Below are 53,311 nucleotides of genomic sequence, written 5' to 3' on the forward strand. Positions count from 1 at the left end.
GGGGGGGGGGGGGGGGGGGGGGGGGGCGTTGAGCGCCATGGATGGCGCGAAACGAGGCCCGCATGGACGCAGCTTTTGCCGTCCCCCGACCAGCCCCACCGCCCGGCCCAGACCAAGGCTGTTGCACTGGAGCCACCCGCGAGGGGGTCCCACCCGTTCGACCAACCGGATTCAGACCGCCGTAGAAGAACGCAGCGCGGCAATCCGCTCATCCAGCGGCGGATGGCTCATCATCAGCTTGCGCAGGCCCTGCCCCATGCCGCCGGCAATACCGAACGCAGCGACCTGGCTCGGCAGCGTGCTCTGCCCATGGTTGACCTTCAGCCGCTCCAGCGCGGCGATCATCTTCTGCCGCCCGGCAAGCTGCGCACCGCCGGTATCAGCGCGGAACTCACGGTGGCGCGAGAACCACATCGCGATCATGGTGGCGAAGATGCCGAACACCATTTCCAACACGAACACGATCACGAAATAACCGATACCCCGCCCGCCGCCTTCGCGGTTGCCGGACATAGCACTGTCGATCACCCCGCCAACCACCCGGGCCAGCACGATGACGAAGGTATTGAGCACGCCCTGCAGCAGCGCCATGGTGATCATGTCGCCGTTGGCGACGTGGGCGATTTCATGGCCCAGCACCGCTTCGGCCTCGTCTTCGCTCATGTGGTGCAGCAGGCCGGTGGACACCGCGACCAGCGCCTTGTTGCGGTTGGCACCGGTGGCGAATGCGTTGATTTCCGGGCCGTCGTACACCGCGACCTCCGGCATGCCGATACCCGCTTCGCGCGCCTGGCGCTCAACGGTCTTCAGCAACCAGCGCTCGGTATCGTTCCGCGGCTCGGTGATCACCACCGCGCCGGTGGAACGCTTGGCCATCCACTTGGACAGCAGCAGCGAGATGAAAGAGCCACCGAAACCAAAGATCGCCGCCATGACCAGCAGGCCGCTCATCTGGCCGGGATTGACCCCCAGCACCGACATCACGATACCGGCGAGGACCAGCACCGCAAGGTTGGTAAGAAGGAACAGGGCTATGCGACTGAACATGGGGAAAGTTGGCTCTGGAGAGGGTAACGTTGCTAAATCTGCGGTGACTTCAGCTTGAATTCAAGCGCCAACCTGACCGACGATTCAGCCAGCATGACGCCCCCCATTCATTGCGGCCGGTTCGCGCCCTCGCCCACCGGTCCGCTGCACGCTGGCTCCCTGCTCGCCGCCTTCGCGAGTTGGCTGTCCGCCCGTCACCAGCGCGGGCGCTGGCTGCTGCGCGTGGAGGACGTGGATCCGCCGCGCACCGTCCCCGGTGCAGCGCAGTCACAGCTCGCCCTGCTGCGCCACCTGGGCCTGCACCCGGATGGCCCGGTGCTGTGGCAGAGCCAGCGCGAGGACGCCTACCAACACGCGCTGGATGCCCTGCTGGCCAGCGGCCAGGCGTTCGCCTGCCATTGCAGCCGGAGTGAGCTGGCTGCCAGCGGCGGCATCCACCACCGCTGCGTTGCACGCCATGCGCGCCCGGATCCTGCCATCCGCCTTCGCGTAGCACCCGCCAGCGTGGTGTCGTTCGAGGACATGCTGCGTGGCCCACAGCAGCAGGACATCCATGCCGATGTCGGTGATTTCGTCCTGCGCCGCGCCGATGGCTGCTGGGCGTATCAGATGGCCGTGGTGGTGGACGATGCCGCGCAGGGCATCACCGAGGTGGTGCGCGGGGCGGACCTGCTCGATTCGACCGCGCGTCAGATCCTGCTGCAGCGGGCACTCGGGCTGCCCACCCCCACCTATGGCCACCTGCCGCTGTTGCTGGGTGCCGACGGCCGAAAACTGTCCAAGTCCGAAGCGGCGCAGACGGTGCACGAAGGCGACCCGATGGCCGTGCTGCGGCAGCTCTGGCAACTGCTGGGACAGCCCGCCGCTGCACTGGCCGGCGCGGCCACGCATGCCGACCTGCTGCAACGGGCTGCGGCGGCATTTGATCGCAGCAGGGTGCCCCTGCATGACATTTCATCGCGGCAGGCGCACAGCAGCCCGTGATGTTGCAGAATCCCCCTTCCCCCCACGTTTACGGAAACGCAGCATGACTCCACGCGTCGCACTGGTCACCGGCGGCACCGGCGGCATCGGTACCGCCATCTGCCAACGCCTGGCCGACCAGGGTCACCGGGTTGCCACCAACTACCGTGACCACGCCAAGGCGCTGGCCTGGCAGCAGGCCATGGCAGCTCGCGGCCTGGCGATCGCGATCTTCCCTGGCGATGTGTCCAGCACGGAAAGTGCCGAGGCGATGGTGCGTGCCGTGGAAGCCGAGCTGGGACCGGTGGAGATCCTGGTCAACAACGCCGGCATCACCCGCGACACCACCTTCCATCGGATGCGCGCCGAGCAATGGCATGAGGTGATCAACACCAACCTCAACTCGGTCTTCAACGTGACCCGTCCGGTGATCGAGGGCATGCGCCGCCGCGGCTGGGGGCGGGTGATCCAGATCAGCTCGATCAACGGCCTGAAGGGCCAGTACGGGCAGGCCAACTATGCGGCGGCCAAGGCCGGCATGCACGGCTTCACCATCTCCCTGGCACGCGAGAATGCTGGCTTCGGGATCACCGTCAACACCATTTCCCCGGGTTACGTGGCCACCGACATGGTCATGGCGGTGCCGGAGGAAGTACGCGCCAAGATCATCGCCGATATCCCGACCGGGCGGCTCGGAAAGCCGGAGGAAATCGCTTACGGCGTGTCCTTCCTGGTCAACGACGAAGCGGCCTGGATCACCGGCAGCAACCTGGACATCAACGGCGGCCACCACATGGGCTGGTGACCACCGCCCTGACTGCCCGCGCAGTGTGGCGCTCGCCGCACGCGCGGGGCCCGACAGGCCGAACCGCAACGAAAATGCTGCGCAACATGAAAAGCCTTGCTGCGCAACATGATCGGCCCCGCAGGGCCCGCCACAAGGGCTTCCGGGCGTTGCAACGGGTGCTGCGCTGCGCCATGCTGGGCGTCTACTGTGACGAGTGCTTGCTTCATGGCTGCTACCCGCATCATCAAGAAGTATCCCAACCGCCGTCTGTACGACACCGAGATCTCCAGCTACATCACGATAGAGGATGTGCGCCAGTTGATCCTGGACGGCGAAGACTTCGAGGTCCGCGACGCCAAGAGCGGCGATGACCTGACCCGCTCGGTCCTGCTGCAGATCATCGCCGACCAGGAACAGGACGGCGAGCCGATGCTCTCCACCCAGCTGCTCAGCCAGCTGATCCGCTTCTATGGCGATTCCCTGCAGGGCTTCATGGGCAACTACCTGGAGCGCAGCATGCAGGTGTTCCTGGACCAGCAGCAGCAGTTCCGGCAGCAGATGGGCAACCTGCTCGGGCAGACGCCGTGGGCGATGATGAACCAGCTGACAGAACGCAACATGGAGCTGTGGCAGGAGTTCCAGCGCAGCATGGGAAGTGGCTTCGGGCCGCGCCCGGGCGGCACCTCCACCGGGACCGGTCCGCGGCCGGGCAGCGCGCCGGGCGGTGCCGCGCCGCGTTCGGGCACCGGTCCCGGCGCTGCGCACAAGCCGACCGAAACCGCCGGCGGCACCGGCGGCAAGGGCCGCACGCGCTGATCCCGGCGCGGCCGCTGGCCTGATGCAGAACGGCGCGCCCTTGCGGACGCGCCGTTTTTCGTTACCGCACCAGCAGCCGGCGCTCAGCGCTTGGCGCGCACCCGCTCCACCTTGTAGCCCTTGGCCTTCAGCTTCTCCACCACGCCATCGCTGCCCAGCAGGTGCAGCGCGCCCACCACCACCAGCGTGCCGCCCTGCCCGGCCTGCAGGTGCGGCTCCAGCTTCGGCAGCCAGGCATCGTTGCGGTCGCTGTTGATGCGCTGATAGAGCTGCGGATACTGCCGCTTCATGTCCACCGCCATGCGGTTCCACATCAGCACGTCGTCGCCGCGCCGCCACGCATCGTGCAGCGCGCGGATCTCGGCATCGCCCTTGTCGGATTGTTCCAGCGCTTCTTCCACCATCTGCCGCTGTTCGGCGATGCTCATGCCGGCCAGCACGCCGATCTGTGTATCGATGGTTTCCAGGCCAAGGATCGGTTTTCCCGCCTTGGCGGCCCGGTCCATGAAGTGTTTGTCCAGCCCGAGCGCGGGGTCCAGCCCCATTTTCTGCATCTGCGCGATGCTGATGCTCAGGCCGACGAACCACGGCTTGAGACCCTGCATCTGCGCCAGCGGCAGCGGATTCTTCGTGGCGTAATCCTGCAGCCTGGCCCAGGTGGCATCGCCGAGGTCACGGCGCAGTTCGCTGCCATCGGTGCGCATTGCCGCCTGCACCATCCTGCCGGCCAGCTCCGGTGATTCCATGTCCTGCGCCGACAGTTCGAACACCACGCGCTGCGCTGCGTCGAAGGCGTTTTCAGCCTCGGCGGCCAGCGGGTAATCCTCCGGTCGCAGCAGGTGGAACGAGCCCAGCAGATAGACGCGGGCATCACCGGCGCCGGTTACCTTCCACAGCAGCGGCACCGGTGCGGCGCGCGTGGCCGCCGGCTTGGGCGCGGCCACCGGCGTTGCCGCGATGGTGCTGAAGGCCGCAGCGAGCAGCAGCAGCGGGGCGATCATCCAGCGGGAGACGGAACGCTTCATGGCGCACTTTCCTTGGGCGGGTGGTAGGCGCGTTCGCCGGCCTCGATGCGCAGGTCCAGCCGGTTTTCCGGCGGTGCCAGCGGGCAGGTCGCGAACGGAGTGAACGCGCAGGGAGGATTGTAGGCGTGGTTGAAATCCACCAGCACATGGCCGTCGGCGCCGGGCGGGTCGGTGTCCAGGTAGCGTCCGGCCGGGTAGCTGCCGTGGCCGCTGGTGCGGTCAGCGAAGATCAGGAACAACGGCGCACCGGGCTCGGCGATGGCCTCGATCCGGTAGGTCGTGCCGTCATGCTGGAACTCCACCAGCCCGGCGTTGGGCATGGCGGTGGTCAGGCCGGTGATATCCACGATCGGCAGCGTCTTCCCGGCCGGGTGCGGCAGGAAACGCGCGCGCACCTGCCACTGCGGTCCTCCCGGCCAGTAGTCCAGCCCGGTGAATCCGCTGCGCGAGGTGGCGTCGGCATGCTTGATGCGCAGCGCGAAGCGCTGTCCGCGCTGCAGCAGGCTGAGCTGCCCCTTGCCGTCATCGAAGGCGATGCGGGTGGGCTGCGGGTCGTGGTCGCTGTTGAACGCGATCGGTCCGGTCACCGCCGCCCCGTCCACGCTCAGCGGCACGCCGCGTTCGGGAGTGAACGACCAGCGCTGCCCCTGTCGGCTGACCATGCCCAGCTTGTCCGGCCCTGCGGCCAGGCGGATGCCACTGCCCGGCCCACGCCCGATGTAATGCGCCTTGTGCTCCAGCCAATGCAGGCCGACCAGCGCGGTCCAGCCATCCGGCGCGGTCAGCTCCTGATAGCGCTGCATCCGCCACTGCTGCTGTTGCCGTGCGAAGGCCGGATCTTCCTGCACGGCAGGCGCCGCTGCGGGTGCCTTGCCACCACAGCCGCTCATCGCCAGTGCCAGCATCAGTCCGGCGCTGCTGTACCCCTTCCCCATGATCATCCCCTTCACCGTCCGCGCAGGAACCAGCGGTCGATCTCCGCCAGCGAAAAACGTGCCCAGGTCGGGCGCCCGTGGTTGCACTGGCCGGAGCGTTCGGTGATTTCCATGTCGCGCAGCAGCGCGTTCATTTCGGGCACCGTCAATCGCCGGTTGGCGCGCACCGCGCCGTGGCAGGCCATGGTGGACAGCAGTTCATCGCGCGCGGTGGCCACGCGCCGCGACTGGCCGTGTTCGCGCAGGTCGCCCAGTACGTCGCGCAGCAGGCCTTCCGGCTCGGCGTTGGCGAGCAGCGCCGGGATGCTGCGTACATGCAGTGCGCCGGGGCCGGCACGGGTCACCTCGAAGCCCAGTGCGGTCAAGGTCTCCGCTTCGCGTTCGGCGGTGTCGGCCTCGCGTTCGCCCACCGCCAGGGTGATCGGTACCAGCAGTGGCTGCGCATGCAGGCCGATGCCATCGTGGGCATTCTTCAGCCGTTCGTAGCCGATGCGCTCATGCGCGGCGTGCATGTCCACCACGATCAGGCCTTCGGCATTTTCGGCCAGTATGTAGATGCCATGCAGCTGTGCCACCGCGTAGCCCAGCGGTGGCACCCCGGCATCGGCGCTGGTCACCGGCAACCCACGTTCGGACGGCATCGGCGGCAGCGATTGCTGGCTGCCGGCAGGCCCGGCGTACAGCGCGGCGTAGGCCGCCGGCGCATCGGCCACCTGCAGGCCCAGCGGCGATTGCTGCGCGCCCCAGTTACCGTAGCCTCCGCCACCGCCTCCGCTGCCCGGCTGGCCGCTGGACCATGGCGTCGCCGCCTGCGGAAGGGCCTGCGCTTCGACACCGGCGCCGATCTCATGTGCGGCCATGCCGGCGCGGGTATCGGCCAGTGCGTCCTTCAGGGTGCGGTAGACGAAGTCATGCACGAGGCGCGAGTCGCGGAAGCGCACCTCGTGTTTGGCCGGGTGCACGTTGACATCCACCCGCGTCGGATCCAGTTCCAGGAACAGCACATACGCCGGCTGCCGGCCATGGAACAACACGTCGCCGTAAGCCATCTTCACTGCGTGCGCCACGCTGCGATCACGCACCGAGCGGCCATTGACGTACAGGTACTGCTGATCGGTGCTGGCGCGCGAATAGTGCGGCTGTGCGATCCAGCCGTGCAGGCGCAGTCCGGCGCCGCTGTGGTCCACGCGCACGGCCTGGTTGGCGAAATCCTCGCCCAGCGTTTCCCCCAGGCGCGCATCCGAGTAGAGGTCGCCGGGTTTGTAGCGGCGCGAGGCTTTGCCATTGTGCGAAACGCGCAGTTCCACATCCGGGCGAGCCAGCGCCAGCGAGCGCAGCCATTCTTCGATGTGCCCCAGTTCGGTACGCTCGGCGCGCAGGAACTTGCGCCGCGCCGGCACGTTGTAGAACAGTTCGCGGACTTCAACGGTGGTGCCCGGCGCATGCGCGCGCGGCAGCACTTCGCCCAGCTTTCCGCCTTCGATCTGCAGCGCCGAGCCGTGCTCGTCCTGCGCGCGCCGGGAGGCGAGCGTGAAGCGGCTGACGGAGGCAATGGACGGCAGGGCCTCACCCCGGAAGCCAAGCGTAGCCACCGCTTCGAGGTCGTCCAGGCTGGCGATCTTGCTGGTGGCGTGGCGGGACACCGCCAGCGGCAACTGCTCGGCAGCGATGCCACTGCCGTTGTCGCGGATCCGGATCAGGCGCACGCCGCCTTCTTCCAGTTCGATATCGACGCGGGTGGCACCGGCATCGATCGCGTTCTCGACCAGTTCCTTGACCACCGAAGCCGGCCGCTCGACGACTTCGCCGGCGGCGATCTGGTTGATCAGGATCTCCGGCAGCGGACGGATGGTAGCGCTCATGCGCCTGCCCGCCAGCAGGCGTGGAGCACAGTGCGGATGGAGTGGGAAACAGAGGCTGACTTCATCCGCCGATGATAGCGGATGGGCGGCTCCGGCCGCGCCGCGCGCCGGTAGTGACGGCCGCTGTGGGTGACGACCGTTGGTCGTCACCGCTTCGCCGCTGCGCTCGCCGAGCATGGCTCGGCGCTACCGCGGCTACTTGCTGCCGCCGGCCACGGTGCTGGCCGCTTCCATCTCCGCCTGCGCACGCGCGGCGTACAGGGTTCCCGGGGGCGGCTGACGGGTAAAGAACACATTGACGCCATCCAGCACGGCGGCGGCGATCTTGCGCTGGTACGCCGGATCCATCAGGCGGCGCTCCTCATCCGGATTGGAGATGAAGGCGGTTTCCACCAGCATCGCCGGCATGTCCGAGGTGCGCAGCACCGCGAAGTTCGCCCGTTCGATGTTCGGCTTGTGGTTGTTGCCGATCCGCTTCAGTCCGCCCAGCACATGGCTGGCAGCATCTTCGGAGGCCTTCATGTAACCGCTCTGCGCCAGGTCCAACAGCACGTTGGCCAGCGTGCCCTCGGTGCGCTGCAGGCTGACGCCGCCGATCAGGTCGGCCGCGTTTTCCTTGTCCGCCAGCCAGCGGGCGCGCTGCGATGAGGCGCCCTTGGTGGACAGCACGTACACCGACGAGCCTCGCGCAGCGCGGTTTTCCGCGGCATCGGCGTGGATCGAAATGAAGATGTCCGCCTTCGCCGCACGCGCTTTCTGTGCGCGCATGGGCAGCGGAATGAACACGTCGCTGTCGCGCGTCATGTAGGCCTTCAGGCCCGGCATCGCGTTGACCTGGCGGGCAAGCTCGCGTCCAACGGCCAGGGTGATGTCTTTCTCACGCTTGCCGCTGGGGCCCACGGCACCCGGATCCTGGCCGCCATGGCCGGGATCGATGGCCACCACCAGCGGACGCATGCCCGGCTTCATGCTCACACGCGCCACGTCGCTGGGCATGCTCGGACGCGGCGCGACCGGCGCGGTTTCCGGCGGCTGCGAGGTAGCGCCTGAAGGAGCGGCCGCAGCGCCGGTACGGGTCGGCATGGTGCCGGCGATGGTGGTACGCACCGGCGCCGGGGTCGGCTGGCCGGCCAGGATGGCGGCCGGCGAAGGCGTGGCGGCGTCGGTACCGGCGCCGGTTCCGGCAACGGTGGCCGTGGTGGTGCTGGGCAGCGTTGCCGGTGCTGCGGGCGCAACGGCGGCAGCCGTGGCCTGCTGCTGGACCTGTGCGGTGAGCAGCGCGGTGGCCCGCGCGGCATCGCTGCGGGTCTGCGCGGCGTTCACTGCCGTGGCCGGCGGCGGGGTGGCCGCTGCCGTAGCTGCCGCAGGGATCGGCGCGCTCGCAGGCGGTGACATGCGGGCTGCCGCGGCCGGCGCATCGCCAGGCCATTCAATGACCAGCTTTGACTGCCCAGCCTGCTGCTGCATCTGCGGCTTGAACGGGGCCACGTTGTCGGCAAGGTCGAACACGACGCGGAAGGTGCCCGGCACCGGCTGGCCGGTACGCACCGCCGTGACCACGCCCTGCGCGGCCGGCAGCTTCAGTCCGCGCACTGCCGAGGAGTCTGGAAAATCCACGACAAGGCGGTTCGGACCGGACAGCGCGATGGTCTTGTAGCCACCAGAACCGGCCAGCGAAATCTCGGCGCGGGTGCCGGTCGCACCGGTATCCAGGCGCACCTGGTTGATCTCACCCGCCCACGCGTCGGCACCCGCCAGGGCGAGTCCGGCAGCAGCACAGAGAGCAAGAGTTCGGAAGGGTAAGCGCATGGCTCAGGATTCAATCACTGCGCTGAACAGATTGCAAACCTTTTCCCTTAATAATCCGTAACTTTCATCAGTTTGTTACGGTCGATATACAGAAAGCGAAGCTAACTCGCCAGCTTCATGCAGTCGCTTCACCCAGGCTTCACCGGAATCGCTCAATGGAATGAGACTGGCGCGTCGGCCTTGGCCGGCCATTTCCAGTTCGAGCCGCAGATCCGTCGGCGGCAAGGCTCCTGCCCCGCGCTCCGGCCATTCCACCAGCCACAGCGAGGCGGTGCCCTCGTCCAGGCCCAGGAAGTCCAGTTCGGCCGCTCCACCGATCCGGTACAGGTCCATGTGCCAGGCCTCGCTGCCGTCGGCCAGCGGGTAGCGTTCCACCAGCGTATAGGTGGGACTGCGGATGGCACCGGTCACGCCCAGCGCACGCAACAGCGCGCGTGCGGTGGTCGATTTACCCGCGCCCAGGTCACCCTGCAGTTCAAGCAATGCCTGCGCCGGGCGGGTCGCCGCCAGCGCCTGGCCCAGCAGGTCGGTGTGCTCGGGAGTGGGGAGATGCAGTTCAAGCATGGACAGGATCCGGATTGCAGAGCCGGCGCAACGGCGCCAGCAGGTCGGTGGGAAGCAGGCCGCGCTGGCCGTCGGCAGCAGCGACATCGCCGGCCAGCCCGTGCAGCAGGGCGCCGCCGGCCGCGGCCTCGAACGGCGCCAGACCCTGCGCATGCAGGGCGGCAATGATGCCCGTGAGCAGGTCGCCCATGCCGCCGACCGCCATGCCGGGATTGCCCGCGCCGATTACGGCGGTATGCCCGTCCGGCGCCGCCACCAGGCTGCCCGCACCCTTCAACACCACTACCGCATGGAAGCGCTCGGCCAGTGCAGTGGCCGCGGCGAAGCGGTCGGCCTGCACCGCAGCGGTGGTGGTCTGCAGCAGTCGCGCGGCCTCGCCGGGATGCGGGGTGAGGATCGCCTGCGGGAGGGCCTGCGGATCGCGCGCCAGCAGGTTCAGCGCATCGGCGTCGACCACCAGCGGCTTGCCGCTGTCGCGGGCATCACGCCACAGTGCCTGCGCCCAGTCGTCCTGCCCCAGCCCCGGCCCGATGGCGACGACGCTGGCCCGCTGCAGCAGCGCCTGCAGGTCCGCGTTGCAGTCCACCGCGTGGCTCATCGCTTCGGGCAGCCGTGCCAGCGCCGCGCCGATATGTTCGCCGCGCGTAGCCAGGCTGGCCAGGCCGGCACCGGCCCGCAGCGCCGCGTGCGCTGTCATCAGCAGGGCACCGCCGCTGCCATGGTTGCCGCCCACGCACAGCACATGTCCGGAGGTTCCTTTGTGGGCGTTGCGGCGACGCGGCGGCAACAATCCAGGCAGGCGGTCGCGCTGCCAGTAGTCGGCGGCCGCGTGCACACCGCCCCATGCATCTGCTGGCAGCGGCAAGGTCGCCAGCTCGCACTGGCCGGCATGTTCCAGTCCCTCGCCGGTATGCAGTCCGCGATGGGCCACGATGAACTGCAGCGTCAGCGTGGCGCGCACCACCGCACCCGGCGCACTGCCGCGGTCGGCGTCGATGCCACTGGGCACATCCAGCGCGAATACGGGCGCAGCCTGCGCGTTGATCGCTTCGATGACCGCCTGCGCCGAAGCGCGCGGCGCCTGCCGCAGGCCCAGCCCGAACAGCGCATCGACAATCACATCGGCGCCGGGCAGGTGCCCATCGAATGGGGTGCTGCATCCACCGGCGCGCGCCAGCTCGGCGGCGGCACGGGTACTCAGCGCGGTGGACGGCGATGTGCCCGGCAGGGTCAGCACGCTGACCTGGCGGCCGGCCTGCAGCGCATGCAGGGCCAGCACGCAGCCATCGCCGCCATTGTTGCCCGCCCCCACCACCACCGCGATGTGCCGGGCATCGGGCCAATGCTGCAGCAGGCACTGCCACGCGGCCTTGCCGGCGGCAGCCATCAACGACCAGCCGCCATCACCGGCCAGCGCGGAAGCGCGCGCATCCAATGAACGGGCGGCAGCGGAATCGAACAGAGCAGAAGGGTCCAGCATGCAGGGATTCTATACTTGCGGGCATGCATCCCGATTCCCCCCCCCTGCCCGCCGGCCTGGATCCGGCGCTCGCCGTCCAGCGCATCCGCGCCCTGGCGCGTGCGCATGGCTTCCAGCGCTGCGGCATCGCCGGGGTGGACCTGGCCGAAGACGAGGCGCACCTGGCGGACTGGCTGGGCCAGGGCCTGTACGGCACGATGGACTGGATGGCGCGGCACGGCACGCTGCGCGCGCGGCCAGCCGAACTGCTGCCCGGCACCGTGCGGGTGATCTCGCTGGGCATGGACTACAGCCACAAGGACGACACCGAAGCCTGGGCCACGCTGGCCGATCCGGGGCGTGCCTACGTCGCGCGCTACGCGCTGGGCCGCGATTACCACAAGCTGATGCGCAACCGGCTGCAGAAGCTGGCCGCGCAGATCAGCGATGAAGTGGCGCCGCTGGGTTTCCGCGTGTTCGTCGACTCCGCGCCGGTGCTGGAACGCGCGCTCGGCCGCGATGCCGGCCTGGGCTGGATCGGCAAGCACACCTGCCTGATCGATCGCCACGGCGGCTCCTGGTTTTTCCTTGGCGAGATCTACATCGACCTGCCGCTGCCGATCGACCAGCCTGCCAGCGCGCACTGCGGCACCTGCACCCGCTGCATCGAGGTGTGCCCCACCCAGGCCATCATCGCTCCACAGCGGCTGGATGCGCGGCGCTGTATTTCCTACCTGACCATCGAACACGACGGTGCCATCCCCGAGCCGATGCGACCGCTTATCGGCAACCGCATCTACGGCTGCGATGACTGCCAGCTGGTGTGCCCCTGGAACAAGTTTGCAAAGCGCACCGACGAAGCCGATTTCCGCGCACGCAACAACCTGGACCGCGCGCGCCTGGACGAGTTGTTCAGCTGGGACGAAGCGGAGTTCCTGCAGCGCACCGAAGGCAGCCCGATCCGCCGCAGTGGCCATGAGCGCTGGCTGCGCAACATCGCCGTGGCGCTGGGCAACGCACCGACCTCACCGCAGGTGGTGGAGGCGCTGGCTACCCGCAGCACGCACGATTCGGCGCTGGTGCGCGAACACGTGCAATGGGCGCTGGGGCAGCACGGCGCGGCGTGATCGCCCGCGTCCGACGTGCGACCATGGTGGCCTGATCCAGAAAGACCCGTTGAGTGCCCATGCAGCAGCGCAGCATCGATGTCCTCACTCCCAGCCAGCTCAACACGCTGGCGCGTGACCTGCTGGAAGGCAGTTTCCCGGCCATCTGGGTGGAGGCCGAACTCGGCAGCGTGGCGCGTCCCTCGTCAGGCCATATGTACTTCACCCTGAAGGACGCACGCGCACAGCTGCGCGCGGCGATGTTCCGGATGAAGGCGTCCACGCTGCGCTTCGTGCCCCGCGAGGGCATGCGCGTGCTGGTGCGCGGCCGGGTCACGCTGTACGACGCACGTGGCGAGTACCAGATGGTGATCGACCACATGGAAGAAGCCGGCGAAGGGGCCCTGCGCCGCGCCTTCGAGGAGCTGAAGGCACGACTGGAAGCCGAAGGCCTGTTCGACCCGGCGCGCAAGCGCCCGCTGCCCGCCCACGTTCAGCGCCTGGCGGTGATCACCTCGCCTACCGGCGCGGCGGTGCGCGACGTATTGAGCGTGTTCGCCCGGCGCTTCCCGCTGCTCGAGGTCGACCTGCTGCCGTCGCTGGTGCAGGGCGATTCGGCGGCGCCGCAGATCACCCGCCTGCTGCAGGCCGCCGACGCCAGCGGCCGCTACGACGTGATCCTGCTGACCCGCGGTGGCGGCTCGCTGGAAGACCTGTGGGCGTTCAACGATGAAGGGTTGACCCGCGCGGTGGCCGGCAGCCGCACGCCGGTAGTGTCCGCGGTGGGTCACGAAACCGACTTCAGCCTCACTGACTTCGCAGCAGACCTGCGCGCGCCGACCCCGTCGGTGGCCGCCGAACTGCTGGTGCCCGACCAGCAGGACCTGGCCCGCCGCCTGCGGCGTGACGCAGCGCGCCTGCAGCAGCTGCACCGGCATGCGCTGGGCCAGGCGATGCAGCGCGCGGACCGCCTGCTGCTGCGGCTCAATGCCTGCAGCCCACAGGCCCGGCTGCAGCTGCTGCAACGGCGCCATGCCGACCTCGGCCGGCGCCTGCAGGCGGTACGCCAGCAGCAGGGGCAGCAACGTACGGCGCGCCTGCGGCATGCGGCGGCAGTGCTGCGCGGGTTCCATCCGCAGCGCCAGCTGGAAGGCCTGCAGCGCCGCCTGCTGGCCCTGCGCGGTCGCCCGCAGGCCGCAATACAGCGCCAACTGCAGAACGACGCGCTGCGCCTGCGTGGACTGGCCCGTTCCATGGAAGCGGTCAGCCCGCTGGCGACGGTGGCCCGTGGCTACAGCATCCTGACCCGCACCGACGATGGCCAACTGGTCCGCAGCGTGAGCCAGGTCCAACCCGGCGACGCACTGCAGGCCAAGGTCGGCGATGGGGTCATCGACCTGCAGGTCACACGCACCCGGTCCTGACGGCCGCTGGCCGTCCTCCGCCCTACTGCCGCGCCTGCTCGCAGAACCGCTGGCGGTATTGCATCGCCTTGGGCATCAACGCCTGCAGGTTCTGGATGCGCGTGCCCGGATTGGGATGGGTTGAAGAGAACTCCGGCTGCGACTGCCCGCCGCTGGCCTGGCCCATGCGCTCCCACAGCGGCACCGCCTCGCGCGGATCAAAACACGCCGCCGCAGCCAGCATCAGGCCCACTTCATCGGCCTGCGTTTCATGGCCGCGCGCATACGGCAGCAGGTAGCCGTAGCCCATCGCCGCCATCACCATCTGCTGCTGTTGTGGGTCCATGCCACTGGCCGCACCGGCCATCTGGCCGATCTGGGTCAGCTTCTGCTGGGCCATGCGCTGCGCACCATGGCGCAACAACGCATGGGCGATTTCATGCCCCATCACCACGGCCATCGCATCGCGCGTCTGCGCCACCGGCACCAGCCCGGTATACACCGCCATCTTGCCGCCCGGCAGGCAGAACGCATTGGCCTGGTCGGACTGGATCACGTTGACTTCCCAATCGAACCCGCGCGAGAAATGTCCCGGCTTCAGCCCATGTTCTTCAGCCAGCGCGGTTTCCACCACGTCGACCTTGGCAATCAGCCGCTGGGCGATCTCACGCACGTCGCGCGACACCTGCGCATTCGGGTCCAGCGGCCGCTCCTGCGCCAGGATCTCCTGGTAGGCCTGCAGGCCCAGCGCCTTTTCCTGATCCACGTCCAGGGTGCTGTCGATCAGCACCGACTCGCCGGTGTATGGATCCACCGACCGGTTGGAAAACCAGTAGAACGCGGCGTAGCCGGCGAAGGCCAGCAGCACCAGCCAACGGACATTGCCGAACAGGCCGCCGCGGCGCGGGCCCTGCTGAGGAGAACGGGAGAACGGATCGTTGCGCATCGACATGCGTCCTGGCCAGGCCCGCCGGGGCCGGCGGGTAACGGCTCATCCTAGCCCAGATGGCGTGCAGCTCAGATGCCGCGCACAAGCCGGAAGCCGATCCGCCCGCTGGTGGTGTCCGAATCCTGCGATTGCCGCCATGCCGCGCGGGTCTGTTCGGGGGCATTGGCCCAGTTGCCACCGCGGATCACCCGCGCGCGGCAGCCCGGATTGAACCAGGCCGCGCCATCGGACGGCGCACGCCGGTAACTGGCGTGCCAGCAGTCGGCGACCCATTCGCTGAGGTTGCCGCCCATGTCATGCAGGCCCCAGGCATTGGGCTTGAACATCCCCACCGGCGCGGCGCCCCAGTAACCGTCGCCGTAGCCGATGAAGGCGTTGGCCCAACGCCGCCCGGTGGGCGAAACGTCCAGGCTGCCGGTGAAGTTGCCCGAGTCCGGCGGCGGCACCCCGGCCTCGCCCCAGGGATAACGGCCCGACGCCCCCGCGCGCGCCGCGTATTCGAACTCGGCCTCGCTCGGCAGCCGGTAGGAGCGCCCGGTCTGCTCTGACAGCCAGTTCGCATAGGCTTCGGCGTCACGCACGCTGACATGCATCACCGGCTGGTTGGCCAGCGCACGGCCGCCGTCGTAGTCCGATTGCCAGTCGACCCCGCTGCGGCGGATGAAGTTGCCGCTGCGCTCGTCATAGACAATGGAATGGCCTCGCCGGGTAGCCCGCGGGCGGGCATTGGCGGCCTTCACGAAACGGGCGAAATCGGCCACCGTGATCTCGGTCATCGCCATCGCGAAGCCGCGCTCGAAGCGCACGTAATGGGATGGTCGCTCGGCGTCGCTGGCACCGGGTTCGTGCAGCCCGGCGCCCATCTGGAAGCCACCATGCGGCACCACTTTCATCCGGGGTCCGCGTCCGCCATCGCGCAGCGGATCACTGAACACCTGGCCGGGGCGGAAGCTGCCGTAATGCGTGGCCAGCTCGATGCGCTCGCGCAACAGCGCCACGTCCGCATTGCCCGGCAGGGCGATGCGCATGGCCTGCTCCAGCTTCTCGCCGGCCGCCTTCAGGCCCTGTGGGGTGGCCAGATCCCGCAGCCCCTGCGCACGCAGCGTGGCCAGGGTAGCTGCACGGATCGCCTCGATCCGCTCGAAGGCATCGGCGATGGTCGTGGCGGCATCGCGCACCTTGCTGGCTTCGGCCAGCCAGGTGCCTGCGGCGGCGAAATCCCCGGCCCGTGCGGCGATCTCGGCCCGTCCGATCAGACCACTTTCGGCTGCTGCCAGGCCCTGTCGCGCACGCATGTTGTCGGGGTCCAGGGCGAGCGCTTCGCGGAAGTTGACCAGAGCGCCGTCGCCATCCTCGCCGATCCGCCCGGCGCGCAGGTCGTCTTCGCCGGCACGGTTGAACGCCACCGTGCGCTGGGCCACTTCCACCTGCCGCTGCAACGCACGCGCCTGCTCGCTGTCCGGGGCAATGGTCAGCAGTACCAGTGCGATCTGGGCCGCTTCGGCCAGTGCCATGCGCTGCTGCTGCGGTTGTGCCAGCAAGGTCCTGGCCTGCACCAGCAGTTGCCGCTGCGCGCGCTGCAGGCCATCGCGGGCGCGACGATCCTGCCGATCCTGCTCCAGCAGGGCCAGCCACAGCGGAATGGCCGACTCGCTGGTTTCAAACAGCTGGCCCTCACGCTGGGCCTGCTCGGCCCGGCGGCGCGCATCGGCGCGCTCGGCAGGGTCGATGGTCACCGGCGGCGGCGTCCAGCGCTGCACCGTTTCGGCTTCGTCCTGGCCGCCGATGGTCACCGTGGCTTCGCCACCGGCCTGGGCATCCTGCGCGCGCGGCGCCGGCTCGGCCGCTGTGGCAGCGGGCGCGCGTGGCGCCGGCGACGGCTCACCGCAGCCGGTCACCCCCAGCAGGCACAGGGCGGGCAACAGCAGGTACGGGCGCGGCAGACGCAAAACCAACTCCTTCAGGCCGGGGGTGCGGGCCGACGTTAGGCTATTCTCCCCTTCCTGAGCAAACGCGAGAAGTCGAACGCCCCGTGGCAATCTGGATCAACACCCCCGCAGAACTGCAGGCGCGGCAACAGCTGCGTCCCTCCCGCATCGGCCTGGACACCGAGTTCATCCGCGAGCGCACCTTCTGGCCGCAACTGGCCCTGGTGCAGATGGCCGTCGGCGACGAAGTCCTGCTGATCGATCCGCTGATCCCGGGCGTGCCCGAGGCACTGGCGCCGTGGCTGACCGATACCACCATCATCAAGGTGATGCACAGCGCAAGCGAAGACCTGGTGGCGTTCAAACACACCTGCGGCGTGCTGCCGCGGCCACTGTTCGATACCCAGATCGGCGCTTCGCTGGCGGGAATCGGCGGCGGCATGGGCTACCAGAAGCTGGTGCAGGAAATCACCGGCGTGGCACTGGCGAAGGGTGAAACGCGCTCGGACTGGATGCGCAGGCCGCTGTCGGATGCGCAGCTGCAGTATGCCGCCGACGACGTCGAGCACCTGTTCGCACTGCACGATGCCATCGTGGCGAAGCTGGAAGCGCAGGATCGCCAGCAGTGGCTGGCCGACGATGCCGAGCGCCTGCTGGCCAGCGTGGAGCATGACGAAGAGCGCTGGCCACACCTGGGCATGCGCTCGGCGCAGTTCCTGGATGCACCGGCGCAGCGCCGGCTGCTGCGCCTGCTGCGCTGGCGAGACCAGCAGGCACGTGCCAGCGACCGCCCGCGCAGCTGGATCCTGGACAACGAACTGGCCGCTACCCTCGCCCGCGTCCCGCCGGTGGACGAAGCGGCGCTGGGCAAGGTGTTCGACCAGTTCCCGAAGGCCCCGCGCAAGCTGGCAGGGGCGGTGTGGCAGGCGTTGACCACGCCGTTGGACGATGAAGCCGATGCGCCGCAGCTGCTGCAGGCTACCGATGCCAACAAGCAGGCGTTGAAGAAGCTGCAGGAAGCGGTAGCGCAGGTGAGCCAGTCACTGGGCCTGCCCGATGGCGTGCTGGCTTCGCGCAAGCACCTGGAAAGCTACCTGGGAAGCCGCATCTGGCCGGCCCCGCTGGCCGGCTGGCGGCAGCAGGTGCTGGAGCCGAAGCTGCAGCCGCTGCTGCCCTGACGGACGATCCCCGGTGGGTGACGACTACCCCACTGGTGGGTGACGACTACCCCGCTGGTGGGTGACGACCGCTCCACTGGTGGGTGACGACCGTTGGTCGTCACGCTCTCCGCGCCAGATCCTAAGCGGTGACGACCAACGGTCGTCACCCACTAAGCGAGCGCCACCCACCGCAGCAGGCAATGACGGCCAGCGGCCGTCACTACCGATGCCGCGTTACCAGTTCATGTTCAGCGAAACACCCACGGTGCGCGGTTCGTTGTACACCGCTGCCATGTAGTTCTCGATCACGCCCTTGAGGTTCTTTTCATTGGTGATGTTGCGCGCGAACAGTGCCACTTCGTAGGCGCCGTAGCCGCCGGAGTAGCCAAGTTTCAGGCCGCCTTCGAAATCACCCTTGGAGTTGAATTCGGCCGTGTCGTACAGCACGAAGCTGGTATAGCCCTGCTTGTTCCAGTCAGTCGACACGAATACCGTGCCAGCGTCGCTCACCGGGAAATCGTAGCGGGCCGCCAGGTTGATACCGTACTTCGGCGCGTTCGGCAGCGGATTGCCGTCGATCTGCGCGAAGGTGTTGGCACCGACCTTGATGGTCGGGTCGTTCACGCTGCATACCACCACGCCGTTCAGCGCACACACCTGTGCGTACACCCGGTCATCCTGGATTTCGCTGTGCAGCAGGCTCACGCCCGCACTCAGGGTCAGGTTCGGAACCGGGCGCAGTTCCATGTCCGCCTCCAGGCCGTAGGCGCGTGCCTTGTCCGCATTGAACAGCACCCCATTGCCATCCGAATCGTTGCCGTTGAGCTGGATGTCGTTGACCTGGTAGGTGAAGGCCGTCGCGTTCAAGCGCAGGCGATTGTCCCACAGCGTGCTTTTGACGCCGGCTTCCCAGGACAGGATCGTCTCCGAATCGGCCGTGGTGAAGTCTGAGTTGAACACCGCCGAGCGGCCCTGGATGGTCGGTCCGCGGAAGCCACGCGCGACCTTGGCATAGACGCCCACCTGGTCGTTGATCTGGTACATCGCGCTCAGGTCCCAGCTCGGCGTGGTGTCGCTCATCTCCACGTCGGTGCGGCCACGGTAGGTCACCGCACCGGCTGCGGTGTCGGCGGTCTTCAGCAGGCGGGTGCGCTTCTCGTCGCGGGTCTGGCGAAGGCCCGCGGTCAGCGTCAGCTGGTCGGTGGCCTTGTAGCTCAGCTGGCCGAAGCCGGCGACAGAGGTATTGGTATTGCGCAGGCGCACCCAGTTGTTGGGATTGCGCGCGGCGCCCTGCAGGAACCAGCCGCGCTGGTAGAAGTCGGTGATATCGCGGCCATCGAAGTAGAACAGGCCTGCCTGCCAGCTCAAGCGATCATCGCCCATGCTGGCCAGGCGCACTTCCTGGGTCCACTGGTCGAGATCGCGCACCTGGCCCATCGACTGGCCGAAGCCATTGGGCACGCCATTGAGCGGGAAGTTGGCGGCCGCGCCGCCATCGGTGTCACCGCGGCTGTAGCCGGACGTGGTCTCGTAAGCAGTGATCGAGGTCAGTTCCACCGCGCCGAAATCATAGGTCGCCTTGAGCGAGCCACCGTAGGTCTTGTAGGCCTGCGGGTTGTTGGCGGCCTCGTCGTAGGCTACGCGGTCGCGCGCGGCGATCGGCTGGTTGGAGCCCTTGACCATGCCGCCGCGCAGGAACAGCGTGGAGGTTCCTTCGTAGTCCCGCGCATGCGCCGAGGCCAGCACCGAGAGGTTTTCGGTGGGGGTCAGCAGCAGCTGCGCGCGCACGTTGCGATCGTCGAAGCCACCCATCGCATCCTTGCGCGGCGCCATCGTGCCATCGGCGCTGGCGCCGGCGTAGGTGTTGTCCACGTAATCATCGCGATGCTGGTACAGCGCAGACACGCGGAACGCCGCCACCTCGTTGATCGGGCCGCCCAGGCCGGCATCCACGGCGACGCTGTTGTTGGTTCCGTAGCTGGCATTGACCCGGCCGCTGGCGTCCTGGCTCGGCTTGATGCTGTCGAACTTGACGATGCCGGCGGTGGTGTTGCGACCGAACAGCGTGCCCTGCGGTCCACGCAGCACCTCGATCTGGTCCACGTCGAAGACCGGGTTTGACTTCAGCACCACGTGTTCCAGCACCACGTCGTCCTGGATGATGGACACCGGCTGGGAGGCACCCAGGTAGAAATCGATGTTGCCAAGGCCACGGATGTAGAAGCGCGGGAAGATGCGCCCGGTGGTGGTCTCGGCATAGAAGCCCGGCACTCGGCCGGACAGCGCCAACAGGGTGTCATCGCCGCCGGCGGTGTAGTCGCGCAGCTGCTCGCCCTGCACCACGCCGACCGACACCGGCACGTCCTGCAGGTTCTGCTCGCGGCGTTCGGCGGTCACGGTGATGGCATCCAGCGCAGTGGCGCTGGTCGGGGTGGCGGCCTGCTGCGCGAAGGCCGGGGCGACCAGGCCCACGGACAATGCGGCGCATGCCAGCGCCAACGGATGACGACGGAAGATTCGGTGGTTCAGATGCATGTACGGGACTCGAAGGAGCGTCCGTGCGGCCTGCGCGAGCCGGGCGGATGAGGAAATCAAAGCGCGCAGGCGCACAGTATGGCGGCCACGTTTCAATCCCGTGGCAGCCCCTCCCGCGTACCGCCCTGGTTACGCCGCCACCACCGTCCCACGCGCCAGCACGAAGCGCGCTGCGGCTTCGCGCAGCGACGTGGCCTGGGCGGTCATCGACTGCGCCGAGGCCGAGGTTTCCTCCACCAGCGCCGCGTTCTGCTGGGTGACTCCGTCCATCTGCACGATGCTCTGGTTGACCAGTTCGATGCCGGCGGCCTGCTCGCGCGATGCCGACGCAATGCCACCGATCGCCTCACCCAGTTCGCCCACCGCGGTTACCACCTGCTGGATGGTCTCGCCGGCCTGCGCTGCCAGCGCACTGCCGGTGCCGACCTGCTCCACCGATTCGTCGATCAGCCCCTTGATCTCGCGCGCCGCCTGCGCCGAGCGCTGCGCCAGCGTGCGGACTTCACTGGCGACCACGGCAAAACCACGCCCTTCCTCACCGGCGCGGGCCGCTTCCACCGCCGCGTTCAGCGCAAGGATATTCGTCTGGAAGGCGATGCCATCGATCACCGTGGTGATGTCGGCGATGCGCCGCGAGGACGCTTCGATAAGGCGCATGGTGCGCTCCACCTCGGCCACCGCGTCACCGCCCCGGGATGCCACGCCGGTGGCCTGCACCGCCAGCTTGTCTGCGCGTACCGCGTGGTCCGCGCTCTGGCGCACCGCTGCGGTCATTTCTTCCATCGATGCGGCCGACTCTTCCAGGTTCGCTGCCTGCTGTTCGGTCCGGCGTGACAGGTCTTCGCTGGCCGAGGCGATTTCCGCCGCCGCCGCCGACACACCATCGGCCGAGCGCTGGATGCCGGCGATGATCGTGCCCAGGCTGGTCACGGTCTGGTTGGCGTCATCGCGCATTTCGGCGAACACGCCTTGGAAATCGCCTTCGATACGGCTGCGCAGGTCGCCCCGCGCCAGGTTGCGCAGCAGGTCGGACAGCGCCGCCAGGTTGTGGTCGGCCGTGGTCATCAGGGTGTTCAGTCCTTCCACCATGAGCCGGAAATCGTTGTCGAATGCTTCAGCGTCACCGCGCGCGCTGAAATCGCCGGCTGCAGCAGCCGCGACCAGACGCTTGATCTCGCCGTTGATGGCCTGCAGGCGGGCGCGCACGCCGTTGACCGACGCACTGATCCGGGCCTTCTCGCCGGGCAGTTCCTGCATCGACGCCGACAGGTCACCGGTGGCGTACTCCTGTACCAGCTCGACCATCTCCAGCGTGGTGCGCACGTGGGCATCCACCAGCGCGTTGGTGCCTTCCACCATGCTGCGGAATGCACCCTGGAATGCGTCGGCATCGATGCGGTGGCTGATGGTGCCTTCGGCGTGGTGCTGGGCCATCCGGTCCTGTGCGGCGGTAACGCTGCGCAGGGTCGACTGCATCTGCCGCATGGACGAAAGCAGGCGCCCCACTTCATCCGGGCGACGCTGCGGGATCTCGCGGTCCAGCCGGCCCGCTGCCACGTCCAGGGCCACCTGTTCGGCCTGCTGCAGGGGACGGGCCAGCAACCGGCGCATGGCCAGCACGGTCGCGCCGATCACCGCCAGCAGGGCCAGTGCGGAAATGCCGGCGATCTGCAGCAGCAGCGTGCGCAGCACGTCCTGCAGCACCGACACCGGCTCCATGCCCAGCACCATCCAGCGCCACGGCGCATGCGCCTGCGCGGAAACGAAGTAGCCGCGGGTGTCCTTGCCATCGGCGCTGCGCACCTGCAGCGTGGCCGATGCCCGGCGTCCTTCCAGCAGCGCCTGCAGCAATGGCAGGTCTTCGGCGACCACGCGCTCGCTGATCCTGCCGCCTTCACCGGCGGGTGCGGCGATCACCTTGCCGAAGCCCTCGCCCGGGCGCGTATCGATGGCCATGAAGTAGCCGTCCTTGCCCAGCGTGGAATCACGCAGGCTGGCCTTCAGCGCGGCCAGCCCGGCCGACTGGTCCTGGCCGACGAAGGCGATGCCGACCACCGCACCGGCCGCATCCTTCAGCGGCATGTAGTGGGTCATGTAATCGGTGCCGAACAGGTGCGCCGGGCCACTGAAGGCTTCGCCGGCGATGATCTTCGAATACGCCAGGTGGGCATGGTCCAGCCTGGTGCCCAGCACGCGTTCACCGGCAGAATTGCGCAGCGAGGTCGCCACCCGCACGAAGTCATCACCATCGCGCACGAACACCGTGGCCACACCGCCGGTAGAGGCGGCAAAACGATCCACCGCCGCGTCATCCAGCGCCAGCGGGCTGCCCCCGAACATCAGTTGCGGAGCGACCTGGCCGGCCACCTCCACGCTGCGCGCGGTGTCCACGGCGGCATCGCCGGCCGGCAGCGAGGCACGGAACAGTTCGGCCATGTGCGCGGTGCTCTGGCTGAGGCTGCGGTCGTACAGCGCCACCGAATCCCGCATCAGGCTGGCCGAGGTATCCAGCCCGGCCTGCACGCGCGTCTGGTAGCTGGCGGCGGTCTGCCGGTAGATCAGCAGGGCCAGCAGCACGAAGGCCGCGGCAGTGATGGCCGCAAGCAGGATCGCCAGACGGGAGGAGATGGACAGCGTGGAACCGGTGGCGGCAGAAGTCGTCATCGAGAGGCACTTGATAGGAAGGGGGAACGCGTTGGGCGTCACACTTTTATCGGCACCGAAGTGGTCCTCTTTAGCCCCGGGCTGGCTAAATTTGCGCCATCTCTCAGCATCCAAGCGATTGATTTGTCGCGCATTGGGCGTGTAAGCGGTTACATCACCGGAGGGTCAACACGAGAGGACGACCCGCCCAAAAACGCTCCCGTCGTCCAGCGCGCTGATCGCGTGCAGGTGATCCAGCCGAAGGTCACGCACGCCATCGGCGCATTCCAGGCGCAGGAATTCTTCCTTGGCCGCTGTACTCAGGGTGGTCAGCGCGCGCCCCTCCACCTGCGTGCCATCGGCCAGCTCCACCCGCAGGCGAAGGCGGCGCAGGCAGGCGATCTCCAGATGGTCGTGCAGGTCACAGGAAATCGGGCGGTAAGGTTCCATCGAATTTTCCCAGCGGTGGCTGCGCAGGCGCGTCGATGCCCCACTTTCTGTCCGCACGTGCGGGCTTGGCAAGCATCGGGCAGTTGGATAGACTCAGTTCCACTGTGGGGCCATAGCTCAGCTGGGAGAGCGCGTCGTTCGCATCGACGAGGTCAGGAGTTCGATCCTCCTTGGCTCCACCACGAATTGAAACGAAAAGCCCCGGGATCGCTCCCGGGGCTTTTTTTCGTTCAGGCCGGCTCGCCGCTGCCGTCCTTCCGATCGGGCTTCTTGGTGTGGTCATCGCGGACCTTCTGGTCCTGCTGTCCCTGGCGCTGCTTGGCCACGTCGTCCTGGCGCTGGTCCTGCTGGCTTTCCTGTACGCCGGCGCGGTCTTCCTGCTCGTTGTTTTCGGTACCCATTCTGCGTGCCTGCTCGTTGTGGTGTGTCGTGGCACTCCACGCTATCGGCGGCGCCGTGATGTGCAGATCACGAGGCCGTGGCCACCCGTTCAGCGTGGTTGGCGCTGTCACCTGCGCGCGGCACAATGGCGGTCCACACTGGAACAAGGATGTCCCATGCGCTTCGCCCTGCTGCTCCCTGTCCTGCTGCTCAGCGCGGGCTGTGCCCACCGCAGCGTAACCGCCCCGCCGATGACGGCCGCTGGCCTGATCACCCCGGCCGAAGCCGTGCATGCCGCCAACGATGATCCGCGCAACGGTATCAGTGGCACCTTCCTGGTCACCGTGCGCAATATCGACCTCACCGGGCACGGGCTGTACCTCAACAGCGAAACCGACTATCGCCACCAGGCCAACCTCACCGTGTGGCTCGCACCCGACCAGGCCGATGCGCTGCGGGCACAGCTGGACAACCTGCCACTGGAACGCCTGGTCAACCGCCGCCTGCTGGTGCAGGGCACGGCGCGCCGCGCGAAGATCGTCTTCAGCACGGATGGCATCCCCAGCGACAAGTATTACTACCAGACCCAGCTGCGCCTGAACGACCCGCGCCAGGTCCGCTTCGCGCCCTGAAACTGCTCTTTCCAGCTTGACCACCCGCTTGCCGAAGTTGCGTCCCCGCATCGCCAAGGCCTCGGGGTAGTGACGGCCGCTGGCCGTCATTGCCGGTCACGGCCAGCAGCGGCAGCACCGCATCGAAGACCTTGCCGCCCCACGTTTTTCGAGTAGACGTCGATGTCTGCCAGAACGGCTGCACCCATGCATGCTGCCAACAACGAAGGATCAAGCACTTGCGCGCGCAGCCGCGATGCGGAGACACCATTGTGAAGTTTTTTATTCAAAAAGCTTGCCCAAACCGCGTGAGCTCCGTAATATGCGCCTCCTCGGCAGCGACATCGCTGCCAACGAAACAAGTGGCCGAGTAGCTCAGTTGGTAGAGCAGGGGATTGAAAATCCCCGTGTCGGCGGTTCGATTCCGTCCTCGGCCACCATAGTTTCCGAAGGGTCTGCAGAAATGCAGGCCCTTTTTTTTCGCCTGTTGCGCCGGCTCTGCACGGATGGGCAGCGCGGCCTGCATTCAAATGCCGTCACATGGCGTCGTCGCTCAGTGCGCGTTCGTCATCGTAGTGGATCGATCCTGCATGTAAGCGGCAGCTGCACCACCCGGCATTAATTCGTGCGCGGGCTTTCGAGTTCTCTCAGCCGCCGTTCGAGTCGTTGGAAGCGTCGTGATGCGGGCACGCAAGCGGCCTTTTCAGCCTGCAGGCGTCGCCTTGCAAGGCATATACGCAGCATATACGATTCGTATATCTCCAAAAGAGCTCCCCCCATGGGCATCGTCAACATCGACGACGAACTGCACGACCAGCTTCGCCGCGCCTGCACCGTCAGCCATCGTTCGATCAATGCGCAGGCCAACTTCTGGATCAAGATCGGCATGCTCTGCGAACTGCACCCGGAACTGAGCTACCAGCAGATCGTCGCCGAGCAGCTGCGCAGCGCCGGCGTGCAGACACCACGGCTGGCCGAGCGACACACATGATCAAGTCCGCGCGGGACATCGAACGGATGGCGCAATCCGGCGCGCTGCTGGCCCAGGTGTTCGACCACCTGGACACGCTGGACCTGCGCGGCCGCAGCACGATAGACATCAACGACCTGGTCGAGCGGATGATCGTCGACGACCTGCAGGCGCGTCCGGCCAGCAAGGGCCAGTACGACTTCCCGTTCGTGCTCAACGCCTCCATCGACGACGTGGTCTGCCATGGCGTGCCCTCTGCCGATGACGTGCTGCGCGAGGGGCAGATCGTCAATCTGGACATCACGCTGGAAAAGAACGGGTTCATCACCGATTCCAGCACCACCTATCTGGTCGGCGAGGTGCCCTACCCGGCCCGGCGGCTGGTGCAGGCTACTTACCAGGCCATGTGGAAAGGCATCGCCGCAGTACGTCCCGGCGCACATACCGGTGATATCGGCCATGCCATCGCCCGTTTCGCGCGCGAACAGGGCTATACCGTGGTCAAGGAATACTGCGGCCATGGCATTGGCCGTGAAATGCACGAAGAACCGCAGATCCTGCATTACGGCCATCGCGGTACCGGCGTGGAGCTGCAGGAAGGCATGGTGTTCACCATCGAACCGATGCTCAACCAGGGCAAGGCGGCGATCCGCCACCAGCCCGACGCGTGGCCGGTGCATACCCGCGACGGCAAACTCTCCGCCCAGTTCGAACACAGCGTGGCGGTTACATCCACCGGGGTGCGCGTGCTGACGTTGCGCAAGGGCGAGCGCGCACCGAAGTAACGGCTTCAAGAGGCAGCCCCGCCGGGCCGGTTTCCCGCGTGTCCCCGCCGAGGCGACGACACGCAGCAGCCTTTGGATCAGGCCGGACCGAACCCGCGGGTGGTCTTCTTCTCGTTCTTGTCCGCCTTCTTTTCCTTGGCGGTCTTGGCAGGTTTCTTCTTCTGCTCTTTCTTCTTGTCCAGACCCTTGCTCATTGCAGACTTCCTTTTGTCGGTAGCGACGGCGCGAGCATGCCACATCTGCCAGCTGCCAAGGCGCCGGGACGCCTTTCGCGACGTGCTTCACGTCACCCTCGGCGCGGCAACCGCTAAGCTCGAGCGGTCGCCACACGAGCCATGCCGATGCAAAACCTGCGTACCCTTCGCCGCGCCTGTGCCCTTGCCCTGCTGCTGCCGCTGGCCAGCCTCGCCCACGGCGCCGAACCGGTGCGCGCGGTGGCCGCGCTGGATATCGACCGCTATGCCGGGCAGTGGCACGAAATCGCCCATCTGCCGGTGTCCTTCCAGAAGAAATGCGTCGGCGACATCACCGCCACCTATGGGCTGCGCAGCGATGGCCGCATCTCGGTGCTCAACGGCTGCCGCGTGGAAGACGGCACACGCATCCAGGCCGAAGGCGTCGCTCGCCCGGTAAAGGGCGAACCAGGTCAGCTGGAGGTCCGCTTCGCCCCGGACTGGCTGTCCTGGGTGCCGCTGGTATGGGCCGATTACTGGGTGATCGCACTGGACCCGGACTACCAATGGGCGGTGGTCGGCGAGCCGGACCGCAAGTACCTGTGGATCCTGTCGCGCTCGCCGAGCATGCAACGCGGGCAGTTCGAAGCGCTCAAGGCGCGCGCCGAGGCGATGGGCTACGACCTGGCCCCGTTGAAGGTGCTCGCGCCACTGCGCTGATCCGCCGGCCGCGCCGCGTGCTGCCCAAGCCCGCCTGACGCCCCTGTGCCCGCACGCTGCCACTGGCAGCGGCGCGCGTTAATCTCTGGCGTTCAGGTCAATGCCTGTGCACGCCACCATACGCCGTAGTATCTTTCTCCCCACGCACCCCTTCCGCGAGGACCTGCGCCATGCTCCGCCGCTTCCGTTCCATCCTGATCGTCCTGTCCGTCCTCGCCCTTGCCGCCTGTGGCGAAAAGGTGGTCAAACGCGTTTCCGAACCGGCCAGCAGCCTGCAGCAACTGACCGTCAACGCCGATGGCAGCTGGAAGGTGGCCCTGCGCCTGCAGAACTTCAGCTCCATGCCGATGCGCTTCGATGACATCGCCCTGAAGCTCTCGGTCGGCGATGCCGAGGCCGGCACGCTGAGCGCCAAACCCGGCGTATCGATCGGCGGCACATCGGCCGATGTGATCGAACTGCAGCTGCAGCCAGCCGCACAGGCCCGCCTGATCGTGGCCGACGCACTGGCCAGCAACCACACCCTGGCCTATACGCTGGAAGGTTCGGTGTCGGCCACGCCGGAAGAAAAGAAGCAACGCACGTTCCAGATCAACAACCGCAGCACCCTCAACCACGCCCCGGGCCTGCCCGGCGTGTTGCGCTGAGGCGAGCACCGTCATCGCCGCGCCACGCCCCCGCCCCCTGATCGAGATGCTTCAACGATGAGCAGCTATACCGCCCCGCTTTCCGACCTGCGTTTCGCCCTGCACGACGTGCTCAAGGTCGAGCCGCTGTTCGCCCGCCTGGGCTTCACCGACGCCACCGCCGACGTAGTGGATGCCGTGCTGGAAGAAGCCGGCCGCTTCAGCGCCTCGGTGCTGGCACCGCTGAACAGCGTGGGCGATGAAGTGGGCTGCGTGCTCGACCAGGCCAGCGGCGAGGTCACCACCCCGCCCGGCTTCAAGGCGGCCTATGACCAGTTCGTGGAAGGCGGCTGGACCGGCCTGACCGCCTCGCCGGAAGTCGGTGGACAGGGCCTGCCGCACACTCTGGGCGTGCCGCTCAACGAGATGATCAACGGCGCCAACCTTGCCTGGGGCAACTTCCCGCTGCTCTCGCATGGTGCGATCGAGGCGCTGAAACAGCATGGCGAAGCTTGGCAGCACGAGGCCTTCCTGAAGCCGCTGATCGAAGGCCGCTGGACCGGCACCATGTGCCTGACCGAACCGCACTGCGGCACCGACCTGGGCCTGTTGAAGACCAAGGCCGAGCCGAACCCGGACGGCAGCTACCGCATCACCGGCACCAAGATCTTCATCACCGCCGGCGAGCACGACCTGACCGACAACATCGTGCATCTGGTGCTGGCCAAGCTGCCCGACGCGCCCCCGGGTGCGAAGGGCATTTCGCTGTTCGTCACCCCGAAGTTCAAGGTCGACCGCGAAGGGAACGTCGGCGAGCGCAACGCACTGCGCTGCGGTTCGATCGAACACAAGATGGGCATCAAGGGATCGGTCACCTGCGTGATGAACTTCGACGGCGCCGAAGGTTACCTGGTCGGCCAGCCGCACAAAGGCCTGCAGGCAATGTTCACCATGATGAACACCGCACGCCTGGGGGTCGGCCTGCAGGGCATCGGCCTGTCCGAGCGCGCCTACCAGAACGCGCTGAAGTATTCGCGCGAGCGCCTGCAGTCGCGTTCGCTGAGCGGGGCCAAGTTCCCGGACAAGCCGGCCGACCCGATCCTGGTTCACCCGGACGTGCGCCGCATGCTTCTGTCGATCAAATCACTGGTGGAAGGCAGCCGCCTGCTGGCCCTGCACGCGGCGACCCTGATCGACGTGGCGCACAGCGCGCAGGACCCGGCCGAGCGCGAACGCGCAGACACCCTGGTGAGCTTCCTGACGCCTATTTCCAAGGCATGCCAGACCGAATGGGGCATCGAGAACACCTACAACGCGCTGCAGTGCTTTGGTGGCCATGGCTACATCCGCGAACACGGCATGGAGCAGCTGGCCCGCGATGCGCGCATCACCACGTTGTATGAAGGCACCACCGGGATCCAGGCGCTGGACCTGATCGGCCGCAAGACCGCCTCCAGCCAGGGCGCGGGCCTGAAGCTGTTCCTGGCCGAGATCGAAACGTTCGCCAAGGCGCATGAGAGTGATGAGGCGCTGGCGGAGTTCATCGCACCGCTGCGGGCGAAGGCTGCCGAATGGGGTGGGCTGACGATGGACGTGCTGAAACGCGCGGCTGCCAACCCGGATGAGCTGGGTGCCGCCAGCCACGATTACCTGTTCTATTCCGGGTATGTGGTGCTGGCGTACTGGTGGGCCCGCAGCGTGGCCGCAGCCGATGCCGGCAGCCAGACGGCCGCGTTCAAACAGGCCAAGCGGGAGACCGCGCGGTTCTACTTCGCGCGCGTGCTGCCGCGCACGCTGGGCCACGCCGCCGCCATCCAGGCCGGTGCGGATTCGCTGATGGCGATGGACGAGGCGCGCTTCGGCGCCTGAGCCGGGGAAAGGAGTGACGACCAACGGTCGTCACGACCGGGAGCAGTGGTAGCGCCGAGCCATGCTCGGCGAGCGCAGCGGCGTGACGACCAACGGTCGTCACCTACCAGGGCTCGTCACCCACCAGGGCAGGAGCATGGCGGCCAGCGGCCGTCACTGCCGGGTTCGGCGCCGGCGAATACACAAAATGCAAACATTCGGGTATAAGCTGTTATCCCGATGGAGACAGACACTACACGCTTGGGTCTGATCACTACCGGAGCTGCCTTTCCCGCTCCGGACGCCGGGTCATCGCCCGAGCCCAGCCCCCTGCACCGCCCCGGCAGCGTCCGCCTGCTTTCCCTTGATGCCCATGGCCGGGTCCTTGACTGGATCAACTGGCAGGATGCCTCCTGCCTGTATGCACGTGGCGCAGTGGCCTGGACCCTGGGCGACCCCTGCCTGCACATCCATGGCGGGACCAACCGGCTGAGCGGGCTGCGCAGCGGCCTGGACCTGCATCCGATCATTGCCACGCGTGGCCATGCGCGTTCCCGCGCCCCCGACCCCACCCCCAACCTCACCAACGCCGCGCTGTTCGCGCGCGATGCGCATCTTTGCCTGTACTGCGGCCAACAGCATTCACGACCGGTTCTCACCCGCGACCACGTGATGCCGCTGTCCAAGGGCGGCCTGGACGTCTGGGAAAACGTGGTCACCGCCTGCTTCCACTGCAACTCGCGCAAGAGCAACCGGACCCCGCAGCAGGCGGGCATGCCCTTGCTGGCCGTGCCTTTCCGGCCGAGCTGGATCGAACACCTGATCCTCTCCAACCGCAATATCCTGGCCGACCAGATGACGTTCCTGAAGGCACAGCTGCCGAAGAAGTCCAAGCTTTCCGCGTGAATCCGCGTGCACCAAAACTCACTGCGCGATCACGCGTGTCGGGGTCTGCTTGCTCCACCCCGGTTTGAGCGCGAAAATAGCCGGTCAGCACAAGTACGAACATGATGATCGACTCTGCCCGCTATCCCCGCCTCTCGCGCATCCAGACACCGGAAGAACTGCGCACGTTCGACGAATCCGAACTGAGGGCCATCGCCGACGAATTGCGTGCCTACCTGATCGAATCGGTCGGCCGCAGCGGGGGGCACTTTGCTGCCGGCCTGGGCGTCATCGAACTCACCGTGGCGCTGCACTACCTGTACCAGACGCCGCATGACCAGCTGGTCTGGGATGTAGGCCACCAGACCTACCCGCACAAGATCCTCACCGGCCGCCGCGACCAGATCCACACGGTCAAGCAGAAGGACGGCGTGGCGCCGTTCCCGAAGCGCGAGGAAAGCGAGTTCGACACCTTTGGCGTCGGCCATTCGTCGACCTCCATTTCCGCCGCGCTGGGCATGGCCATCGCACGCCAGCGCGAAGGCGATGACCGTCGCGTGGTGGCGGTGATCGGCGATGGCGCGATGACCGCCGGCATGGCGTTCGAAGCACTGATGCACGCCGGCGGCATGGAACCGGAACCGAACCTGCTGGTGATCCTCAACGACAACAACATGTCGATCTCCGAGGCCGTCGGCGGGCTGACCAAGGTGCTCGGCCGCGCCACCGGCAGCCGCACGCTCAATGCGCTGCGCGAAGGCGGCAAGAAGATCCTCGGCGACAAGCGCAACAACCCGGCGCGGTTCGTCAAGCGCTGGGAAGAACACTGGAAGGGCATGTTCGTGCCCTCCACCATGTTCGAAGAGATGGGCTTCCACTACACCGGCCCGATCGACGGCCATGACATGCCGGCCCTGCTATCCACGCTGAAGACGCTGCGGACGCTGAAAGGCCCGAAGCTGCTGCACGTGCTGACCACCAAGGGCAAGGGCTACGAGCCGGCCGAAGGCGACCAGATCGGCTATCACGCGGTGGGTCCGTTCGACCCGGTGAAGGGCCTGGTGGCCAAGGGCGGGGCGAAGAAGCCGACCTACACCGATGTGTTCAGTGACTGGCTGTGCGACGCCGCTGCCGCCGATCCGCGCATGCACGCCATCACCCCGGCAATGCGCGAAGGCTCCGGCCTGGTGCGCTTCAGCCGCGAGTATCCAGAACGCTACTTCGATGTGGCCATTGCCGAACAACACGCAGTGACGCTGGCCGCCGGCATGGCGACCCAGGGTGCAAAGCCGGTGGTGGCGATCTACTCCACCTTCCTGCAGCGCGCCTACGACCAGCTGGTGCACGACGTGGCGATCCAGAAGCTGGACGTGCTGTTCGCCATCGACCGCGCCGGCGTGGTCGGCCCGGACGGCGCCACCCATGCCGGCAACCTGGACCTGAGCTTCCTGCGCTGCGTGCCGAACATGGTGGTGATGGCCCCGTCCAACGAGGCCGAATGCCGGCAGATGCTCAGCACCGGCCTGCAGTACGCCGGCCCGGCCGCGGTGCGCTACCCGCGCGGCAGCGGCACCGGCGTAGACGCTGGCAGCGATCTGTCCACCCTGCCGATCGGCAAGGGCGAGATCGGCGTGGAAGGCAGCCGCGTGGCCCTGCTGGCCTTCGGCAGCACCGTGCCGGCGGCCGAGGAAGTGGGCCGTGCACTCGGCCTGACCGTGGTCAACATGCGCTTCATCAAGCCGCTGGATCGCGAGCTGGTGCTGCAGCTGGCCGCACGCCACGAGGGCTTCGTCACCATCGAAGACAACGTGGTGGCCGGCGGTGCCGGCTCGGCCGTGGCCGAACTGCTGAGCGCCGAGGACGTGCTGAAGTCGATCCTGCACCTGGGCCTGCCCGACAGCTTCCAGCATCACGCCAGCCGCGAAGACCTGCTGGGCGAAGCAGGCATCGATGCGGCGGGTATCCGTGCAGCCGTACTGAAGCGCTGGCCGACCTTGCAGGCCGGCAGCGCGCCGCTGAGCGCGGCGGGCTGACCACGGTACTGACGGCCACTGGCCGTCAGCTTTTGCCGGGGTGGGTGACGACCGACGGTCGTCACGCGCTGGCCGCTGCGCTCGCCGAGCATGGCTCGGCGCTACCGCGGTACTGACGGCCGCTGGCCGTCAGCTTTTGCCGGGGTGGGTGACGACCGTCGGTCGTCACGCTCTGGCCGCTGCGCGGCCAGACAACCTGCGCGGTCAACGCACCATGAACTGCCCGCGGCAGCCATTGCTGACCCATACGCCGTTGTTATCCCAGCCCCAGCTCTGGCCTTCGATGCAGGCCGTGCCGGACTTCTGCTTCACCAGACGCGCATCCTGGCGGATGGTGACGTTGCAGCGGCGCTGGCGACGATCATTGGAATCGCAGTCGATCACCTGGCCGGACGAACCCCAGCCATTGCCGTTGCCATTGCCACCGCCCCAGTTGCCCCCGCCGTGGCCGGGTCGCGACGGACGCCCACGTTCACCGACGAACTCCGCGCGGCAGCCATTGCTGACCCAGACGCCATCGCGCGACTGACCCCAGCTGCGGCCTTCCACGCAGGCGGCACCAGACAGCTGGCGGACCAGCCGTGCGCGGCCGTCCAGGCGGCATTCCTGATTGCGGTTCTTCACCGACTCACAGCGGATCGTATTGCCCCCGTTGTAGCCATGGCGATCACCGTCGCGATACTGCGCCTGCGCGGAGCCGGCAACGCCGGCACCAACCAGCAAGGGGAGACAGACGGCCCACAGCATCGAAGGGCGGCGCGAAACAGACAGTTCCTGGGTCATCGTGGTGCGTCCTGGTGTGGCGGATGAGCCGAGCATGGCGCAACCGGAGGGCCGCGCAAAGATGGCACGCATACCCTCGGTCGCTGCCCATTCAAGTAGGCGAGCGGAAGCTGAACAGGTTCACCCGGTCTGCGCGCCGGCACTCTGCGCCCCGGCGTCAACCGTAGCTGACGGTATCGACGAAGGCGTCGCTGACCTCCACGCGCACCGAGCAGGCCTGCCCGGTACGGCTGTGCAGCTCACGGGCCAGCGCATCGGCGAAATCGAACGCCGCACTGCCCTCGTGGAAGGAAATGGCTTCCGGCTTCTGCGGATGCAGCACGCGCCAATGGCGCTGCTCGTTCTGGACGCGGATCAACATAAGGTCTCTCTCTCCATGATCGGACGGAGTGCCAACCAGATCGACGATCGCGGGTAGCAGCCTTGCCACCCCTGTTCTTCGCCTGACCCATGACACCAACGGCCCCCGCCAGTTACGGAGGCTAGGGCATATTCGAGTCGCACGGCATCAGGGTTTTCTGAAATTTCAACCGAAGCGGAGTACCTCCACGACCGTGCCAAAGGCAGCCACCTGCACCGTCACCGCTGTGCCGGTCTGGCCGTGGTGGTCCAGGGCCAGCGCCGCGGCGGCATCGAAAGCCTCTTTTCCGCAGATGAAATTCCGCGAACGCTCCCAGCTGGGATGCACGACACGCCAGTGGCGGCTGATGTTCTGGACGACGATGACCATGGACGGGCTCCGGATTGCAGCGGGGGCGCCATAAGCGACAGCGCCATGCATGCAGCCTAGGTCGCCGCCCTTGGCCGACCCATCGTTCCGGTCTGAATTGCCCTGCCCTCACATGACTGACGCTGTTCACAAGCCCGGTTCCGTGATGCTTGTCACGGCGCTTTAACCATTTCACACTACGTACACCTTAGGGGGCCCTTCCACATGCGCACCTTTCTGTACCAGCGTCCTTCCCTGCTCAAGTTCTACTTCGGCGCCAGCTATGTGATCCTCGTCGAGGAGCTGATCCGCGCATCGTTGTTCTGACACGGCGGTGGACGCCGCGCCCGGCGCATTGAACAATCACCGGCTCTCCTGCCTGCGTGAGTGTTCCATGCCCGACCTGCCTGCCCTGCCCGTCCTGCAACCCGGCCGCTACCGCCATTTCAAAGGCGGCCTGTACGAGGTCGTGGACGTGGTCCGCAGCAGCGAGACCCTGCAGCCGATGGTGCTTTACCGCGCACTGTATGGCGAAGGCGGCCTATGGGTGCGCCCCTATGCGATGTTCGTGGAACAGGTGGACCTCGCCGGCGGTAGCCAGCCGCGTTTCGCCCGCCTCGACGATTGACCGTCAGACCGACAGCGCCGCATGATCGGCGCATCTTCTGACGGATGTCCCGATGCGTAGCGCGTGCCTGGCCCTGATGGTTTGTTCCACCCTCTTCGTCAGTGGTGCCGTGCAGGCACAACAGGCCGACGAACCGCCGTCGTTTGATCGCCCCGGCATCGGCCTAGGCACCGGCATCGTGCCGCGCGGCGCGCTGGCACTGGAGCTGGGACTTCCCTCCCATGAACGCGATCGCGATGCCGATGGTCTTCGCACCGAACAGCTCTCCGGCGAGGTGACGCTGCGCACCGGCCTGTTTGAACGCTGGGAACTGCAGTTTTCAGGATCGCCCTGGCAGCGCCAGCGCAGCCGTTTACCCGGCATGGCCAGCACGCGCACACAAGGCGGCGGCGATGCACAGCTCGCCCTGAAGTGGGCACCGCCCACCGGTAGCGAGACCGACCGCTGGGCACTGCTGGGGTCGGCCACGGTGGCACGCGGCGATGCGGCGCTCAGCGAGGGGCGCCAGTACGCGCTGGCGGGCAGTTATGAGCATGACTTCAGCGACCACTGGACCGGTGCACTGTATGCCAGCCACAGCCGCGGTGACGGCGAGCGCAGCACGGTGTGGTCGCCCAGCGTATCGCTGGCCCTCACGCCCCGGCTGTCTGCATTCGTGGAGGCTGGGGTGACCAAGGAACACGGCGAGCCACGGGAAACGGTGGCCGGTGGCGGGGTGACCTGGATGTGGACCGATCGGGTCCAGCTTGATGCATCGCTTGATGCCGGACTGGATGCCCACAGCCCGGACCTGCAGGCCGGGCTCGGGATCTCCGCGTACTTCGATTAAGCGTACCGACGAGGGTCAGCACGTCAGCCAGGCTTTACCACGGTGCGAACATGGTGACCCCTACGATGACCAGCACCACGGCCAACGCGATCATCAGGTAATGGCTCTGGCGCCAGGACGGTTTCGGTTTTCCAGGGGTATTCATGGGTAGTGCTCCAATGCGTTGGCTTACCCCCACAGAGTGCGTTACAGCCGGCATCGACGAAGTGCACGCCGCGTGCAGGCCGCGTCAGCATCATGCGCTCCCCGCCTGCACGAAAAAGGCCCGCGCTTCACGGCGCGGGCCTCTCGTTTCTGCCTCACTGCGGCTTTATCTGCGGGTGCCGTCCAGCCAGTTCGGTCCCTTGTTCTTCAGGAAGAAGATGTAGACCACCAGCGACACCGCGATCACCGCGGTGATGTAGATGACGAACTCATTTACCCGACCGGCCTTCAGCGCGCCCTGGTACAGCAGCGGCGCGGTGCCGCCGAACAGCGAGTTGGCCAGCGCGTAGCCCAGGCCGACGCCCAGTGCGCGGATGTGCGCCGGGAACAGTTCAGCCTTCACCACCGCGTTGATCGACGTGTAGCCGGTGAGGATGACGAAACCGGTGGCCAAGATCAGGAACGCCGACAGCGCCGAGGTCTGCTGCGGCAGTGCGGTGACCAGGTACCAGGTGTACAGCACGCCACCGACACCGAAGAACACCAGCAGGCTCTTGCGACCGATGCGGTCGGACAACAGGCCACCCAGCGGCTGCAGCAGCATCAGGAAGGTCAATACACCCAGGTTGATCAGCGTGCCGGTGATCACATCGTCGCCGGCAAAGGCGGTCTGGATCATCTTCGGGCCGTTGATGGTGTAGGTGTAGAACGCGACCGTACCACCGGCGGTGATCAGGAAGCACAGCAGCAGCGGGCGCCACTGGTTGACGAACAGTTCGCGCATCGAACCACTCGCCTTGGCCTTGCCATCCTTCGCTGCTTCGATCGATTCCGCGCTCAGCGATTCATCCATCGTACGACGCAGCCAGAACACCACCAGCGCCCCGATGCCACCGATGCCGAAGGCCACGCGCCAGCCCCATTCGGAAACGTGCGAAGTGTCCCAGGACAGCAGCATCACCAGCAGCACGGCCTGGGCCAGGACGTGACCACCCACCAGGGTGACGTAATGGAAGGAGGACAGGAAACCGCGCCAGCCGGGCACGGCCGCTTCGGACATGTACGTGGCACTGGCGCCATACTCACCGCCGGTGGCGAAGCCCTGCAGCAGGCGTGCGAACAGCAGGATCACCGCCGCCCAGATGCCGATGGACGCCGCAGTGGGCGCGATGGCGATCAGGAAGGAACAGGCGGCCATCACGCTGACCGATACGGTAAGCGCCAGGCGGCGGCCGTAACGGTCGGCGAACCGTCCGAAGTACCACGCACCGATGGGACGCATGAGGAAGGTGGCGGCGAAGATGCCCCAGATGTACATCGTGGAGTTCTTGTCGTCGGCCGAGAAGAACTGCGATTCGAAGTACTTGGCGAACACCGAATAGACGTAGACGTCGTACCACTCGACCAGGTTGCCGGCCGAGCCTTTCAGCGTATTGGACACCGAACGTTTCAGCGCGGCGCGCTCCGAAACGGGCGATGCCGCGGTGGATTGGGAAATGCTCATGGGGGAAAACGGCCCTCAGGTTGAGCCCCCTCGGGAGGGGGGCATTGGATCCGGCGCTGCCGGCGACGCGCAATGGCGCCGCCAGCTGGATTGCCGAGGCAAGTACCTTACCTGAGGACGACGTGAAACACCGTTACACCTTCGGGCTATGGCATTTACCGGTCGGCTGCTCCCGCGACCGGTCGATTTTCGCTGAATGCGTGACTGTGCAGATCGTGGACACCACGTTGATGTGGGCGGGCGCATTCTGTCATTCGTTACCAGCGCGTGAGTGCGCCGAGCACCTCTTCCCATGCCGCAGCTGTCAGAGGAATTGAAAGTCCAGGAAAGGATGACCGCCGTAGGCGCCCTTCAGGTGCTGGATGCGGCAGCGGGCGCGTCATTGGACCGCATCACCCGCTTGGCGGCCTTCGCATTCGACACACCGGTGGCCTTCGTTTCCATCGTCGGCGTGGATAACCAGCGCTTCATCTCACGGGTCGGGCTGGAGATCAGCGGAACCGACATCCGTTCTTCCGTCTGCTCCTATACCATCACCTCCCCTGACGTGATGGTGGTCAGCGACCTGCGCGCCGATCCGCGATTTGTGGAAAACGGCCTGGTCTGCGGTCCACCGCATCTTCGCTTCTATGCAGGCGCGCCGTTGATCGCCAAGAACGGCGTGGCAATCGGCGCCATCTGCGTCATGGGCGCCGAACCGCGCGAGCTCAGCGAAGACGAACGCCAGCACCTGAAAACGCTCGCCGCCATGGCGATGAGCCAGTTGGAACTGCGGCGCCTGTCCGGCCGCCAGGATCCGGTCAGCGGGCTTTCCAACCGCCACCAGTTCCATATCGACTATGACGGGCTGGTCGCGCGCGCAACCTCCGGAACGATGTACGCGGTCATGCTGGACGTGCTGGACGTGCCGCGTCTGGACGAAGCCGGCCAGGCACTCGGCCTGCCGCCGCTGGAGGCGATGATCCACCGCTCCGGTGTGCGTCTGCGCGTGGCGTTGGAAGATATCACCGACATCTATCACGTCGGCGTGAGCCGCCTTGCGTTCCTGATCGACCTGCCCTCGCCCGACGACGTGGAGGCGCTGTTGCTGGAGTTGAAGCAGCGGGTCATCCGCCCGGTAATGGCCGCCGCGGTGCCGATGTCGCCACAGTTCCATGCCGGCATCTGCGCCTTCGATCCCAGCACCGACAGCAGTAATGACGTGCTGCGCAAGCTGCTGGTGGGCGTGCAGGCGGCGATCAGCAGCCGCCACGATTTCTGCTGGTATTCCGAGCGCCGCGACGAGCTGCTGCGGCGTGGCTACCGTCTCGCCGCCGATGCCGAACGCGGCCTGCGCCGTGAAGAGTTCTATCTGCTGTTCCAGCCGCGCGTGGATACGCAGACCGGCGCGGTGGTGTCGGCCGAAGCGCTGATCCGCTGGAACCATCCGCGGCTGGGTCCCGTCGGCCCGGCCGAGTTCATTCCGGTGTTCGAACGCACTGCGCTGATGCCGGCGGTCAGCGACTGGGTGGTGGACGCGGCGCTGGATCAGCTGGCGGCGTGGCAGCGCGAGGGTCTTTCGTTGGGGATGTCGATCAACCTGGCCGCGTCCGACCTGTCCACCGAAAGCATGGCCGAGCGTCTACTGCAGAAGCTGGCCGCGCGTGGCCTGCCCCCGAACCTGCTGGAAATCGAGATCACCGAAGGCGAATGGCTGCGCGCCAATACGGTCGCCGGCGACCAGCTGGCGTGCCTGGCCAGGGTGGGCGTACGCGTGGCGATCGATGACTTCGGCAGCGGCTACAGCAACTTCGGGTATCTCTCAAGGCTGCCGATTTCCACCATCAAGATGGACAAATCACTGGTGGACCATCTGGCCGATGACCCGGGCGCACGGCTGAAGGCGAAGGCCATCATCGAGCTGGCCAAGGGCCTGGGCTACACCACCGTGGCCGAAGGCGTGGAAAGCCTGGAGCAGCAGCAGGTGCTGACCGAACTGGGCTGTGACCAGCTGCAGGGGTACCTGTTCGCCGAACCCCTGGCGGCGCACGAACTGGCGTCGATGATGGCCCGGTAGTGAGGGCCGCCTTCGGTGGGTGACGGCCGTTGGTCGTCACGCTCTCGGCCTGTCGCTGCGCTCGCCGAGCACGGCTCGCGCTACCAACAAAACGAAAAAGGCCCGCGCATTGCTGCACGAGCCTCTTCTTCACCACAGTGGTCGGGACGGCCGGATTCGAACCGACGACCCTCTGCCCCCCAGGCAGATGCGCTACCAGGCTGCGCTACGCCCCGAATATCTGCGATGTTGCCCCGCCGTTGAAGCGGGCCGTGAAGTATAGCGGATCAACGCGAAAAAAGAATCAGCGGCGAAGCAGTTGCAGCACTTCTTCCAGTTCCACGCGGACCTGCTTGATGATCTGCTGGCTGAGCGCGGCTTCGCCACGCGCATCGGCGCCATCCAGCCGCAACCGCGCCCCGCCGATCGTATAGCCCTGTTCGTACAGCAGGCTGCGGATCTGCCGGATCATCAGCACGTCATGGCGCTGGTAATAGCGACGGTTGCCGCGACGTTTGGCCGGCTCCAGGCTGGGAAATTCTGTTTCCCAGTAACGCAGCACGTGCGGCTTGACGTCGCACAGCTCACTGACCTCACCGATGGTGAAGTAGCGCTTGGCCGGTATCGGCGGAAGCTCTCTGTTACTGCCCGGATCCAGCATACGCTTCCACCCTTTCCTTGAGCTTCTGGCCCGGACGGAAGGTGACTACCGTGCGGGCGGAAATCGGAATTTCCTCACCGGTCTTCGGGTTGCGACCCGGGCGCTGGTTCTTGCGCCGCAGGTCGAAGTTGCCAAAGCCGGACAGCTTTACCTGACGTCCATGTTGCAACGCTTCACGCAGCACATCGAAGAACGCATCGACGAATTCCTTGGCCTCACGCTTGTTCAAGCCGACTTCGTCGAACAGTTTTTCGGCCATTTCAGCCTTGGTCAGTGCCATCGCCTGCTTACCCCTGGGTGCTGCCCGCTCAACCGCGGATCCGGGCGTGGTGTTCACGCTCGATGGCAGCGACCACCTCGGTCACCACCGCGTCCACGTCGCGGTCCGTCAGAGTGCGCGACTTGTCCTGCAAAATCAAGCCCATAGCGAGACTCTTGAAGCCCGGCTCGACCCCCTGCCCGACATATCGGTCGAACAGGTTCAGCTCGCGCAGCAGGGGCCCGGCGGCCAGTCGGACCGTAGCGGCCAGATCGGTCCAGGCGACCGCATCGGGGGCCAGCACGGCCAGGTCGCGACGCACCGCCGGGAAACGCGAAAGCTCGCTGGCACGCGGCAGTTCGCGGGCGGCCAACGGCGCCAGGTCCAGCTCCAGGGCGTAGACGTCCACATCGATGTCCATCGCCTTGGCCAAGCGCGGGTGGATCTGCCCGATCCAGCCCAGGCGGACATCGCCGCGGTAGACATCGGCCGAACGCGCCGGATGCCCGTAGGGCTGGGCCGAGGGCTTGAAGCTCAGCTCGGCGCCACTGGCGGCGGCCAATGCTTCCAGGTCGCCCTTCAGGTCATGGAAGTCGACCTTGCGTGCGGCCACGCCCCACTGCTCGGCGTCGGCGTCACCACAGACCACGGCGGCCACGCGCTGGGTTTCCAGCGGCGCCGGCGCGCCTTCACCGGCCTGCGCGGCAAACGCGCGGCCGATCTCGAACAGGCGCACGCGGCCGGCCTGGCGGGCCACGTTGCGGCCCAGCGTGGCGACCAGGCCCGGCAGCAGCGCCGGACGCATCACCGCCAGTTCGGCCGACAGCGGATTGGCCAGCGGCACCAGGTTGTCGACCAGCTGCCACTGCTGCAGCAGCTGCGCATCGACGAAGGCGAAGTTGATGGTTTCCTGCAGCTCGCGCGCCAGCAGCTGGCGTCGCACGCTGAGTTCTTCCAGGCGGGTTTCGCTGGGCATCGCCACGCGCGCGGCGCCGCCGGGCAGCGTGGTCGGGATCTGCTCGTAGCCGTGGATACGGGCCAGTTCTTCGATCAGGTCTTCTTCAATGGCGATGTCGAAACGACGGCTCGGTGCGGTGACCTGCCACCCCTCGCCCGCTGCCACCACCTCCATGCCCAGCGCGCGCAGGATGCGCTCCACTTCGGCGTCTTCGATGGTGATGCCCAGCACGCGGGTGATGCGTGCGCGGCGCAGCATGATCGGCGCCGGCGACGGCAGGTCGTCTGCGCGCAGCGCTTCGGTCACCGCAGAAGCGGTGCCGCCAGCCAGTTCCAGCACCAGCGCGGTGGCGTGCTCGATGGCCGCACGCGGCAGCGCCGGGTCCACGCCACGTTCGAAGCGATGGCCGGCATCGGTGTGCAGGCCCAGCTTGCGGCCGCGGCCCATGATCGCCGCAGGCGCGAAGTGCGCCGCTTCCAGGAAGACATCGGTGGTGGCGTCCGTCACGCGTGTGTCGAAGCCGCCCATCAGGCCGGCCAGGCCGACCGGACGGTCCGCATCGGTGACCACCAGGAAGCTGTCGTCCAGCGCGGCGTCGCGGCCATCCAGCAGCTTCAGGGCTTCGCCCGCGCGCGAACGGCGCACGCCGATCGGCCCGCTCAGCGTGGCGAGGTCGTAGGCATGCATCGGCTGGCCAAGGTCGAGCATCACGTATTGGGTGATGTCCACCAGCAGCGACACCGGACGCACGCCACTGCGGCGCAGCCGCTCGGCCATCCACAGCGGGGTCCTGGCGGCGGCATTGACCCCTTCGATGACCCGGCCCAGATAGCGCGGCGCTTCGGCGCCGGCATTGAGTTCGATCGCCAGCTCACGCGAGCCGGTGGCCGGCACCGCATCGGCGGCGAACGGCACCACCTCGCTGCGGGTGGCCGCGGCCACGTCGAACGCAATACCGCGCACGCTGAAGCAGTCGGCGCGGTTGGGGGTCAGCTTGATCTCGATGCTGCTGTCGGGCAGGCCGAGATACTCGACCAGCCCCTGCCCCACCGGTGCGTCATCGGGCAGTTCGAACAGGCCCGACGCGTCGCTGTCCAGGCCCAGTTCCTTGGCCGAACACAGCATGCCGTTGGAGTCCACGCCACGCAGTTTGGCGGCGCTGATCTTCAACGCGCCGATCTGTGCACCGACCATCGCCAGCGGCGCGACCAGGCCCGGACGCGCGTTCGGCGCGCCGCAGACGATCTGCAGCAGTTCGCCGCGGCCGGCATCGACCTGGCAGATCTGCAGGCGGTCGGCTTCGGGGTGGCGCACGGCCTCCACGATGCGAGCGACGACCACGTGATCCAGGCCACCGCCGAGCGCGTCGACCTCTTCCACTTCCAGGCCGATGGCGGTCAGCACGGCGCTGAGCTCATCGCGCGAGGCGGTGGTGGGAACGTGGCTGCGCAGCCAGTTTTCAGAGAATTTCATGTTGTTGCGTCCTCGTTGACGACCAGCGGTCGTCACTACCGATAGTGTTTACGCGAACTGCTTCAGGAAGCGCACGTCGTTCTCGAAGAACGCGCGCAGGTCGTTCACGCCGTAGCGCAGCATCGCGAACCGCTCCACGCCCAGGCCGAAGGCGAAGCCGGTGTAACGCTCCGGGTCGATGCCAACGCTGCGCAGCACGTTCGGGTGCACCATGCCGCAGCCCAGCACTTCCAGCCAGCGGGTGCTGCCATCGGGCTGCTGCCAGGCGATGTCCACTTCCGCACCCGGTTCAACGAAGGGGAAGTAGCTGGGACGGAAACGCATCTCGAAATCGCGCTCGAAGAACGCGCGCACGAACTCGGACAGCGTGCCCTTGAGATCGGCGAAATTGGAATGCTCGTCCACCAGCAGGCCTTCGACCTGGTGGAACATCGGCGAATGGGTCTGGTCGCTGTCGCTGCGGTAGACCTTGCCGGCGGCGATCATGCGCAGCGGTGGCGCGTGCTCGCCCATGTAGCGCACCTGCACCCCGGAGGTATGCGTGCGCAGCAGGCGGCCATCGCCAAAGTAGAAGGTGTCGTGCATCGCACGCGCCGGATGGTGCGGCGGGAAGTTCAGCGCTTCGAAGTTGTGCCAGTCGTCCTCGATTTCCGGGCCTTCGGACAACTCGTAGCCCAGGCGACCGAAGATCTCGGTGATGCGCTCCAGCGTGCGGGTCACCGGGTGCAACCCACCACGGCCACCGCGACGGCCCGGCAGGGTGATGTCGATGGCTTCAGCGGACAGGCGCGCATCCAGGGCGGCGTCTTCGAGTACCGCCTTGCGCTCGGCCAGCGCCGTGGTCAGCGTGTCGCGCGCGCGGTTGATCGCTTCGCCGGCGGCCTTGCGCTCGTCGGCCGGCAAGGCGCCAAGCTGTTTCAGCTGCGAGGTGATGCTGCCACTCTTGCCCAGCAGGGCCACGCGCAGCTGTTCCAGCGCATCGGGGCTCTGGGCGGCAGCCACATCGGCCAGCGCCTGGGCGGTCAGGGATTGGATGTCACTCATGGGTGCCGGAACCTCGGGTCGGATATGCCCTCGCGATGCGCGAAGGGCCGACCCCCGTCGCCACCGCTGTCCGGCCGCCGCGCGTTGCGCTGGCCACCGCACAAAAAAGAATGGGGAAGGACTTGCGCCCTTCCCCATGCATTGCCTTACCTGCGGGTGTTGCGTCAACGGCAACGACCGAGGAGGACTTATGCCGCCAGAGCGCCCTTGGCTTTTTCAGCCAGCGCGGCAAAACCGGCCGCGTCGTGCACGGCGATGTCTGCCAGCACCTTGCGGTCCAGGGTGATGCCAGCCTTCAGCAGGCCGTTCATGAAACGGCTGTAGCTCAGGCCATTGATGCGGGCCGCGGCATTGATACGGGTGATCCACAGCGAGCGGAAATTACGCTTCTTCTGCTTACGACCGATGTACGCGTACTGCTGGGCCTTGATGACGGCCTGCTTGGCAACGCGGAAGACCTTGCGACGGGCATTGTAGTAGCCCTTCGCCAGAGTCAGGATTTTCTTGTGGCGGCGACGCGCCTGTACGCCACGCTTTACTCGTGCCATGTGTCAGTTCCTCAGAGGTAAGGGAGCATGCGGTCCAGACGGCCGGCGTCTTCTGCGCGGACGTGATTCGTCTGACGCAGGTTACGCTTACGCTTGGTCGCTTTCTTCGTGAGGATATGGCTACGGTTGGCGTGGCCGCACTTGTACTTGCCCGAGGCGGTCTTGCGGAAACGCTTGGCCGCCGCCCGGTTGGTCTTGATCTTGGGCATTGCTATGTCCTTGATGGGATTTGACCCTGGTTTCTGACTGATCTGGCGGTGGCCTGGGCCACTCTTTCCGTCCTGCCATGATCCGCGTACGACCCCTCCTGATGGGTCGAGCCGGCAATCATACAGGGGAAATGGGCCTCGGGCAACGCCCCGGCATGCCATGACGAAGACCGGGGGCCAAAAAGCAGAAAGGCGCCAGCGGCGCCCTCCTCCCGTTGCATTCAGCTGCCAGGCGCCCGCGAGGGGCAGCCCGTGCCGCCTTATGTCTTCTTCTTCGGAGCAATCATCATCACCATCTGGCGGCCTTCCAGGCGCGGACGGGATTCGATCACGATGTCCTCGCCCAGATCGGTTTCGATCCGGTTGGCCATCTCGCGACCCAGTTCCTGATGGCTCATTTCACGGCCACGGAAGCGGATGTTGACCTTGATCTTGTCGCCCTCTTCGAGGAAACCGCGCATCTTGCGCAGCTTGATCTGGTAGTCGCCCTCGTCCGTGACCGGACGGAACTTCACTTCCTTGATCTCGACCTGCTTGCTCTTCTTCTTGGCTTCGCTGGCTTTCTTCTGGGCTTCGAACTTGAACTTGCCGAAGTCCATCACCTTGCACACCGGCGGATCGGCCTGCGGCTGGATTTCAACCAGGTCCAGGCCTTCTTCCTCGGCCATCGCCAAGGCTTCGTCGCGCGTCAGCACGCCGATCATTTCGCCGTCGCTGCCGATCACGCGTACGCGCGGCACGCGGATTTCCTGATTCTTGCGGTTCTGTTTGTTGTCAGGGGTACTGATATTGCAATCTCCCAAGGGTATCGAACCGGTCCGCGCGCCATTGCACACGGACCGGACCTTTGATTACGCGCCCTCGGCCTGCAGCCGTTCAATGAAGGCCTGGAGACTCATGCTGCCCAGGTCCTCGCCGGAACGCGTACGCACCGCCACGGCGCCGTTTTCCTTTTCGCGGTCACCAATGACCAGCAGGTACGGCACGCGCTGAAGCGTGTGCTCGCGAATCTTATAACCGATCTTCTCATTACGCAAATCGGCGACCACGCGGAAGCCTTGATCCGCAAGGGATTTGCGCACCTCGCTCACGTATTCAGCCTGGGCATCGGTAATGTTGGCCACCACCACCTGGGTCGGGGCCAGCCAGGCCGGGAACTGGCCGGCGTGGTGCTCGATCAGGATGCCGATGAAGCGCTCCATCGAACCGACGATCGCCCGGTGCAGCATGACCGGGTGCTTCTTCTGGCTGTTCTCATCCACGTACTCGGCGCCGAGGCGGCCGGGCATCATGAAATCGACCTGCATGGTGCCCAGCTGCCAAGTACGGCCGATGGCGTCCTTCAGGTGGTATTCGATCTTCGGGCCGTAGAAAGCGCCCTCGCCCGGCAGTTCCTGCCATTCCACGCCGCAGCTGGACAGCGCCGAGCGCAGCGCGCCCTCGGCCTTGTCCCACGTTGCGTCGTCGCCCAGGCGCGATTCCGGACGCAGCGCGATCTTGATCTGGATGTCCTCGAAGCCGAAGTGCTGGTACACCGCCAGCGCCTGCTGGTGGAACGCGGTTACTTCGCCTTCGATCTGCGATTCGGTGCAGAACACATGGCCGTCGTCCTGGGTGAAGCCACGCACGCGCAGGATGCCGTGCAGCGCGCCGGACGGCTCGTTGCGATGGCATGAACCGAATTCACCGTAGCGGATCGGCAGGTCGCGATAGCTGTGCAGGCCCTGGTTGAACACCTGGATGTGGCCCGGGCAGTTCATCGGCTTCACCGCATAGGTGCGCTTCTCCGATTCGGTGAAGAACATGTTCTCCTTGTAGTTGTCCCAGTGCCCGGACTGCTTCCACAGCGACACATCCAGGATCTGCGGGCAGCGCACTTCGCCATAGCCGCTGTTGCGGTAGACGCGGCGCATGTACTGCTCCACCACCTGCCACAGCGCCCAGCCCTTGGGGTGCCAGAACACCAGGCCCGGCGCCTCCTCCTGCAGGTGGAACAGGTCCTGCTGCTTGCCGATGCGACGGTGGTCGCGCATTTCTGCTTCTTCGATGCGCTTGATGTACGCATCGAGCTGCTTCTTGTCGGCCCAGGCGGTACCGTAGATGCGCTGCAGCTGTTCGTTCTGCGCATCACCGCGCCAGTACGCACCGGAAATGCGGGTCAGCTTGAAGGCCTTCAGGAAGCGCGTGTTGGGCACGTGCGGGCCGCGGCACATGTCCACGTATTCCTGGTGGTAATACATGCCCATGGCCTGGATGTCCGGCGACATGTCCTCGATCAGGCGCAGCTTGTAGTCCTCGCCACGCGCCCTGAAAATTTCCACGACTTCAGCGCGCGGGGTCACCTTCTTGACCACGTCGTAGTCCTGGGCGATCAACTCGCCCATGCGCTTTTCGATCGCCGCCAGGTCATCCGGGGTGAACGGACGCTCGGACTGGATGTCGTAATAGAACCCTTCGGCGATGACCGGACCGATCACCATCTTGGCGTCCGGGTACAGCTGCTTGACTGCATGACCGACCAGGTGCGCGCTGGAGTGGCGGATGATCTCCACGCCCTCCTCGTCCTTGGCGGTGATGATGCGCAGGGTCGCGTCCTTGGCGATCACGTCGCTGGCATCGACCAGCACGCCATCGACCGAACCGGCGATGGTGGCCTTGGCCAGGCCGGCACCGATCGACTGGGCCACCTCCATGACGCTGACGGGATGTTCGAATTCGCGGCGGCTGCCGTCGGGAAGAGTGATCGTGATCATCGAAATGGCTTCTTGCTGTGCCCGCGCGGCGGGCTGGCATGCGGATCCGGGCAAGGCCCGGGCAATAAAAAAGCGCCGCGAGGGCGCCTGGATGGGAGCCTTCGGGTGCAGGTCAGCAGTGGGCGATGGTAGTGCTCATGTCACACGCTCGGCCGGCGCTTGGCGCGGGCCACCTGGATCCAGTGGGAGGGCTGTGGTTGATCTTAAACCAGCGCGGCACAAAGCCCAAGGGCATCGGCCGCAGTCGCCTGAATAGCGGATACTGGATCGCGCAAAAGTCAATGATTACCATACGCGTGTGTCGCTGCACCTTCTACCCTCCGGATCCCCGATGACCCCGCTTCCTGATCGTCGTCCCTCGTTGTACCTGGCGGGACTCCCACGCTGATGCAGGTGCCCACCATCGGATTGTCCTCGCTGGGCTTCTGCTCGCTGGCGATGCTGGCCACCGCACTGTCCGCACTGGCGTTCTATGCCGCTTCGCCTCATTGCCGCTGGCCACGGCTTCATCGCGCCGGCCGGCTGGGCCGGGAGATCGGCACCGTGGCAGCCGTTGCCGGCCTGTGGCTGTGGATGGCCGACCTGGGTGTCGGCGCCGGCCTGGTGATCGCCCTGTGCGTGTGGATGGCGATCGCCATGCTGCTGCCCACGCTGGCGGCCTGGCACCGTCCGGCCGCGCTGCCGGCCAGGAAGCCGCGCTGATGTGGCCGCGCGCCTTTGCCGGCCTCATTGCGGGCCTGTTCGTGGCCGCCGCTATCACCGGACTGATCGCATGGTTGCCGCGCGGCCCCTGGGCCTCCGCGCTGGTGCCCAGCCTGATCGCCTTCATCCCGCTGTGGATGCTGGCGGCGGTGTGGGCCTTCAGCTTCCGCAGCGGGGCGCGCGCATGGGGCGTAATGGGCGCCTGTGCTACCGGTGGCTTCCTCCTGCTGTGGCTGCTGCGCCTGTCCGGCGCAGTGCAATGAGAATGATCCAATGAAGTTCAGCTCGCAGACCCTGCGCACCTTCACCACGCTGCATACCTGGGTCGGCCTGGTGGCCGGCTTCGCGCTGTTCGTGGCGTTCTACGCCGGCGCGCTGACGGTGTTCCACCATGACATCCCGCTGTGGCAGACGCCGGCATCGGTGGACCAGCCCGCCGCCACCCTGGCCGACGCGCAACGCCTGTTGGACGGCGTGCTGGAACGCCATCCGGCCGCGCGCGCGCACATGGGCATGACCTTCCCCGGCGGCGACCATCCGCAGCCGATCGCCTACTGGCAGGACGCCAAGGGAACTTGGCAATACGCCTGGCTGGACCACTACGACGGCAGCCTCACCCCGCCGCAGACCGGGCTGGCCGAACTGGTCAACGAACTGCACTACACGCTGGGCCTGCCGGTGGCCGGCCTCTACCTGATGGGCATCGTCAGCCTGCTGTACGGCGTGGCGCTGCTCAGCGGGCTGGTGATCCACCTGCCGAAGCTGGCCGGCGACCTGTTCGCGCTGCGCCCGGGCCGCAACCTGAAACAGTTCTGGCAGGACGCGCACAACATCATCGGCGTGCTCAGCCTGCCCTTCCACCTGATGTTCGCGGTCACCGGGGCACTGCTGTGCCTGGTGTTCCTGCAGATGGCCCTGCTCAACCCACTGATCTACGACGGCAAGCTGATGCAGGCGGTACCGTCGGCGATGGATACCGCGCCGGTCCGGGCAGCCAGCGGCACCGCCGGCGACGCGGTCAAGCTGGCCGACCTGCATGCGCGTTCGCTGCAGGTGGCCCGCGATCAGGGCGTGCAGGGCTTCGAACCGGCCTACCTGAAGCTGGCCAACGCCGGCGACGCCGCCGCCACCATCGAGATCACCGGCGAGTCCGAAGGCACGCTCGGTCCGGCCGGCGCGGTCGCCTTCGACGTCGCCAGCGGCCGCCTGCTGGCCAGCCAGTTGCCGGGCCGCCGCGATGCCAACCATGCCACCCTGAGCGCGGCCTATGCCCTGCACTTCGGCGAGTTCGGCAATGGCGTGGTGGCCTGGCTGTATTTCCTGCTGGGCCTGGGCGGCGCCTTCCTGTTCTACTCCGGCAACCTGTTGTGGATCGAATCGCGGCGCAAGCGGCGACAGGTCGAGCAAGGCCGCGCGCAGGTCAACATGGCGCGCGCCACGGTCGGGGTCTGCATCGGGCTGGTGGTGGCGATCTCGGCCGCCTTCGTCGCCGCGCAGGTGCTGGAGCGCGTGGCACCGCCGTCGGTGGAGGCCGGCATCCGTTGGGTGTGCTTCCTGACCTGGGGCGCGTGCGCACTGTGGGCCGCACTGCGTCGCCCGGCCCAGGCCGCGCGTGAACTGCTGTGGGCCGCCGCCGTGGTAACCGCACTGGTACCGCTGGCGCACGGCGCGCTGAGTGGATGGTGGTGGTGGACCAGCGCCGGTCATGGCCACTGGGCGTTGTTCTGGGTGGACGCGGTGGCGCTGGCCATGGCGGTGGGGTTTGCGGTGCTGGCGCGTGCGACGACGCGACGGGCCCGGCATGGCGATCCACACAGCGTGTGGGCGGACTGACGATCAACGCATGCGCAGGATCACTCACTGCACGCGCAGGCGCCCAGGCACGGATGGACCCGTCGCGTGCTATCGACATTGCCCATGCGCCAACGGTAATGCCCTAGCCATCATTGCGCTTTCGACCCGCCCTTTCCTGGTGCATTTTCCGCTGCCGCCAGCGCGCTGGTGAGCTGAAGCTTGACGCACCAACCGGTCCGTCAAAGCGAGGTCAGCCAATGAAGCGTCATGATTTTCCCGCCACCGACACGGCTCAGGCGGTCCCCCGCGACCCCGTCCGCAGAAGACTGATGGCCGCTGCGGCACTTGGATGCACGTCTCTCGCAGCCGGTTCCCTGCAGGCCTCGCCAACCCGGCAGACGACGCTCCGGATCGATACCCGGCTACCCGCCATCACGGCGCCCAGCGAGCCAGCCGGCGAGCTCTACGACCTGATGCGCGAGTCAACCCTTGGCGCCCTTTATCAAACTCCCGTGGTGGGTGGGCTGCTCTCCTACGTGGGAGCCCTGTTTCTTCCCAAACAAGGCAAGGCGCCTGAGCAGATGTGGCGCGAATACACCGACAAGCGCATTTCTGAAACCGTATTCAATCTGGTGAAGGCCGATCTTGAAGGATTGACCAGCGTCTCAAGACTCTACCGGGATGCAGTAACGGCGCAGGATCGTCCGACGATCCATTCGCAGAGCATAGCGAGCAATACCCAGTTCTCAGCGCTCATTCCACGCTTCCAGCTGCAGGCTGAGCAGATAGCGTTGCTACCTCTGTTCGTCGTCGCTGCGACGCTGCATCTGACGCTGCTGAGGGATATCGCCCTGACCGGACTGGAGATCGGTTTCAGCATCGAATCGGTGCAGAACTACAAAAACGAGCTCAGCAACCGGATCGAAGCCTATACACGCCACGTCGACGCTACCGTGGAAGCAGCCATCGACAAAGCGCGCAGGGACAACCCCTACGAAGACACGTCCGCCCGACGCAACCAGCCACTTTCGTCGATGCTGGCCGAGAAGGCGCGGCTGCAGCTTGAAGTCATCGACCAGCGTGACACCTGGTACGCATTCGATGCGGCAAAGTACCCCGACAGGAAACGCGTATGGCTGCTGCGGGAGATTTTCTCCCCGATCGCGGGCTGGTGGGATCTGGAGTCACGCGCACCCGACGAAATTCCGGACTGGAAGACCCCTGGGACACGCATCAACCGGCTCGAAGTCTGGGTTCGTTCGCAGTGGCGCACCCACTGGCTGTCTGCAGTGAAGCTGCATTACGACCAGACGGACGAGACATTGCAGACCGGCGAGATCTGGGGGGAGCGTTCTGAACTCGCTATTGACCCTTCCTTCTGGTTCAAAAGCGCAGTGACGGCGCGCAGCGCCGGGGTCGCCCAGATGGCGTTGACCGACAATCATGGGCGGATCGTACGCGCGGGAAGACGCGAGCTCGAAGGCAGCGAAATCAAGATAAAGAGCGGCTATGCACAACATGGGCTCCAATCGATCCGCAGCGTGGGCAAAGGCCGCAGCAGTGGCGCAGCGCATGGCGCGATCAGCGGTCTCGTTTACGGTTTTGGCCTGGAGCGACCCGGCGTCATGCGCATCCACCCGGAGACCGATGCACGGATTGCTCCCGTCATTGCGCCCCACCTGATCGATTGGATACGCAGACCGGTGCGCTGACAGCGAACTCCACAGCATGTTCCGCCGGGAGAAAGCGGGCTTTACGCCCACTTTCTCTTCCAGGAGCCCACTGCTGGCGCATCGGTTGCCTGCGATGAAGGGGTCTTCAATGACCGTTACTCAAGCAGACATTCTTGCCCAACAGGCGAGACCACAATGGTTCAGTCCGCAATCCACCTGAGCAACTGCGGCGCCATGTTGGGCGCCAGCCGATCGTAGCTTTGCAGACTGATCGGGACGGCCTCCTGGTTGAGCAACTGGAAGCCCACGATAAGGCTGCCCACTGAGGTCAGCGCGGGCGCCCGGCCATGACCCACCGACCTTATGGATGACACGCGATGCCCCGTGTAGCTGATGGAGGCTGTATTGGCGCCGGAGTTGGGACCGCCACCCTGCCAGAACGTTCCGTTGTTATGGTCGACTTCCAGACGGGTAATGCCCTGCAGGTATCTCGCCCTGACCCTGCTCAAATGGAACGATTTGTTCCGTAGGAACAAGCGTTTGCCTTGGGTCGCACGAGATCCGGTTTCCAGCTCGGATCCATCCTGGTACACGACGTGGATTCCCTGGAGCCATGACGCACCGCCGGCTGTGCTGAATGTGCTCAATCCCAGCTCTTTTATCCGCGATGCCGGCGGCTGCCACGTCGGCAGGGCGTCTGGCGAAATATTCTTCCTGTCCCACTTGCCGATGATGGGAGAGAGAACTTCGCGGTTCAGCCGGACCGCGACCGGCGCGGGGAAGCGTACCGGGTCGAACGCATACCAGGTATCGCGCATGTCGATGACGGCGATCTGCAGTGCTGCCTTTACCTGCAGCATCTGCGTCAACGGCTTGTTGCTCTCGTAGTAATCCCCCTTGCGCCAGTCGTAGGGATTGTTCACCCTGGCCGCCTGGATGGCGGCGGCGACGTATCGGTCAACATGCGCGGTGTAACGGGCAATGCAGTCCTTGGCCTGTGCTTCCAGCGTACTGCGATAGGCCGGCGTGTAACCCAGGTCGACCGCCTTCAATGCCATGTCGCGCAGCAAAGCAAGATGCAGCGAGGCGGCAATGACGTAAAGGGGGAGCAAGGATACTTCCTGTCCCACTTGGGCGAAGCGGGGCACAGCGCCTACGAACTGGGTATTGGCGGCAATGCTCTGCGTGCTGATCGCGACCAGGTCCCCGGAGCGCACCGCATCGGCGTACAGCTGCACTACCCCGGTGAGGCCAAAGAGATCAGCCTTCACCAATTGCAACAGCGCCTCGGAAATCCGCGCGTCGACAATCTCACGCCACAGCTGCTCTGCGGAGTTTCCGACGGCAGGAATGAACAGCGCGCCCAGATAGGAAAGGAAGCCGCCCACTACCGGCACCAGATTCAGCCCTGCCAGCAGTGACTCGCGCAGGACCGTGAGCGCGTCGTCACCGGCGCTGGCTTTGGCTTCCCTGCCAATGGGTTCACCCCATGAATCCACCAAGCCTTGGTGGGCCAGCAACGGTGCCGCTACCAGGCAGGCTGAACCGGCCAGCGCGGACTGCATCAGGCGGCGCCTGCCGGGATCCTCGATCGGAGCGACCGGGTTACGGAGATGGGAATTACGGAATTCTGACGACATGGGCGTGGACCTCTTTGACTTCTGCGTGGATGCGCCAACGCCATAGGAATTCTTCGCGACGGGGACCAGGTCCTTGCCCGCAAGAATCACGATGGTGCCGGCGTGCCCACTGTTGGTCAGCCAGGGTCGACCCCGCACATCCCCGGTGCATCGCCTGCCACGTACAGCACCCTGCATCGCAGCTGCCCCTCATCTGGTTGTCCGGGACGCAGCCGCCCATGCCGATGGCGCACCCCGGCGTGCCGTCGATGCCCCGTTCCGTGCCGGAACCACAGGCAAAGAAAAAGCGGGCCGAAGCCCGCTTTTTCATTCCAGCAGAGGTGCGGCGGCCGATTACTCGGCAGACACACCCTCGCCTTCTTCGACGGCCTTCATCGACAGGCGGATACGGCCCTGCTTGTCGACTTCCAGCACCTTGACCTTGACCACATCGCCTTCCTTCAGCACGTCGCCGACCTTCTCGACGCGGTCGCTGGAGATCTGCGACACGTG

The 53,311-nt window shown here is 66.5% G+C and carries 47 protein-coding genes, 3 tRNA genes and 1 pseudogene; 23 read left to right on the forward strand and 28 right to left on the reverse strand.

The features are described 5' to 3' along the window. Positions 1 to 171: 171 nt before the first annotated feature. Complete coding sequence (gene htpX / locus ACI2JH_RS08100; protein ID WP_101100769.1) at positions 172 to 1,047, reverse strand: protease HtpX; 876 nt, start codon at positions 1,045 to 1,047, stop codon at positions 172 to 174. 93 nt (positions 1,048 to 1,140) lie between these two features. Here htpX and gluQRS point away from each other — a divergent pair. From gluQRS to phaR, 3 genes and pseudogenes are all read left to right on the forward strand, one after another. Then, a pseudogene (gene gluQRS, locus ACI2JH_RS08105) lies at positions 1,141 to 2,078 on the forward strand (tRNA glutamyl-Q(34) synthetase GluQRS). Beyond that, positions 2,075 to 2,815 (forward strand): beta-ketoacyl-ACP reductase, encoded by a 741-nt coding sequence (locus ACI2JH_RS08110; protein WP_404735906.1) that lies wholly within the window; start codon positions 2,075 to 2,077, stop codon positions 2,813 to 2,815. The pseudogene gluQRS and the gene ACI2JH_RS08110 overlap by 4 nt, the downstream one beginning before the upstream one ends. 207 nt (positions 2,816 to 3,022) lie before the next feature. Next, a complete protein-coding gene (gene phaR / locus ACI2JH_RS08115; protein ID WP_191771720.1) occupies positions 3,023 to 3,613 on the forward strand; it encodes a polyhydroxyalkanoate synthesis repressor PhaR in 591 nt (196 codons plus the stop codon). An 83-nt stretch (positions 3,614 to 3,696) separates the two neighbouring features. Here the strand turns inward: phaR and ACI2JH_RS08120 are convergent, their stop codons facing one another. From ACI2JH_RS08120 to ACI2JH_RS08145, 6 genes are all read right to left on the reverse strand, one after another. Beyond that, entirely contained in the window at positions 3,697 to 4,638 is a 942-nt protein-coding gene (locus ACI2JH_RS08120) for a TraB/GumN family protein (protein WP_404735907.1), read from the reverse strand. Beyond that, on the reverse strand, positions 4,635 to 5,573 hold the full coding sequence (locus ACI2JH_RS08125) for a DUF1684 domain-containing protein (RefSeq protein ID WP_182656715.1): 939 nt from the start codon (positions 5,571 to 5,573) through the stop codon (positions 4,635 to 4,637). The genes ACI2JH_RS08120 and ACI2JH_RS08125 overlap by 4 nt, the downstream gene beginning before the upstream one ends. Before the next feature lie 11 nt (positions 5,574 to 5,584). After that, the gene (gene mutL, locus ACI2JH_RS08130; RefSeq protein WP_404735908.1) at positions 5,585 to 7,435 is read right to left on the reverse strand and encodes a DNA mismatch repair endonuclease MutL; all 1,851 of its coding nucleotides are present in this window, start codon (positions 7,433 to 7,435) and stop codon (positions 5,585 to 5,587) included. A gap of 195 nt (positions 7,436 to 7,630) precedes the next feature. Further along, entirely contained in the window at positions 7,631 to 9,244 is a 1,614-nt protein-coding gene (locus ACI2JH_RS08135; RefSeq protein WP_404735909.1) for an N-acetylmuramoyl-L-alanine amidase, read from the reverse strand. 75 nt (positions 9,245 to 9,319) lie between these two features. Next, entirely contained in the window at positions 9,320 to 9,808 is a 489-nt protein-coding gene (tsaE, locus tag ACI2JH_RS08140) for a tRNA (adenosine(37)-N6)-threonylcarbamoyltransferase complex ATPase subunit type 1 TsaE (protein WP_349999720.1), read from the reverse strand. Then, positions 9,801 to 11,288, reverse strand: coding sequence for an NAD(P)H-hydrate dehydratase (locus tag ACI2JH_RS08145; RefSeq protein ID WP_404735910.1), 1,488 nt, complete (start codon positions 11,286 to 11,288; stop codon positions 9,801 to 9,803). Before ACI2JH_RS08145 ends, tsaE begins: the two co-directional genes overlap by 8 nt. Positions 11,289 to 11,311: 23 nt before the next feature. Here ACI2JH_RS08145 and queG point away from each other — a divergent pair, with 23 nt between their 5' ends. Beyond that, entirely contained in the window at positions 11,312 to 12,394 is a 1,083-nt protein-coding gene (gene queG, locus ACI2JH_RS08150; protein ID WP_101100760.1) for a tRNA epoxyqueuosine(34) reductase QueG, read from the forward strand. Positions 12,395 to 12,453: 59 nt separating this feature from the next. Further along, positions 12,454 to 13,797: an exodeoxyribonuclease VII large subunit gene (gene xseA / locus ACI2JH_RS08155; protein ID WP_404735911.1), complete on the forward strand. Its 1,344-nt coding sequence runs from the start codon at positions 12,454 to 12,456 to the stop codon at positions 13,795 to 13,797. A gap of 22 nt (positions 13,798 to 13,819) precedes the next feature. Here xseA and ACI2JH_RS08160 read toward each other — a convergent pair whose 3' ends face one another. Together ACI2JH_RS08160 and ACI2JH_RS08165 are read right to left on the reverse strand one after the other, a co-directional pair. Continuing rightward, entirely contained in the window at positions 13,820 to 14,722 is a 903-nt protein-coding gene (locus ACI2JH_RS08160) for a M48 family metallopeptidase (protein WP_404736007.1), read from the reverse strand. 71 nt (positions 14,723 to 14,793) lie between these two features. Next, positions 14,794 to 16,674 (reverse strand): SUMF1/EgtB/PvdO family nonheme iron enzyme, encoded by a 1,881-nt coding sequence (locus ACI2JH_RS08165; RefSeq protein ID WP_404735912.1) that lies wholly within the window; start codon positions 16,672 to 16,674, stop codon positions 14,794 to 14,796. An 83-nt stretch (positions 16,675 to 16,757) separates the two neighbouring features. On the opposite strand from ACI2JH_RS08165, the gene rnd reads away from it, so the two are divergent. Then, on the forward strand, positions 16,758 to 17,831 hold the full coding sequence (rnd, locus tag ACI2JH_RS08170; protein WP_404735913.1) for a ribonuclease D: 1,074 nt from the start codon (positions 16,758 to 16,760) through the stop codon (positions 17,829 to 17,831). A 216-nt stretch (positions 17,832 to 18,047) separates the two neighbouring features. Here the strand turns inward: rnd and ACI2JH_RS08175 are convergent, their stop codons facing one another. The 3 genes from ACI2JH_RS08175 to ACI2JH_RS08185 form a co-directional block, all read right to left on the reverse strand. Further along, positions 18,048 to 20,348 (reverse strand): TonB-dependent receptor domain-containing protein, encoded by a 2,301-nt coding sequence (locus ACI2JH_RS08175; RefSeq protein ID WP_404735914.1) that lies wholly within the window; start codon positions 20,346 to 20,348, stop codon positions 18,048 to 18,050. A 129-nt stretch (positions 20,349 to 20,477) separates the two neighbouring features. Further along, positions 20,478 to 23,012 carry a Cache 3/Cache 2 fusion domain-containing protein gene (locus tag ACI2JH_RS08180; RefSeq protein ID WP_404735915.1) on the reverse strand — a complete coding sequence of 845 codons (2,535 nt, stop codon included), beginning with the start codon at positions 23,010 to 23,012 and terminating at the stop codon, positions 20,478 to 20,480. A 165-nt stretch (positions 23,013 to 23,177) separates the two neighbouring features. Then, positions 23,178 to 23,441, reverse strand: coding sequence for a Rho-binding antiterminator (locus tag ACI2JH_RS08185; RefSeq protein ID WP_404735916.1), 264 nt, complete (start codon positions 23,439 to 23,441; stop codon positions 23,178 to 23,180). A 106-nt stretch (positions 23,442 to 23,547) separates the two neighbouring features. Here ACI2JH_RS08185 and ACI2JH_RS08190 point away from each other — a divergent pair. Beyond that, a tRNA-Ala gene (locus tag ACI2JH_RS08190) sits at positions 23,548 to 23,623 on the forward strand. Between the two features lie 48 nt (positions 23,624 to 23,671). On the opposite strand, the gene ACI2JH_RS08195 is transcribed toward ACI2JH_RS08190, so the two are convergent. Then, positions 23,672 to 23,842 (reverse strand): hypothetical protein, encoded by a 171-nt coding sequence (locus ACI2JH_RS08195; RefSeq protein ID WP_182656706.1) that lies wholly within the window; start codon positions 23,840 to 23,842, stop codon positions 23,672 to 23,674. 156 nt (positions 23,843 to 23,998) lie between these two features. Between ACI2JH_RS08195 and ACI2JH_RS08200 the strand changes: the two genes are divergently transcribed. The 9 genes from ACI2JH_RS08200 to dxs all read left to right on the forward strand — a co-directional run bounded on the left by ACI2JH_RS08200 (position 23,999) and on the right by dxs (position 32,473). Next, positions 23,999 to 24,454 (forward strand): hypothetical protein, encoded by a 456-nt coding sequence (locus tag ACI2JH_RS08200; protein WP_101100752.1) that lies wholly within the window; start codon positions 23,999 to 24,001, stop codon positions 24,452 to 24,454. A 343-nt stretch (positions 24,455 to 24,797) separates the two neighbouring features. After that, positions 24,798 to 24,873 (forward strand) — tRNA-Phe (locus ACI2JH_RS08205). A 338-nt stretch (positions 24,874 to 25,211) separates the two neighbouring features. Beyond that, a complete protein-coding gene (locus tag ACI2JH_RS08210) occupies positions 25,212 to 25,424 on the forward strand; it encodes a ParD-like family protein (protein ID WP_042612050.1) in 213 nt (70 codons plus the stop codon). Then, a complete protein-coding gene (gene map / locus ACI2JH_RS08215; protein ID WP_404735917.1) occupies positions 25,421 to 26,188 on the forward strand; it encodes a type I methionyl aminopeptidase in 768 nt (255 codons plus the stop codon). The genes ACI2JH_RS08210 and map overlap by 4 nt, the downstream gene beginning before the upstream one ends. Before the next feature lie 341 nt (positions 26,189 to 26,529). Beyond that, positions 26,530 to 27,081: a lipocalin family protein gene (locus ACI2JH_RS08220; protein WP_404735918.1), complete on the forward strand. Its 552-nt coding sequence runs from the start codon at positions 26,530 to 26,532 to the stop codon at positions 27,079 to 27,081. 170 nt (positions 27,082 to 27,251) lie between these two features. Further along, complete coding sequence (locus ACI2JH_RS08225) at positions 27,252 to 27,728, forward strand: LEA type 2 family protein (RefSeq protein WP_101100749.1); 477 nt, start codon at positions 27,252 to 27,254, stop codon at positions 27,726 to 27,728. A gap of 57 nt (positions 27,729 to 27,785) precedes the next feature. Continuing rightward, positions 27,786 to 29,576, forward strand: a complete 1,791-nt coding sequence (locus tag ACI2JH_RS08230; protein ID WP_404735919.1) for an acyl-CoA dehydrogenase C-terminal domain-containing protein — start codon at positions 27,786 to 27,788, stop codon at positions 29,574 to 29,576. A gap of 219 nt (positions 29,577 to 29,795) precedes the next feature. Continuing rightward, on the forward strand, positions 29,796 to 30,461 hold the full coding sequence (locus ACI2JH_RS08235; protein WP_057507973.1) for an HNH endonuclease: 666 nt from the start codon (positions 29,796 to 29,798) through the stop codon (positions 30,459 to 30,461). 104 nt (positions 30,462 to 30,565) lie between these two features. After that, complete coding sequence (dxs, locus tag ACI2JH_RS08240) at positions 30,566 to 32,473, forward strand: 1-deoxy-D-xylulose-5-phosphate synthase (RefSeq protein ID WP_101100782.1); 1,908 nt, start codon at positions 30,566 to 30,568, stop codon at positions 32,471 to 32,473. Positions 32,474 to 32,677: 204 nt separating this feature from the next. Here dxs and ACI2JH_RS08245 read toward each other — a convergent pair whose 3' ends face one another. From ACI2JH_RS08245 to ACI2JH_RS08255, 3 genes are all read right to left on the reverse strand, one after another. Next, on the reverse strand, positions 32,678 to 33,256 hold the full coding sequence (locus ACI2JH_RS08245; RefSeq protein ID WP_319275860.1) for a DUF3011 domain-containing protein: 579 nt from the start codon (positions 33,254 to 33,256) through the stop codon (positions 32,678 to 32,680). A gap of 157 nt (positions 33,257 to 33,413) precedes the next feature. Continuing rightward, the gene (locus tag ACI2JH_RS08250; RefSeq protein WP_404735920.1) at positions 33,414 to 33,617 is read right to left on the reverse strand and encodes a hypothetical protein; all 204 of its coding nucleotides are present in this window, start codon (positions 33,615 to 33,617) and stop codon (positions 33,414 to 33,416) included. 165 nt (positions 33,618 to 33,782) lie between these two features. Continuing rightward, positions 33,783 to 33,986: a hypothetical protein gene (locus tag ACI2JH_RS08255; RefSeq protein ID WP_182656702.1), complete on the reverse strand. Its 204-nt coding sequence runs from the start codon at positions 33,984 to 33,986 to the stop codon at positions 33,783 to 33,785. Positions 33,987 to 34,359: 373 nt separating this feature from the next. Between ACI2JH_RS08255 and ACI2JH_RS08260 the strand changes: the two genes are divergently transcribed. After that, positions 34,360 to 34,593, forward strand: a complete 234-nt coding sequence (locus ACI2JH_RS08260; protein WP_404735921.1) for a DUF1653 domain-containing protein — start codon at positions 34,360 to 34,362, stop codon at positions 34,591 to 34,593. Between the two features lie 52 nt (positions 34,594 to 34,645). Further along, positions 34,646 to 35,422, forward strand: coding sequence for a transporter (locus tag ACI2JH_RS08265; RefSeq protein ID WP_404735922.1), 777 nt, complete (start codon positions 34,646 to 34,648; stop codon positions 35,420 to 35,422). 310 nt (positions 35,423 to 35,732) lie between these two features. On the opposite strand, the gene ACI2JH_RS08270 is transcribed toward ACI2JH_RS08265, so the two are convergent. After that, the gene (locus ACI2JH_RS08270; RefSeq protein ID WP_101100744.1) at positions 35,733 to 37,070 is read right to left on the reverse strand and encodes an MFS transporter; all 1,338 of its coding nucleotides are present in this window, start codon (positions 37,068 to 37,070) and stop codon (positions 35,733 to 35,735) included. Between the two features lie 331 nt (positions 37,071 to 37,401). Between ACI2JH_RS08270 and ACI2JH_RS08275 the strand changes: the two genes are divergently transcribed. Further along, positions 37,402 to 39,126 (forward strand): putative bifunctional diguanylate cyclase/phosphodiesterase, encoded by a 1,725-nt coding sequence (locus ACI2JH_RS08275; RefSeq protein WP_404735923.1) that lies wholly within the window; start codon positions 37,402 to 37,404, stop codon positions 39,124 to 39,126. A 138-nt stretch (positions 39,127 to 39,264) separates the two neighbouring features. On the opposite strand, the gene ACI2JH_RS08280 is transcribed toward ACI2JH_RS08275, so the two are convergent. The 9 genes from ACI2JH_RS08280 to thrS form a co-directional block, all read right to left on the reverse strand. After that, positions 39,265 to 39,341: transfer RNA gene (locus ACI2JH_RS08280), tRNA-Pro, on the reverse strand. A 68-nt stretch (positions 39,342 to 39,409) separates the two neighbouring features. Next, positions 39,410 to 39,766 (reverse strand): MerR family transcriptional regulator, encoded by a 357-nt coding sequence (locus ACI2JH_RS08285; protein WP_042612987.1) that lies wholly within the window; start codon positions 39,764 to 39,766, stop codon positions 39,410 to 39,412. Beyond that, positions 39,747 to 40,046 (reverse strand): integration host factor subunit alpha, encoded by a 300-nt coding sequence (locus ACI2JH_RS08290; protein ID WP_042612988.1) that lies wholly within the window; start codon positions 40,044 to 40,046, stop codon positions 39,747 to 39,749. The genes ACI2JH_RS08285 and ACI2JH_RS08290 overlap by 20 nt, the downstream gene beginning before the upstream one ends. A gap of 28 nt (positions 40,047 to 40,074) precedes the next feature. After that, positions 40,075 to 42,456, reverse strand: a complete 2,382-nt coding sequence (gene pheT, locus ACI2JH_RS08295) for a phenylalanine--tRNA ligase subunit beta (protein WP_404735924.1) — start codon at positions 42,454 to 42,456, stop codon at positions 40,075 to 40,077. Positions 42,457 to 42,504: 48 nt separating this feature from the next. Continuing rightward, positions 42,505 to 43,500 (reverse strand): phenylalanine--tRNA ligase subunit alpha, encoded by a 996-nt coding sequence (locus ACI2JH_RS08300; RefSeq protein WP_042612989.1) that lies wholly within the window; start codon positions 43,498 to 43,500, stop codon positions 42,505 to 42,507. A 188-nt stretch (positions 43,501 to 43,688) separates the two neighbouring features. Beyond that, on the reverse strand, positions 43,689 to 44,048 hold the full coding sequence (gene rplT / locus ACI2JH_RS08305) for a 50S ribosomal protein L20 (RefSeq protein ID WP_003484828.1): 360 nt from the start codon (positions 44,046 to 44,048) through the stop codon (positions 43,689 to 43,691). 11 nt (positions 44,049 to 44,059) lie between these two features. Beyond that, positions 44,060 to 44,257 (reverse strand): 50S ribosomal protein L35, encoded by a 198-nt coding sequence (rpmI, locus tag ACI2JH_RS08310; RefSeq protein ID WP_002811096.1) that lies wholly within the window; start codon positions 44,255 to 44,257, stop codon positions 44,060 to 44,062. Between the two features lie 260 nt (positions 44,258 to 44,517). Next, entirely contained in the window at positions 44,518 to 45,060 is a 543-nt protein-coding gene (gene infC / locus ACI2JH_RS08315) for a translation initiation factor IF-3 (protein WP_080335080.1), read from the reverse strand. Between the two features lie 48 nt (positions 45,061 to 45,108). Next, positions 45,109 to 47,010 (reverse strand): threonine--tRNA ligase, encoded by a 1,902-nt coding sequence (gene thrS / locus ACI2JH_RS08320; RefSeq protein ID WP_101100742.1) that lies wholly within the window; start codon positions 47,008 to 47,010, stop codon positions 45,109 to 45,111. Positions 47,011 to 47,397: 387 nt separating this feature from the next. Here thrS and ACI2JH_RS08325 point away from each other — a divergent pair, with 387 nt between their 5' ends. From ACI2JH_RS08325 to ACI2JH_RS08340, 4 genes are all read left to right on the forward strand, one after another. After that, positions 47,398 to 47,712 (forward strand): hypothetical protein, encoded by a 315-nt coding sequence (locus ACI2JH_RS08325; RefSeq protein ID WP_220550369.1) that lies wholly within the window; start codon positions 47,398 to 47,400, stop codon positions 47,710 to 47,712. Then, positions 47,712 to 47,975, forward strand: a complete 264-nt coding sequence (locus ACI2JH_RS08330) for a hypothetical protein (protein WP_404735925.1) — start codon at positions 47,712 to 47,714, stop codon at positions 47,973 to 47,975. Before ACI2JH_RS08325 ends, ACI2JH_RS08330 begins: the two co-directional genes overlap by 1 nt. Before the next feature lie 10 nt (positions 47,976 to 47,985). Then, positions 47,986 to 49,545 (forward strand): PepSY-associated TM helix domain-containing protein, encoded by a 1,560-nt coding sequence (locus ACI2JH_RS08335; protein ID WP_404735926.1) that lies wholly within the window; start codon positions 47,986 to 47,988, stop codon positions 49,543 to 49,545. 218 nt (positions 49,546 to 49,763) lie between these two features. Beyond that, on the forward strand, positions 49,764 to 51,218 hold the full coding sequence (locus ACI2JH_RS08340; protein ID WP_404735927.1) for an insecticidal delta-endotoxin Cry8Ea1 family protein: 1,455 nt from the start codon (positions 49,764 to 49,766) through the stop codon (positions 51,216 to 51,218). Positions 51,219 to 51,379: 161 nt separating this feature from the next. Here the strand turns inward: ACI2JH_RS08340 and ACI2JH_RS08345 are convergent, their stop codons facing one another. Next, on the reverse strand, positions 51,380 to 52,819 hold the full coding sequence (locus ACI2JH_RS08345; protein WP_404735928.1) for an insecticidal delta-endotoxin Cry8Ea1 family protein: 1,440 nt from the start codon (positions 52,817 to 52,819) through the stop codon (positions 51,380 to 51,382). A gap of 333 nt (positions 52,820 to 53,152) precedes the next feature. Then, positions 53,153 to 53,311, reverse strand: a 159-nt coding sequence (locus tag ACI2JH_RS08350) for a S1 RNA-binding domain-containing protein (protein ID WP_404736008.1), incomplete at its 5' end; no start/stop codon positions are given.

The sequence above is a fragment of the Stenotrophomonas sp. NPDC078853 genome, from assembly GCF_044901215.1.
Classification (GTDB): Bacteria; Pseudomonadota; Gammaproteobacteria; order Xanthomonadales; family Xanthomonadaceae; genus Stenotrophomonas; species Stenotrophomonas lacuserhaii.

What these genes read in the sequence shown, in the direction of transcription:
- ACI2JH_RS08145 (WP_404735910.1), bottom strand. Translation starts at nt 11,288, where the DNA reads ATGCTGGACCCTTCTGCTCTGTTCGATTCCGCTGCCGCCCGTTCATTG.
- ACI2JH_RS08230 (WP_404735919.1), top strand. Translation starts at nt 27,786, where the DNA reads ATGAGCAGCTATACCGCCCCGCTTTCCGACCTGCGTTTCGCCCTGCAC.
- map (WP_404735917.1), top strand. Translation starts at nt 25,421, where the DNA reads ATGATCAAGTCCGCGCGGGACATCGAACGGATGGCGCAATCCGGCGCG.
- ACI2JH_RS08135 (WP_404735909.1), bottom strand. Translation starts at nt 9,244, where the DNA reads ATGCGCTTACCCTTCCGAACTCTTGCTCTCTGTGCTGCTGCCGGACTC.
- ACI2JH_RS08265 (WP_404735922.1), top strand. Translation starts at nt 34,646, where the DNA reads ATGCGTAGCGCGTGCCTGGCCCTGATGGTTTGTTCCACCCTCTTCGTC.
- ACI2JH_RS08195 (WP_182656706.1), bottom strand. Translation starts at nt 23,842, where the DNA reads ATGGGTACCGAAAACAACGAGCAGGAAGACCGCGCCGGCGTACAGGAA.
- ACI2JH_RS08345 (WP_404735928.1), bottom strand. Translation starts at nt 52,819, where the DNA reads ATGTCGTCAGAATTCCGTAATTCCCATCTCCGTAACCCGGTCGCTCCG.
- ACI2JH_RS08325 (WP_220550369.1), top strand. Translation starts at nt 47,398, where the DNA reads ATGCAGGTGCCCACCATCGGATTGTCCTCGCTGGGCTTCTGCTCGCTG.
- tsaE (WP_349999720.1), bottom strand. Translation starts at nt 9,808, where the DNA reads ATGCTTGAACTGCATCTCCCCACTCCCGAGCACACCGACCTGCTGGGC.
- ACI2JH_RS08185 (WP_404735916.1), bottom strand. Translation starts at nt 23,441, where the DNA reads ATGGAACCTTACCGCCCGATTTCCTGTGACCTGCACGACCATCTGGAG.
- dxs (WP_101100782.1), top strand. Translation starts at nt 30,566, where the DNA reads ATGATCGACTCTGCCCGCTATCCCCGCCTCTCGCGCATCCAGACACCG.
- ACI2JH_RS08210 (WP_042612050.1), top strand. Translation starts at nt 25,212, where the DNA reads ATGGGCATCGTCAACATCGACGACGAACTGCACGACCAGCTTCGCCGC.
- ACI2JH_RS08220 (WP_404735918.1), top strand. Translation starts at nt 26,530, where the DNA reads ATGCAAAACCTGCGTACCCTTCGCCGCGCCTGTGCCCTTGCCCTGCTG.
- ACI2JH_RS08270 (WP_101100744.1), bottom strand. Translation starts at nt 37,070, where the DNA reads ATGAGCATTTCCCAATCCACCGCGGCATCGCCCGTTTCGGAGCGCGCC.
- pheT (WP_404735924.1), bottom strand. Translation starts at nt 42,456, where the DNA reads ATGAAATTCTCTGAAAACTGGCTGCGCAGCCACGTTCCCACCACCGCC.
- ACI2JH_RS08300 (WP_042612989.1), bottom strand. Translation starts at nt 43,500, where the DNA reads ATGAGTGACATCCAATCCCTGACCGCCCAGGCGCTGGCCGATGTGGCT.
- ACI2JH_RS08290 (WP_042612988.1), bottom strand. Translation starts at nt 40,046, where the DNA reads ATGGCACTGACCAAGGCTGAAATGGCCGAAAAACTGTTCGACGAAGTC.
- ACI2JH_RS08125 (WP_182656715.1), bottom strand. Translation starts at nt 5,573, where the DNA reads ATGGGGAAGGGGTACAGCAGCGCCGGACTGATGCTGGCACTGGCGATG.
- htpX (WP_101100769.1), bottom strand. Translation starts at nt 1,047, where the DNA reads ATGTTCAGTCGCATAGCCCTGTTCCTTCTTACCAACCTTGCGGTGCTG.
- ACI2JH_RS08260 (WP_404735921.1), top strand. Translation starts at nt 34,360, where the DNA reads ATGCCCGACCTGCCTGCCCTGCCCGTCCTGCAACCCGGCCGCTACCGC.
- ACI2JH_RS08255 (WP_182656702.1), bottom strand. Translation starts at nt 33,986, where the DNA reads ATGGTCATCGTCGTCCAGAACATCAGCCGCCACTGGCGTGTCGTGCAT.
- ACI2JH_RS08180 (WP_404735915.1), bottom strand. Translation starts at nt 23,012, where the DNA reads ATGACGACTTCTGCCGCCACCGGTTCCACGCTGTCCATCTCCTCCCGT.
- ACI2JH_RS08245 (WP_319275860.1), bottom strand. Translation starts at nt 33,256, where the DNA reads ATGACCCAGGAACTGTCTGTTTCGCGCCGCCCTTCGATGCTGTGGGCC.
- mutL (WP_404735908.1), bottom strand. Translation starts at nt 7,435, where the DNA reads ATGAGCGCTACCATCCGTCCGCTGCCGGAGATCCTGATCAACCAGATC.
- thrS (WP_101100742.1), bottom strand. Translation starts at nt 47,010, where the DNA reads ATGATCACGATCACTCTTCCCGACGGCAGCCGCCGCGAATTCGAACAT.
- xseA (WP_404735911.1), top strand. Translation starts at nt 12,454, where the DNA reads ATGCAGCAGCGCAGCATCGATGTCCTCACTCCCAGCCAGCTCAACACG.
- ACI2JH_RS08330 (WP_404735925.1), top strand. Translation starts at nt 47,712, where the DNA reads ATGTGGCCGCGCGCCTTTGCCGGCCTCATTGCGGGCCTGTTCGTGGCC.
- ACI2JH_RS08175 (WP_404735914.1), bottom strand. Translation starts at nt 20,348, where the DNA reads ATGCATCTGAACCACCGAATCTTCCGTCGTCATCCGTTGGCGCTGGCA.
- ACI2JH_RS08335 (WP_404735926.1), top strand. Translation starts at nt 47,986, where the DNA reads ATGAAGTTCAGCTCGCAGACCCTGCGCACCTTCACCACGCTGCATACC.
- ACI2JH_RS08120 (WP_404735907.1), bottom strand. Translation starts at nt 4,638, where the DNA reads ATGAAGCGTTCCGTCTCCCGCTGGATGATCGCCCCGCTGCTGCTGCTC.
- queG (WP_101100760.1), top strand. Translation starts at nt 11,312, where the DNA reads ATGCATCCCGATTCCCCCCCCCTGCCCGCCGGCCTGGATCCGGCGCTC.
- ACI2JH_RS08110 (WP_404735906.1), top strand. Translation starts at nt 2,075, where the DNA reads ATGACTCCACGCGTCGCACTGGTCACCGGCGGCACCGGCGGCATCGGT.
- rpmI (WP_002811096.1), bottom strand. Translation starts at nt 44,257, where the DNA reads ATGCCCAAGATCAAGACCAACCGGGCGGCGGCCAAGCGTTTCCGCAAG.
- ACI2JH_RS08340 (WP_404735927.1), top strand. Translation starts at nt 49,764, where the DNA reads ATGAAGCGTCATGATTTTCCCGCCACCGACACGGCTCAGGCGGTCCCC.
- ACI2JH_RS08235 (WP_057507973.1), top strand. Translation starts at nt 29,796, where the DNA reads ATGGAGACAGACACTACACGCTTGGGTCTGATCACTACCGGAGCTGCC.
- ACI2JH_RS08285 (WP_042612987.1), bottom strand. Translation starts at nt 39,766, where the DNA reads ATGCTGGATCCGGGCAGTAACAGAGAGCTTCCGCCGATACCGGCCAAG.
- ACI2JH_RS08200 (WP_101100752.1), top strand. Translation starts at nt 23,999, where the DNA reads ATGCGCTTCGCCCTGCTGCTCCCTGTCCTGCTGCTCAGCGCGGGCTGT.
- rplT (WP_003484828.1), bottom strand. Translation starts at nt 44,048, where the DNA reads ATGGCACGAGTAAAGCGTGGCGTACAGGCGCGTCGCCGCCACAAGAAA.
- ACI2JH_RS08275 (WP_404735923.1), top strand. Translation starts at nt 37,402, where the DNA reads ATGACCGCCGTAGGCGCCCTTCAGGTGCTGGATGCGGCAGCGGGCGCG.
- ACI2JH_RS08250 (WP_404735920.1), bottom strand. Translation starts at nt 33,617, where the DNA reads ATGTTGATCCGCGTCCAGAACGAGCAGCGCCATTGGCGCGTGCTGCAT.
- ACI2JH_RS08225 (WP_101100749.1), top strand. Translation starts at nt 27,252, where the DNA reads ATGCTCCGCCGCTTCCGTTCCATCCTGATCGTCCTGTCCGTCCTCGCC.
- phaR (WP_191771720.1), top strand. Translation starts at nt 3,023, where the DNA reads ATGGCTGCTACCCGCATCATCAAGAAGTATCCCAACCGCCGTCTGTAC.
- ACI2JH_RS08160 (WP_404736007.1), bottom strand. Translation starts at nt 14,722, where the DNA reads ATGCGCAACGATCCGTTCTCCCGTTCTCCTCAGCAGGGCCCGCGCCGC.